Origin of the sequence: Rhodococcus yunnanensis NBRC 103083 (assembly GCF_001895005.1) — a bacterium.
GTDB classification, from domain to species: Bacteria; Actinomycetota; Actinomycetes; order Mycobacteriales; family Mycobacteriaceae; genus Rhodococcoides; species Rhodococcoides yunnanense.
On sequence record NZ_BCXH01000019.1, the window covers coordinates 1 to 57,547 of the forward strand.

Sequence of the window (57,547 nt, forward strand, 5' to 3'; positions counted from 1 at the left end):
CTCGTCCGATTTCGATGGTGCGGCGGTGCGTACCGCGCTGGGGTCGAAGTTGGCCGAGTACATGGTGCCGGCTGTGTTCGTCGAGTTGGAGGCGTTTCCGCTGGGATCGAGTGGCAAGCTCGATCGTAAGGCGTTGCCTGCTCCGGTTGTGGTGGTCAAGGAGTTTCGGGCGCCCACTACGCCGGTGGAGGAGATCGTCGCTGATACTTTTGCTGGTGTTCTCGGTCTCGACCGGGTCGGTCTGGATGACGATTTCTTCGAACTCGGTGGCAACTCGCTGATCGCGACGCAGTTGGTGTCTCGGTTGAGCGTTGCACTCGACACGCGGCTTGCGGTCCGGATTTTGTTCGATGCGCCCAGGGTCGGTGCGTTGGCCGAGTTGGTCGAGTCGCAGGTGGGTGCGGGTGCGCGCGTCGAACTGGTGGCGCAGGAGCGCCCGGAGATTGTTCCGTTGTCGTTGGCGCAGCAGCGGATGTGGTTCTTGAACCGGTTCGATACGGCGTCCGCGGCGTACAACGTGCCGGTGGCGATCCGGTTGTCCGGTGAGCTGGACGTGTCCGCGGTCCGGGCTGCAGTGGCGGATGTGATTGCGCGCCACGAATCTCTTCGCACGATGTATCCGGAGACCGACGACGGCGTCGCGATGCAGGTGATTCTCCATGCTGGACAAGCTGTTCCGAACCTGACTCCAGTGCCGGTCGCGGAAGCCGACGTCCTCCGCGAGGTGGGCAAACTCATCTCGACCGGGTTCGACGTCACCGAAGAGATACCGCTGCGAGCCGAACTTCTGCAGATCGCTGAGCGCGAATACGTGCTCGTGCTGGTCGCGCATCATATCTCGGCCGATGGATGGTCGATGGGTCCGTTGACTCGCGATGTGATGGTGGCCTATGCGGCGCGCTCTGCCGGTGAGGCTCCCGGCTGGGCGCCGCTGCCGGTGCAGTACGCCGACTACGCGCTGTGGCAGCGTGAGGTCCTCGGCAGCGAGGATGATCCGGAGTCGATTGCCTCGCAACAGATTACATATTGGAAGGCCGCGCTCGCCGGGCTGCCAGACGAACTCGACCTACCTACCGACCGCAGACGTCCGGCGCAGCCGACCGCGGTCGGTGGCACAGTTCACTTCGAGGTCGATTCGACGCTTCACTCGCAGTTGACGGCACTGGCACGAGATACCGGCACGACGATGTTCATGGTGATCCAGTCTGCACTGGCTGTGCTGCTCGGCCGCATGTCCGGGACGGACGACATCGCCATCGGCGCACCCATTGCGGGTCGCGGTACACCGGAGATCGAACAGCTGATCGGCATGTTCGTCAACACGCTGGTTCTGCGCACCCAGCTCGACGAGGTGATGACCGTGGGCGATCTGCTGGCCCAGACTCGCGAACGTGATCTCCAGGCGTTCGCGCACGCCGATGTGCCGTTCGAGCGTGTTGTCGAGGCCGTCGACGTCGAGCGATCACTGTCGCGGCACCCATTGTTCCAAGTCGCGTTGACTTTCGGCAATCTCCCGAGTTCGAGTTTCGAGCTCGCCGACATCGTCATCACGCCGGTGGAGTTCGGCGATCTACAAGAAAAATTCGATCTGTCGTTGTCGATGATCGAGAATCTGGACTCGACCGGCCGACCGAGCGGAATGCTCGCGAGTCTGTCCTACGCTCGTGACTTGTTCGACGAAAGTTCCGTCGATCGACTCGGTTCGAGATTGCTGCTGGTACTCGATGGGATGACTACGGGCGCCGGCACCGAGCTGCGAAAGGTCTCGATCGTCGGCGACGACGAACTCGCAACACTGACAACGCATTCGGCTCCGACAGCCGTTCACGCTGCAACGCTACCCGAGCTGCTCGACAGGGCCTGGCGGACAAATCCCGACGCGGCGGCCCTCATCCACGACGGCGTGTCGGTGAACTATCGTGCCCTGGACGAGAACTCCAACAGGCTCGCCCGCGTGTTGATCGCCGAGGGCATCGGTCCCGAGATGTCGGTCGCGATCGCATTGCCACGTTCCGTGGAATCGATCACCAGCATATGGGCGGTGGCGAAGACAGGCGCAGCCTTCGTGCCGATCGACCCCAGTTATCCGGAAGACCGAATCAGGTACATGCTCTCCGATTCCGGTGTCCGAACTGGAATAACGTCGGCAGAGTTCGCGGACGTTCTGCCCGCGGACATCGAGTGGCACGTAGCAGGCGACCGAGTGCTGCAGGAACGATGCGACCTCGAATCAGCCGAGCCGATCCTGCAGCGGGACAGGGTGTCTGCTGTATCGGTGGAGAACGCTGCCTACATCATCTATACATCGGGATCGACGGGACTCCCGAAGGGCGTGACCGTCACTCATTCCGGGATCGCGACATTGGCGCATGTCCAGCGTGAGAAGTTCGGATTGACGCCGGAGTCGAGAACGCTGCACGTGTCTTCGCCGAGCTTCGATGCCTCGGTGTTCGAGCTGCTGATGGCGGTGTCGGCGTCGTCGACCATGGTGATCGCACCGCCGACGACATTCGGCGGTGACGCGCTCGCGGAGTTGCTCGGTGCCGAGCGTGTCACGCACGCGGTGATCACCCCTGCGGCATTGGCCTCGGTGGACGCATCTGACCTGCATTCGTTGCAGACGGTGCTGTCCGCAGGCGAGGCATGCGGGCCGGAACTCGTGGCCCGCTGGGCCACCGAGGACCGCCGTTTCCTCAACGGGTACGGCCCGACCGAGTCGACCGTCATGGCCACCTGCAGTGATGCGCTCGATGCCGACGGACCAGTGACCATCGGACGACCGATCGAGGGCACCGATACTTTCGTGCTCGATTCCCTGTTGCGTCCGGTTCCGATCGGGTCGATCGGCGAACTGTATCTGGGCGGTACAGCATTGGCTCGGGGATACCACCATCGGTGTGCGTTGACGTCCTCGAGATTCGTAGCCGATCCGTTCGGTGACGGATCGCGCCTGTATCGAACCGGTGACCTGGTGCGCTGGAACTCGCAGATGGAGCTCGAGTACGTCGGGCGCTCGGACTTCCAAGTGAAGGTACGTGGATTCAGAATCGAACTCGGTGAGATCGATGCGACTCTGTCGGCACACGAATCGATCGATTTTGCTCTCACCGTCGGGCATCGCACGGCGGCGGGATCCACGGTGTTGGTCTCGTACGTACACGGAGCGGCAGGCGTCCAAGTCGACACGGATGCGCTTCTTGCGCATGCGGCGTCGAGCTTGCCCAAGCACATGGTTCCGTCGCTGGTGATGATCCTGGACCAAGTTCCGTTGACTCAGGCCGGCAAGTTGGATCGTCGCGCACTACCGGAGCCGGTGTTCGAGATGCACGCCTACCGGCCACCGACGACAGTGGTGGAAACTGCACTTGCGGAGATCTTCGGCGATCTCCTTGGCCGTGAGCGAGTAGGAGTCGACGACTCGTTCTTCGCTGTCGGTGGTGACAGCATCGTGTCCATCCAGCTCGTCGCGCGGGCGCACGCACGAGGTATCGACTTCACCCCCCGTGACGTGTTCGAGCGCAAGACCGTGTCAGGTCTTGCCGAGGTCGCCGTTGTTTCGGGATCGATCGGACCGGAAGATGCTGTCGGAGTGCTGGATTCCACCGGTCCGATGCCGCTGACTCCAGTGGCTCGATCGCTGGTGAGAATGCCGACGGGCCGTGATCGGGTGGCCCGTTACGCGGTGCTGCACGTGCAGGCACCGATCAGTCTGCCGCAACTCGACGCCCACATCCGCAACCTTGTGCTCGAACACCCGTTTCTGCGAACCAAGCTGTACGAGGCCGGCGACGGTACCTGGCAGCTGCAGTGCCTCGGTCTCGATGGAATCGAGACGCGCAGCGTAGTGACCCACATAGAGGTCGACGAGCAGGTGACCGCTGACGAGATGGACGCCATCGAAGTCGATGTGGCCGAGGACGCGGTGTCGCGGCTTCGTCTCCACGACGGCTCGACGATCCAGTTCGTCTGGTTGTGCCGAGGCGTGACCGGGTCAGCACGACTCGTGGTCGTAGCGCATCGACTGGTGGCAGACCATGCGTCGATGGAGCTGATCGTCTCGGCGCTCGCACGACTGACGGCGGCGGGGGTCGCCGCACCTCGTCCGGCCGTTGCCGCGACCCGCGAAGCGGCCTCGGTGCGGCAGTGGTCTCTGCTTCGGCAGACAGGCGGCGCGGAAGAGACGCGCGATGCAGAGTCGGTATCGTCCCGGTACGGCGTCGACCTCGCCTCGGGAACTACTACGTCGACGGCGCTGTCGCACCAGTCGGTTGCGCGTGCGGTGACGACGACGCTTCCCGCTCTGTATCACGCAACCACAGACGAAATACTGGCTGTGGCTTTGGCTTCGGCACTCGCTGTATGGGGGACGAGCGATACCGAGAAGGCCTCGACCGTCATGCTGCTGGAGCAGAATGCCCGGCAGGGTGCGTCGGTGGGACTCGACCTCGGAAACACCGTCGGCGGCCTGCTCGAATACTCCCTCGTCGAAGTGAGCGCGGACTCGTCGGCGCTCGATGCGATGGCGAGAGGTGAGAGCACCCGTGACGGTGCCGCACTGTCCGAGTCGATCAAGCTGCTCAAGGAGCAGACTCGACTGCGCTCCGTTCCGAGCGATACGGTCCGCGGATCGGCTCTCTGTGAACGGAGTGGCTGTCCGACAGCTGTTCTGCGCAGCGTCGAGTTCGATTCGAGCGCTGCCGATGGCACCCTCGTCGGTGCACAACTGACACACAGGCAGGTGCGAGTCGGGCAGAAGCTCGGGATCGACAGCTGCCCCGTGTGTGGCGGGTCGCAGGCGCTGGTGATCGAGCCGGAAATCGTCGACGGCATTCTGCTGACGACGGTCACGTTCGACGACACCGTGACCACGACAGACGAGGCTGACAGATTCCTCTCTCTGTGGTCGAAGTTGCTCGACGCGTTGGCGTGGCACGCAGAGCAACCAGGGTCGGGTGGACTGACTCCGTCCGATCTGAGTCTGGTCGAGGTGTCCCAACACGAAATCGACCTGTTCGAACGCGACTTCCCAGGTGTGGTCGACGTCTGGCCGCTGACTCCACTGCAGAGTGGATTGCTGTTCCATGCTCAGGCTGCGGAGTCGTCGATCGACGTCTACATCACCCAGTCCGTGGTGGAACTGGGAAGCGACATCGATGTGGAGCGGTTGCACCGAGCCGCGCAAGGCCTACTCGATCGACACGCGAACTTGCGAGTTGCGTTCACCAGCAACGAATCCGGCGCAACGTTCCAGGTGGTCCCGGGGTACGTGGTGGTTCCGTGGCTCGAGGTCGACTTGACCGGCGCCTCGGAGAACGACGTCGCCGCCGCGTTCGACCGCGTCACGTCGGCCGACCTCGCGAAGCACTTCGAGATGAATCGACCGCCGCTGGTTCGGTTCACTCTCACCCGAAGGGCATCAGGGCGAATGGATCTCATCGTCACCAGCCATCACGTCGTGTTCGACGGCTGGTCGACGCCGATTCTCATGCGAGATCTGCTCGATTTGTACGTTGCCGACGGAGACCAGTCGAAGATGACACCGGTCAGGCCGTACCGGGACTACCTCGAATGGCTTGGTGCCCGTGACGAGACATCGGCTGCTGCTGCATGGTCCGCCGCTCTACAGGGGATCGTCGAGCCGACCATAGTGGCGCCCTTCGACCCGTCGCACGAGATATCGAAGGGTGTCGGGGCCGCCGAGTTCGTGTTGGAGGTGGAAGAGACAGCACAGCTGGCCGCACTGGCAGCCGAATTGGGTGTCACCGTCAACACGGTCCTGCAAGCGGCGTGGGGTGTGCTGCTCGGACGATTGACCGACTCCGAGGACGTGCTGTTCGGCGCGACGGTATCGGGTCGACCGCCGACATTGGCAGGCGTCGAATCCATGGTGGGGCTGTTCCTCAACGCCATTCCCGTTCGCGTGCGGACCATGGCAGGCGATACTGTCGCAGATCTGTTGCGCAGGTTGCAGCGCGAGCAGGCGGACTTGTTCGATCACCACTACCTGGGCCTGAGCGACATCCAGGAGAGCCTGGGCTTGCGGGCGCTGTTCGATTCGCTGGTGGTGTTCGAGTCGGCGCCGTTCGACGGCGAGGCACTCTCCCGAGCGAACACCGGTGCCGGGGCCATGGCGTCGAGCTTCGATTCCACGAGCGCCACTCACTATCCGTTGACGATCGTGGCCGTGCTCGACGACCGGTTGCATATTTCACTGAAGTATTTGCGCGACGTTTTCGACAGCTCGGTCGTCGAATCGTTGGGGGCAAGACTGAGACGACTGCTCGTCGATGTGGTCTCCGCACCGTCGGCTTCCGTTGCAGATCTCGATGTCCTTCTCGAGGAGGAGCGCGCACACCTCGATCGGTGGAACGCTACGAGTCAGCCCGACTTCGATGAGTCTGCAACGTTGGTGTCGATGTTCGAAGCCGGTGTGAGCGCCCATCCCGATGCGACCGCAGTGATGTTCGGCGACGAGAATCTGTCCTACCGGGTACTCGACGCGAGGATCAACAGGCTCGCGCGGTGGTTGATCGAGTTCGGCGTCGGTCCCGATGCCACGGTCGGAGTGGCCATGGCACGATCGATCGATCTCGTGGTCACGATCTACGCGGTATTGAAATCGGGTGGTGCCTACGTCCCGATCGATCCGGAACAGCCGGCCGAACGCAACGCGTACGTCATCGCGAATTCTCGACCGTCGGTGGTGCTCACGACGACATCCGACGGGTTCACCTCGGACGCCTCCGTCGGCGTGATCGACGTCGACCGCGTCGACCTGTCCACGTTCGAGGACACACCGATCGGCGACAGCGACCGTAGGGGACCGCTCCGATCGACCAATGCCGCGTACGTCATCTACACCTCGGGGTCCACCGGTCGCCCGAAGGGGGTGGTGACCACACATCGGCAGATGGTCAGTCAGCTGAGTTGGGCGCAGAGAAGGTTCCCGCACGGGCCGGACGATGTGGTCCTGCACAAGACCCCCATCACCTTCGACATTTCGACGTGGGAACTGTTCTGGCCGCTGCAGACCGGGGCCGGCATTGTCATCGCAGTCCCGGCCGGGCATCGAGACCCTCAATACATTTCTCGGACGATCGCTCGGTACGGGGTCACCACGGTGCATTTCGTGCCGTCGATGCTCGGCGCATTCATGGACATCGCGGACCGTGCGGACCTCGTGTCGCTCCGTCGAGTGTTCGCCGCGGGTGAGGCTCTTGCCGTCCGGCAGGTCGAGCAGACCGCACGGATGACCGGTGCGTCCGTGCACAACTGGTACGGCCCGGCGGAAGCGACCGTGGTCACCTCCTTCGATATCGGTCGGGGTGCACTCGTCGGTGCGGATGACGAGCGTGCGCGTGCCGCTCACGTTCCTATCGGAGCGCCCGTCGCGAACACCGAAGTGTTCGTTCTCGATCGCCGCCTGCGTCGTGTGCCCATCGGTGAGGAAGGTGAGCTGTACGTCGCGGGACTGCAGTTGGCGCGAGGTTATGCGCTCGCCCCTGGATTGACCGCCGAGCGTTTCGTGGCGAACCCGTTCACGCCGGGTACGCGTCTGTATCGCACAGGCGACCTCGCCAGATGGACCTCCGCAGGACAGTTGGAGTATGCGGGCCGGTCGGACTTTCAGGTCAAACTGCGTGGACAGCGCATCGAACTCGGTGAGATCGAGGCGTCCTTGTCTGCACTCGACGGCATCTTCACTGCGGTGGTCGTCCTCGAAGACGGGACGGTCCCGCCTGGTCCGTTCCTCGCGGCGTACGTCGTTGCCGAACAAGGACATTCGCTCGACACGCGCGCGCTCTCGCACATGCTCGCCGGTGATCTGCCGTCGTACATGGTGCCGTCGGTGTTCGTCGAACTGGATGCAATCCCATTGAACGTCAATGGAAAGGTGGACCGACGCGCGCTGCCACGGGCGGAGTTCGTGGCGGCGGAGTACCGCGCTCCCGAGTCGTCGCTTCAGGCTGTGGTAGCAGCGGTGTTCGGGGAAGTCCTCGAGGTGGCCCGGGTCGGAATCGACGACGACTTCTTCGACCTCGGTGGAAATTCGCTGAGCGCAACTCGGGCGGCGGCGCGCCTGCGCACGGAAACGGGCGCCGACGTGCGAGTTCAGTGGTTCTTCGGCGACTCGACGGTGGACGGACTGGCGAACAAGATCATCGAGTCTCTGGATGCTGCAGTGGATTTCGATACCAATGTCGACGCCGCACTCGCCGTCGTTCTGCCCATTCGGGCGGCAGGCGATCTGGCCCCGCTGTTCTGCATCCACCCAATGTACGGTCTGGCCTGGTGCTATGCAGGTTTCGGGCAATACCTCGGCGGTAATCGACCGATCTACGGAATTCAGTCGCCCGCGTTGTCCGAGGACGCGGAACTGCCATCCTCGCTCGAGGAGATGGCGTCGCGGTACGTGCGCGAAATTCGGAAGATTCAGCCGAACGGTCCGTACCGGTTGGTGGGATGGTCACTCGGAGGAGTGATCGCTCATGCGATGGCTGTCGAACTGGAGCGGACGGGTCAGGCCGTGGAAGTCCTGGCGATGTTGGACAGTCATCTCAATCTCGACGTGGCGGATTTCAGAATCGCGCTGCGAGAGGCGTTGGCAGAGGTCGGAATCGACGTCAGTGGGGTCGAGAACATCGAACATCTCTCGGAAGACGACACCGACCTGCTGATGCGGGCGATACCGTCGGACCTCGCGGTGATCGACCGTGATCGACTGAAGCGAATCTTCGCGGGCGCAGTTCGATCTGCCGAATTGATCAGTGAGTATCGCCCGCAGGAGTTCGGCGGTGACCTGCTGTACTTCAGCGCGATCGATCATTTGCCGTCGCAGGACGGCGCGGCGCAGAGTTGGGCTCCGTATGTGGGTGGCGACATCGTCGAACGGCCCGTTACGGGTTCGCATTCGCAGATGACCGGACCGCAGGCGCTCGCCGAGATCGGCCCGGAATTGGATTCCTTTCTGTAACGGATTCCAGTACCTGCCCGACAGACTGCTCGGTAAGTAGCCGGTATCGAATGCCGCGTTCACTATGGCTAGTGTGGGTGAACACCAGAAACGAAGGCGAGATCGATTGATGAACCAGAAGAGGCCGAGATCGACCAGGGGGCGAGTCGCGTTGTTGGCGGTAGCCGCCGCACTGGCGGTGAACGCGTTCGGGACCATGGCCACGGCATCGGCAGATCCGCTGACCGAGTCCGGCGACGTACTCGAAACGGCCACCTCTCCGGACGGTTCGCACATCACTCACACCAAGGTCATAGACGGTCAGCATTTGATCGTGTACGTCTACTCCGCGGCCATGGACAAGGAAATCCCGGTCGATGTATGGCGACCCGCGGACACCAGCGCTCCCCGCCCCACGCTGTATCTACTCAACGGCGCAGGTGGCGGCGAGGACAGCGCGACGTGGCGCTTCCGCACGGATGCCATCGACTTCTTCAAGGACAAGAATGTCAACGTCGTTTCTCCGGTCGGTGGTAAATGGAGTTACTACACCGATTGGAAACAAGCAGATCCTGTTCTCGGAGTCAACAAGTGGAACACGTTCCTGACCAAGGAGCTGCCCCCGCTGATCGATGCAGGATTGGGTACCAACGGCGTCAACTCCATCGCCGGCGTGTCCTCGTCGGGAACGTCGGTGCTGCAGCTGGCGATCAGTGCACCCGGGCTGTACAAGGGCGTCGCCGCATACAGCGGTTGCGCGCAGACCAGTGACCCGATCGGTCAGCAGTTCGTGAAGCTGACCACCGAGACCTGGGGTGGTGGCAACACTCTGAACATGTGGGGACCTGCCAACGATCCGCTGTGGGTTGAGAACGACCCCTATGTGCACGCCGAGGCTCTTCGAGGCCTCGAGCTCTACATCTCGAACGGCAACGGATTGCCGGGACAGTACGACACGTTGAACGGCCCGCAGATCGACGGCAAAGTCGGAACCCTCGCCAACCAGGTCGTCGTCGGTGGAGTGATCGAAGCTGCCACCAACTTCTGCACTCACAACATGGCGAACCGGTTGGGCGACCTCGGAATACCAGCGACGTTCAACTTCCGCGATTCCGGCAGCCACTCGTGGGGCTACTGGCAGGACGACCTCGAGAACTCGTGGCCAGTGCTCGCTCGATCATTGGGCATCTGACAGCGCTGATCGTCGAAAAAGACCCCGTTCGAAGTGAATCGAACGGGGTCTTTTCATGGGCCGAGTCGCCGCGGCGGGCGCGTCAGTCGAGCTCGACGCGTCAGCCGCAGGGGGCGGTGTGGGTATCGGCGTATGCGGGATCGAGCGCGGTCTGGACGATGTAGGTGACGCGGGCGTCGAACGTCAACCCTTGGTGCGGAACCGCATTGGCCTCGCAGCCATCCTGGACCCACAGGTTGTGAACATCGGCCGAGCCGCTGGGGTCGAGGAACGTCCGCTCGGGAGGGGTGACGACCTTGTCGAACTTGGTCCCGACGACCGTATATCGAACGCCCGGCTCGACTTCGCCTCCGGCATTGAGGCGCTGGAGCAACGGCGAACCGATCAGCTGCTGACGTCCTGCGGTACCGAGGCCGGTCAGACCGAACAGCATTTCCGAGATTATCGTCTGGTCCAGTCCAGCGGCTGCCAGGATCAGATACATCTGCTGTATGTCGCCGAAGTTGGTTCCGTGATTGGTACCGCCGAGCGTGACCAGATTTTCGACCTTGCTGCTCGCGGGGTTGGCGTCGTCGGCTCCACCGTTGAACTTGAGGTACTGGCGCGCGACCGTCCCGCCTTGCGAGTGGCCGACGATGTCGACCTTCTCTGCATCTGTGCTCGCCAGGACCGTGTCGATGAAGGTAGCGAGTCGCCCCGCTGATTCTGCGATGTCACCGAGGCCCCAGATGACCCTGTTCGGGTCGAGGAGCGTCTGAACGGCGCCGTAATCGAGGGCGTACACGCAGTAGCCCTGGTCGGCGAGAGCCGGTGCCATCGTCTGCCAGGTGGTTGCCATGTCCGCGCCCGTTCCGTGCACGAGCACAACGGGTCGTGGATGGGCTTCGGTCGGCACACACGACCAGTCGTTGGCGCCTGCGGGAGCAGCGCCCATGTCGGAGAAATCGGCAGGCAGTGGTGAGTCGGGTACATCTGCGGCGGCCGATGGAACGGAGGCGACTGCACTGCCCATCGAGATCAGTGCCGCGGATGCGAGAGCAATGGCGACCCTGCCACTGTGTTTCGGCACGTACAACGACCCTTCTTTCGGCCTTCTCGGTTGGTGAGATGCAGGCAGCGAAAAGCCGGGGCGAGGGGGTTCGTCTCCGGCGCCCCTAGGTTATCAGCGCACAGGGACGGTAAAATACATCAAAAGCGCGATATGGACGATCGTTTACCTATCGTTCGGTCTTGCGGCCTGATCCAGTTCGGGGTCGGGGCCCGCTAGCCCGTCTCTGATGCTTTCTTGTAACCCCGAATCGCGGGATACAAGAACACCGTCACCATGCCCGCTGACCAGGCGAGAGTTTGCAGGACCGGAACCAGGACCGGCCCACCGAGCGAGAGACCGCGCATCGCATCGATCGCACACGACATCGGCTGAGCTGCCACGACGGGCTGCAGCCACGGGGGATACGCGGCGACAGGTACGAACCCCGAATTGAAGAACATCAGCAGTGTGCAACCGATGGAGACGACCTCGACCAGGGGTGTCTGGCCGGCGACGGTGGCAAGAAAGGTGACCATCACCGCGAAGCCGATCCCGAACACGATGGGGAGCAGCAGAAGCGCGATTGCCGACAGGATTCCCTGGTTGAAGCGAAATCCGAGGATGATTCCCACTGCGACGATGACCACCGTCGTCGCGAAGACGCGAATCGCCTCGGCCATCATGCGCCCGACCAAACCGGATGCACGATGTGTCGGCGTGGTCGCGAACCGACTGAGCAGACCGCTCGATTTTTCGCCTTTCAGGCCCACGGCGCTGACGATCGATCCGAACATCGCGCCGACCAGCGCGATCATCGGTACCGTCCCGTAGACACTCGGGGTGCCGGTGGCAGCCGAGATCGAATTTCCGAGAACGATTCTGAACATCAGGAGCGTCAGGGCCGGGTAGAGCAACGCTTGAATCATCGTCGAGGGGTCGCGCAGCCACCGCGTGAGCAGCCGCTTGCATTGGATCACGCTGTGAGTCCACAGAGCCTGCGCGGAACTTTCGGGATACGTGAGCGTCGGGTCGGGGAAGCTCAGATTGCCGACCTGCCGTACGCCGTCGGTCGAGGTACTCATGACCGCCTCGAATTGGCCCACAGGGCCAGTGGAACGAACGCAGCCAGCAATCCGGCTATCCATACGAGCGACGGCCACAACACGTGGAAGCTGACGCCGCCCTCGGCCATATCGCGCATGGAGAACGAGAACTGGGAAATCGGTTGGTTGCGCACTATCGGCCTTATCCATTCGGGGAATCCCGATTCGGGAACGAACCCGCACGAGGCCATGCCGAGTATCAATTGGGGGAGTGTGAGCATCTGGCTGGTTGCTTCGGGGCTCTTCGACAGAGTGCCGATCGCGTCCGCTCCGATCGAGAGCATCGTGCTGATCGCCAGCGCGAAGGCGCAGAACAGCACAGCCTGCCCCACGCCCGCGCTGAACCGAAAGCCGATCACGTGGCCGAACGCGAGTGCCGCCGTCAACGAGACGACCGAGCGCACGACGCCAGCGCAGATCCGAGAAATCAGGGGCACGGCACCTACGACCGGCATGGTCTGCAATCTCGTGTTGAACCCACTCAATGATTCGGACGACGCGCGTTGCGATGCCGAGATGGCCGTGAACGCCATGGCTTGCAGGACGATGATGGGCATCAGGAACTGGGCGTAGTCGATGCCCTGCAACTGCATCACGAACTTGAGCGGTAGATAGAAGCCGACGGTGAAGATGAGCGGCGCGATCACCGCCACGACGAGCTCGCCGTGACGCAACATCGTCCACACGGTCCGCTTCGTCAGCACCAGCCACTGCACGAATCCCGACGGTCGGCGCTTGCGGTGGACAGTCCGTGCCGCAGAACCGACGTTCGACACGGAACGACCGACGTCGGCACCTGCGGCGTGCTCGCGAGAACTCGTGGCCGTCATGAGAGATCGGGGCCTGTACTGGCAGCCGCGGGGACACGTTCGTCGCCGGGATGTGAATGTCCGGTCAGAGTCAGGAACACATCGTCGAGGGAGGGGCGTCGGAGTGCGATATCGGCGAGGTCGATTCCCGCGGAATCGATGCGTCGCAGAATCTCGGACAACGTCGACGCACCGCCCGGCGCAGGCACGGACAGGCGCACTGCGTCCGGGCCGAGGTCGGATCGGTTCGCCGCCGGTAGGAGTTCCCCGAGTGCATCGGCCACGAGTAGCAACTGTGACGGGTCCATCGGAACCACCTCGCAGTAACTGCCGCCGGTTCGAGCCTTCAACTCGTCCGAAGTGCCCTCGGCGATGACGGTGCCCCTGTCGATGACAATGATGTTGTCGCTCAGTACATCTGCTTCCTCCAGATACTGAGTGGTCAGAAGCACGGTGATTCCCTGCGCCTTCAGTGCCTGGACCAGCGACCACACCCCCTGCCGTGAACGAGGATCGAGGCCCGTCGTCGGCTCGTCCAGGAATACGACCTGGGGTCGGACGACGAGGCCGCAGGCGATGTCGATTCGCCGGCGCATGCCGCCGGAGTATCCGCGTACCGGACGCTTCCCGGTGTCGGCGAGATCGAACTCCTCGAGCAGGGCGTTCGCCCGCGTTTTGGCGGCCTTCTTGTCCAGCCCCATCAGGCGTCCGAAGAGCTCGATGTTCTCGCGGCCGGACAAGGTGTCGTCGAGCGCGGCATACTGCCCGGTCATCATGATCGACCGTCGAACCGCCGCAGCGTCCGTCGTCACGTCGTGTCCTGCGACGATCGCGCGACCGGTATCCGGCTTGATCAGTGTCGACAACACCTTGACCGTGGTCGTCTTGCCTGCGCCGTTGGGGCCCAGAATTCCCAGAACTGTGCCGCGAGGCGCCGAGAAGCTGATTCCGCGGAGGGCATGGACGTCGTCGAACGATTTGTGGACGTCCTCCACCAGTACAGCTACATCCTCGGGTAAGGGCATCGATTCTCCGTGCGGTCGGTGTACGAATGGGTCGACGGTCGTGGCGGGTTCGCTCGTTCCACTATCCAATCCAGGCGCCCGCTCGAAATGTTACCTGTCGGTGTATTGCGCTCGATCGAGCGCTCACTGCCACTCGATCCCGATTTCGTCTTCGACGTCGAGTTTTCGGCACATCGACCGTATTCCGCTGTAGTCCTGGAGCAACTTCTTGCGGCTCCCGTCGGCCTCTACTTCGCGCAGCATTCGTTCGTGGCCGGATATCTCCTCCAGGTCGAGAATCGTTGCCCACGTCGAGAAATCGGTGCTCGAGAATGCATCCATGCCATCGGCCAATCCATCGAGAAACAAACGACGATCTGCCGAATTCAATGATTCGAAGACGATGCAGGCCACCTCGTCGGCAATCGAGGCATGGCAGTACTCGTCCCGATTGTGCAATTTCACAGTCGCGCGATTGACCGGCTGAATCAGATCGTTGTCCTCGATGAGATCGAGATACGAGGTGATCGAGATCTCGGCAACCGTGGTGAATGCAAGCGCGCTCAACGCCGCACCGGTCGAGTCGGTGGCGTTCGACTGCGCTGCTTGCCGGCGGCGGACCGTCGCGCTGAACGGGAGTGATCGGCTCCGCAGCGCCCACCCGCGTTTGCGTCGAGTAAGCGCGCTCGCATTCAAGTGCATCAGGGTGTGGTATTGCTCGTCGACCATGGCCTGGGTGACCGCGATCGACAGAACATCACCCAGGCCGGTGTCGAACGCGTCCTGCGCGAGCAACGAGAAACCAGGATTGACCACGTATTGCTCGACATCCATCACGTTCTTGTTGAATGCGATCCACCCCCAGGCCCGCAGCTTCTCTCGCGTCGGCTCCGGGAGATCGCGGTAGGTCCGATGCTCGGCGAACGGAATCAGCGCTTCCGGAAAATCGTGCTTGTCGTGGTCGAAGAGGTCATCGAGATCGGGTTCGGCCTTCTTGACGGTGGCGCGGGTACCCCAGTTGTTCGCAAGACGCTTCACGACAGCGCTCTCGACGGCGTCGTCCGCGTCGTACTCGGGAAGTCGCGGATTCTCGATCACGTTCGGTTCCCCCTTCACGTGCTGCTACTACGAACGATACCGAACAGCTCCGCGCACAGTGCTCGATATGCGTTGCCTTCGGGCACCGAAGACCCTGCTTCGGCCATCAACTCGGCGAACCGGGCCTCCGATCCGGAATTCACCGTCGAATCGAGCTCACGCACGCTGTCCGCCAATGCCGACCTGGCCGCTGCTGCGTACGGATTGCCGGACTGAACGTCCCAGTACACCTCCGGCTCGCCTCCGGATATCCGAGACAGCAGCGCGAGCGCAGTCCTGGCGGGGGGAGGTGCAATGGCATCGACGAGAGCCGGATCGACGTCGAGAGCACGCAACGCCGAGCCGAATGCCAGAACGGATGCATGGGTGAGGGCCTGCGTCGCGGCGGCCAGACGGTCGTGCCCCTCGGCGTCGGTGGTCACGACTCGGCCACCCCACGAGGTGATCCGAGCGAGGAAATCGTCGACCGGCTTTCCTTCACGGTGCACGACGGCGGCAACCGGGCGACCGTCCATGCCGAGCGAGGGAGCGAACATGGGGTTGATGCCCACCGTCGGACCAGTACGGTCTTCGGCCACCCGAGCGGCGAAACCAGTCTTCACCGACAGTGTTTCGACCAGCAACGTCTCCTCGCCGAACAACGACAGTGGTATCTGCAGCGCCACCGACTCGGGAACCGCGAGTACGACGACGGCAGCCGAAGCCAGAAGAGATCGCAGGGCGGCATCGGGTGCGAGGGCGTCGGCACACAGGTGTCCCGGACCACCCCTTCGTTCTGCCGGATCGACCGTGAGAACACTCTGGCCGTCCGATTCGAGCAGTTGCGCGATCAGCGTCCCGACGGCGCCGCGTCCGCCGACCACCACGGCGTCGTAGATGTCCATCGGTCAAGTATGGGGTGCTACCGAGGTGTCGCCGGATGCGGCGCGGGAGAGCCAGACGGTGATGTCGGCATGCACCACCTCCACGCCCGCGCGGTCCGTGATGGACACCGGGACGACCAGATCGGCGCCGTCGATCGCGTCGAAGTTCGGAATCGACGGCAACTCGGCAACAGCGGTCAAGGACGTAGTCGCCTTGGCGATGTACCGGACCGTCATCTCCTTGGGGATCCATCGATGCGACGGCGGAACGGTGGCCTCCGCGAGCATGCCCATCGCGACCTCGGCGAGGTTGCATGCGGCGATTGCGTGGAATGTGCCCAGGTGATTGCGGATTCCCCACCACGTGGGGGCCGTGACTTCGCATCGGCCCGGCTCGAGTCGGCGGACACGGGGGAGTACGGAACAGAAATAGGGGACGCGCAAGCACATCCCGACCGAGAACGCTGCTTGGCCGACTATGTTGTGCGGAAGCTTCTGCCACAGTCCGTAGGTGGTGTTCGAAGGTGCCATGGCTCCACCTTACTGCGGAGTAAGTTCGAGTGCGACGGCGTCGAAGACGCGGGATTTGTACTCACGGCCGGTCTACGGCATACTGGTCGGGTTGCCTGGACTCGGGACGCGCCTTCGTGCGGCCGCGACCAGGTAAGAGCAGAACGGAACCAGCACTCCATGTGAGTGCGTTCGGTTCGCCAGCTCGGAGATGCACCGGACGGCCTCGTGCCGGAGGGTATCGAAGAAGAGCAAGCGGTCGAAGTATGAGTAGAAATGCGACACGCCCGACCGCGTGGACCGGAGAACCATGACAGATGAACAGCGGCAACGGATCGGGTCTTTTCCTGATCGCCAACGTTCGGTTCGTCGTGTGAGCACGAAGGCAGTTCGAGTCCTTTCGGCCTGAGGCCGAGCGACTCGGGGACTGTGCATACGAGGTGGAGCGGGCCGAACGGCCGGTTCTACGACAAGCGGCAAGAAAAGGACACTAAGCGTGGCGGGACAAAAGATCCGCATCAGGCTCAAGGCCTACGACCATGAGGCGATCGATGCGTCAGCGCGCAAGATCGTCGAGACGGTCACCCGTACGGGTGCCCGCGTCGTCGGACCGGTGCCGTTGCCGACCGAGAAGAACGTGTACTGCGTCATCCGTTCGCCCCATAAGTACAAGGACTCGCGCGAACACTTCGAGATGCGTACTCACAAGCGGCTCATTGACATCCTCGACCCGACGCCGAAGACGGTCGACGCGCTCATGCGCATCGATCTGCCTGCCAGTGTCGACGTCAACATCCAGTGAGCGCGGAGACAACGATGACTGATAACAAGAATCGGCCTGCGACAGGAATTCTGGGCACCAAGCTCGGAATGACCCAGGTCTTCGACGAGAACAACCGCGTCGTTCCCGTGACCGTGATCAAGGCCGGCCCGAACGTGGTCACCCAGATCCGCACGCAGGAGCGCGACGGCTACAGCGCCGTCCAGGTCGCATTCGGTGCGATCGACCCGCGCAAGGTGAACAAGCCGACCACAGGCCAGTTCGAGAAGGCAGGCGTCACGCCTCGCCGCCACGTCGTGGAGATCCGTGTCGCCGACGCCTCGCAGTTCGAGGTCGGCCAGGAACTCACCGCGGCTGTGTTCGAGGACGGCGCCTACGTCGACGTCACCGGCACCAGCAAGGGCAAGGGCTTCGCCGGAACCATGAAGCGTCACGGCTTCAAGGGTCAGGGTGCGAGCCACGGTGCTCAGGCCGTTCACCGTCGCCCCGGATCCATCGGTGGCTGTGCAACTCCCGGCCGCGTGTTCAAGGGAATGCGCATGTCCGGACGCATGGGTGGCGACCGCGTGACCACGCAGAACCTCTCGGTCCACAAGGTGGACAGCGAGAACGGTCTGCTCTTGATCAAGGGAGCAATCCCGGGCCGTCGCGGCAACGTCGTGATCGTCAAGTCTGCATTGAAGGGTGGTGCACGGGCATGACCAGCCTCGAGAAGAAGACTGAAACCAAGTTGACGCTGGACGTCAAGGTCGCCGGTGGCAAGACCAACGGCACCGTCGATCTCCCCGCCGAGATCTTCGACGCGCCTGCGAACATCGCACTGCTGCACCAGGTCGTCGTGGCACAGCTCGCTGCTGCTCGTCAGGGAACCCACTCCACGAAGACTCGTGGCGAGGTTCGCGGCGGTGGCAAGAAGCCGTACCGCCAGAAGGGCACCGGCCGCGCACGCCAGGGCTCGACCCGCGCTCCGCAGTTCGTCGGCGGTGGCACGGTCCACGGACCGCAGCCGCGTGACTACAGCCAGCGGACCCCGAAGAAGATGAAGGCCGCAGCACTGCGCGGAGCCCTCTCCGACCGGACCCGCAGCGAGCGTCTGCACGTGATCACCGAACTGGTGGCCGGACAGACCCCGTCGACCAAGGTCGCCAAGTCCTTCCTCGCCGAGATCTCGGGTCGCAAGAAGGTTCTTCTGGTCGTCGGTCGCGAGGACATCGCAGCGTGGAAGAGCGTCCAGAACCTGGAAGGCGTGCACCCCATCGCACCCGACCAGCTCAACACGTACGACGTGCTCGAAGCCGATGACGTCGTCTTCAGCGTGGAAGCGCTGAACGCGTTCATCGCAGGGCCTGCGAAGAACGAGGAGGGTAGCAAGTGACCACCATCGCCGATCCCCGCGACATCTTGCTGGCACCGGTCATCTCCGAGAAGTCCTACGGACTGATCGAGGAAGGCACCTACACCTTCCTGGTGCACCCGGATTCGAACAAGACGCAGATCAAGATCGCCGTCGAGAAGATTTTCGACGTCACCGTGACCAGCGTCAACACGCAGAACCGTCAGGGCAAGCGCAAGCGGACCCGATTCGGTTACGGCAAGCGCAAGGACACCAAGCGCGCGCTCGTAACGCTCTCCGCCGACAGCAAGCCCATCGAGATCTTCGGAGGTCCGGTCGCGTAAGCGACTGGGACTCTTCGGATATAGAGGACGAGAAGACTCATGGCAATCCGTAAGTACAAGCCGACCACTCCGGGCCGCCGCGGCTCCAGTGTCTCCGATTTCGCGGAGATCACTCGCAGCACGCCCGAGAAGTCGCTGGTTCGCCCCCTGCACGGTCGCGGTGGACGTAACGCACACGGTCGTATCACCACTCGGCACAAGGGTGGCGGACACAAGCGCGCGTACCGTCTGATCGATTTCCGTCGCAACGACAAGGACGGCGTGCCGGCCAAGGTCGCTCACATCGAGTACGACCCCAACCGCACAGCCAACATCGCTCTGCTGCACTTCGCGGACGGTGAGAAGCGCTACATCGTTGCTCCCAAGGGCATCGCCCAGGGATCGCCGATCGAGCAGGGCGCAGGCGCCGACATCAAGCCGGGCAACAACCTGCCTCTCCGCAACATCCCGACGGGTACGACCATCCACGCGGTCGAGCTTCGTCCGGGTGGCGGCGCCAAGATGGCACGTTCCGCCGGCGCGAGCATTCAGCTCCTCGGCAAGGAAGGCGCCTACGCCACGCTGCGTATGCCTTCCGGTGAAATCCGTCGCGTCGACGTGCGCTGCCGCGCAACCGTCGGCGAGGTCGGCAACGCCGAGCAGTCGAACATCAACTGGGGCAAGGCCGGCCGTATGCGTTGGAAGGGCAAGCGCCCGACCGTCCGTGGTGTCGTCATGAACCCGGTCGACCACCCGCATGGTGGCGGTGAGGGCAAGACCTCCGGTGGTCGCCACCCGGTCAGCCCGTGGGGACAGGCCGAAGGCCGTACCCGCAGTAAGAAGAAGGCGAGCGACAAGCTCATTGTCCGTCGTCGCCGTACCGGCAAGAACAAGCGCTAGGAGGGAGTTCAGAATGCCACGCAGCCTGAAGAAAGGCCCGTTCGTAGACGATCACCTCCTCGCGAAGGTCGACGTCCAGAACGACAAGGGAACCAAGCAGGTCATCAAGACCTGGTCCCGTCGCTCGACAATTCTCCCCGACTTCATCGGTCACACCTTCGCCGTCCATGACGGTCGCAAGCACGTGCCGGTGTTCGTGTCCGACTCGATGGTCGGCCACAAGCTCGGAGAGTTCGCACCGACCCGTACGTTCAAGGGTCACATCAAGGACGACCGGAAGGCGAAGAGGCGATGAGCAAGACCGAAACCGCCGCGAACCCGACGGCAAAGGCCGTTGCGAAGCACGTCCGCGTCACGCCGATGAAGGCACGTCGTGTCGTCGATCTGGTTCGCGGGCGCTCCGTCGAGGACGCGCTCAACATCCTGAAGTTCGCGCCGCAGGCGGCAAGCGAGCCGGTCGCCAAGGTGATCGCTTCCGCAGCAGCCAACGCCGAGAACAACCTGGATCTCGACCCCAGCACGCTGATCGTGGCCACTGCATTCGTGGACGAGGGCGCAACCCTCAAGCGATTCCAGCCGCGCGCTCAGGGCCGGGCATTCCGGATTCGCAAGCGCACGAGCCACATCACGGTGATCGTCGAGAGCCTGCCCAAGACCGGTGGAACAAGCCGTAACCGCCGTAAGGGCCAGGCGTCCAAGGAAGGGGCTCAGTAGTGGGTCAGAAAATCAACCCGCACGGCTTCCGCTTGGGTATCACCACTGACTGGAAGTCGCGCTGGTACGCAGACAAGCAGTACTCGGAGTACGTCAAGGAAGACGTCGCGATCCGTAAGCTCCTCGCCACCGGCATGGAGCGCGCAGGAATCGCGAAGGTCGAGATCGAGCGCACTCGTGACCGTGTTCGCGTGGACATCCACACGGCACGTCCGGGCATCGTCATCGGTCGTCGTGGCGCCGAGGCCGACCGTATCCGCGGAGCACTCGAGAAGCTGACCGGCAAGCAGGTCCAGCTCAACATCCTCGAGGTCAAGAACGCCGAGTCCGAAGCTCAGCTCGTGGCTCAGGGTGTTGCCGAGCAGCTCAGCAACCGCGTCGCTTTCCGTCGCGCTATGCGTAAGGCCATCCAGTCGGCCATGCGTCAGCCGAACGTCAAGGGCATCCGCGTTCAGTGCTCCGGTCGTCTCGGTGGCGCTGAAATGTCTCGCTCGGAGTTCTACCGCGAGGGACGCGTTCCCCTGCACACGCTCCGCGCAGACATCGACTACGGCCTGTACGAGGCCAAGACCACCTTCGGCCGTATCGGCGTGAAGGTCTGGATCTACAAGGGCGACATCGTCGGTGGCAAGCGCGAGCTCGCCGCTGCAGCTCCAGCCGCAGGCGGCGCTGATCGTCCGCGTCGCGAGCGTCCGTCCCGTCCGCGTCGCTCCGGTGCCTCGGGCACCACGGCGACCAGCACCGAGGCCGGCCGCGCAGCATCCGCAGAGGCTCCGGCCTCGACCGAGCCGAATCAGGAGGGCTGACGATGTTGATCCCACGCCGGGTCAAGCACCGCAAGCAGCACCACCCGCGGCGTTCGGGTGCCGCCAAGGGCGGAACCGCTGTGACGTTCGGTGAGTACGGCATTCAGGCTCTCGAGCCCGCCTACATCACCAACCGTCAGATCGAGGCCGCTCGTATCGCGATCACTCGCCACATCAAGCGTGGTGGCAAGGTCTGGATCAACATCTTCCCGGACCGCCCCCTCACCAAGAAGCCTGCCGAGACCCGCATGGGTTCCGGTAAGGGTTCGCCCGAGTGGTGGATTGCGAACGTCAAGCCGGGGCGGGTGCTCTTCGAGCTCTCCTACCCGGACGACACCGTTGCGCGCGAGGCACTGACTCGCGCCATCCACAAGCTGCCCATCAAGGCACGCATTATCACCCGGGAGGAGCAGTTCTGATGGCTACCGGAACCCCAGCCGCAGAGCTCCGTGAGCTCACCGGTGAAGAATTGGTCAACAAGCTGCGCGAGTCGAAGGAAGAGCTCTTCAACCTTCGCTTCCAGATGGCGACCGGACAGTTGGACAACAACCGTCGCCTGCGCGTAGTACGCCACGAGATTGCTCGTATCTACACGGTGCTGCGTGAGCGCGAGCTCGGTCTGGCCACCGGTCCTGCCGAGGACACTGCAGGTGACGCGGCATGAGCGAGGAAAAGACTGTGACTGAAACACGCAACAACCGCAAGATTCGGATCGGCTACGTCGTATCCGACAAGATGGAGAAGACGATCGTGGTCGAGCTGGAAGACAGGGTCAAGCACCCTCTCTACAGCAAGGTCATCCGTCGCACCACCAAGGTCAAGGCTCATGACGAGAACGGTGTCGCCGGCGTCGGCGACCGCGTTCAGCTCATGGAGACTCGTCCGCTGTCCGCCACGAAGCACTGGCGACTGGTCGAGGTCCTCGAAAAGGCCAAGTAGTACCTGCTGAAAAGAGCCCGCTCCCGTTCTCGGGGGCGGGCTTTTTCGTGTCCGCTACCGTCCGAGCAATCCGCCCAGAGCGCCGCCGACGCCTGCTTGCTCGCCGCTTCCCGATCCACCGATGATGCCGCCGGGAGGCTGTTCGGACGGCTGCACCACGACGAACCCTTGCCCGACGAACTCGAGCGTGAACCTTTCGCCCGTACTGCGCCCCATCAACGTGCCGAGACCGAAGGAATCGTTCTTCTTCACTCGTGTGGACAGGCCGGACGACCAGGCCACCGCGGCCTGTGGGTCGGCGAACGTCGGTTGATCGACGTTCAGCACCACCGGAATGCCGTCGGTGGTGATAGCGATCCGACCACGACCGGAGAACACACAGTTGAAGAAGCCTGCGTTGCCCCCCGATGCCGCGCCCTGGACTCTCTTGACGTCATAACTCAGCGACGAGTCGAAGGCCAGGACGTTCGCACCGTTGATGGTCAGGCCGTCGGAGCCGTCGAGGTCGATGAGGTGGACGTCCTGGGCAGCGTTGGCGAGGAACAGGTCACCGCGACCGGTCACCTTCATCAGCGGAACGCCTTCACCCGAGAGAGCTTGCCGCACTGCCCGGCCGAAGCCGCCGGATCCCTTGGCTTCGAAATGCAGATCTCCCTGATATGCGACCATCGAGCCCGCACGCGCCATGATCTCGCCGTTCATCCCGACCTTGCACATCTTGCTGCCCTGCTTCTGAATCCCGGAGCCGGGGACTTCTGCGTGGGCAGGCGCGAACAGTTCGCTCTTCATGGGGAGATGTCCTTCCGACACTGGGGCTGTGGAGACGACGTTCGGGGGAGTGGAATGGTGTGTCGAGGTCGAGGTCGAGGTCGAGGTCGAGGTCGAGGTCGGTGGAGACGAGTCCTCGTCGTCGTCGATGTCGATGCCGAAGGCCGTTGCCAGTCCGGCCAATCCGTCGATGTATCCCTGTCCGACGGCTCGGATCTTCCAGACGTCCGCGCGACGGTAGATCTCGAGGCACACGAGAGCGTTCTCGCTGCCGAGTGCATGTGCGGCATAGCTCGCGTACTCATCTCCGGTCGCGTCGACGACGGTGGTGACGACAGGGCCTGCCGCGGCGAACGTCGATGGGCCGGTGCCGTCGAGTGATGCGGTGATGGCCACGGTCTCGACGTCGGACGGAATCCGCGCCGGTTCGATCGCGATCGTGTGACCGCCCGGATCGCGGCGGTACTCGACGCCCGGTCCCGCGGGCTGGTTGTAGAAGATCAGGTCGGAGTCGGAGCGGACCTTGCCGTCACGGCCCAGGAGCAGGGCGGACACGTCGACAGGGACTGTGCTGGCGAGCGTGACCGTCATATTCGGCGTCGGGGCGTGGCAATTCTCCCCACGGGCGAGGGTCTTCACTCGACCCAGTGTGCCAGTCAGCTATGTCCGGGCTAGAGCGATCACTTCCTCTTCGGTCGGAGGGCTCTTCGGGTGGTATGACAAGCAGAGCCGCGTCTTGGTGCGTACAAAAGTCGATTCCTCGACCGCGGTGTAGAACTCACCAGCTCGAAGCTTGCCGATGTCAGGAACTGTTCCGCCCTTCACTCGGGCGACTTCCTTGGCTGCTTCGATCTGGACCGGCGCATTGAGTCGGCCGTAGAACTGCGTCGCGCAGTTGCCGGGAATCTTGTTGTTGAGCCCCTTCGGAGCTTGCGTCGCGAACACCATGCCGAGGCCGTACTTCCTGGCCTGGGACACCAGTGCCAGCGTGCTGTGCAGGCAGATGGTCGTTCGATCTGACGGCGCGAAGTTTTGTGCCTCGTCGAGCACGAAGAGTCCACCCAGCGGCTTGTCCCCTGCAGGGTTCTTCTTGATCCACGCGAACAGAGCCATCTGAAGCTGGTTGACGAAGTTCTCCTTTTGAGACGCGGTGGTCAAGCCCGACATGTTGATCACCGAGATCCGTGCACCTTTGCCCGGACTCGGAGTGAGCAGCATCCCGGGATCGGCTGACGCGCCTGCACCACCGAACAAAGGGTCCGTCGTCGTCGATGCTTTGAGGTTCTCAGCCAGGTCTGCGGCGATCTTCACCCCGTTCTTCAGAGTGCTTGCGTCCTCGGGGAAGTTCTCGAGTAGGTCGATGAAGTCATCGAGGCTGCCCCCCTGTGAGCGTCGTCCGAAGTCGACAAGTGCTTGCCGCAGAACCGCCATCATCTGACGACCCTTGGCTGTGCGCCCGATTGCCATCGCCTGCGGCGCAAGCGAAGCCAGCGCGCTCTCGACAGCCGAGTCGAATTCGTCGGGATCGTCGATGACCTCTGCGAAGTTCGGCAACGGCTGGAAGCTCAGCGGCCTGCCTGCGTTTCGGCGCGGAGTCCACACCACGACCTCGCTGCCCGCAAAGTAGTTGCGAGCTTTCGCCTCGTCCCCGTCGGCCCACGTTCGTTCGCCCTTCGGCCACTCGATACCCAAGCGCGAGAGGTCGTTGTTGGGATCGAGCACTATGGCCGACACGCCTTTCAAGGCGCATTCTTCGAGAAGTCGACGAATGAGAACCGTCTTGCCCGAGCCCGATCCGGCGAAGATCGCTGTGTGCTTTCGCAGGGTCTCGAGTTCAACACTCACCTCCGCCCCACCGCTCGCCGAAGTGCCAAGCGGAATTGCTGTATCCGACAGTGTAAGTGGGGGCACAGACGTAGTTGGCTTTGCGGGCTCGGGCTCGGGCTCGGTCGTCTCGATCGCGTTCGCAGGGAACAGGCCGGGCTCGGTGGTCGGCGGCCGGGGCGCTGTGTATTCGGTAGCGCCGGTCGTGTTGGGCAGTACCTCACTGAACAGCGCGACTCCGTGTGCAGGTCTGCGTGCGACGAGCCACTCCTGCAGGTTTTCGTCCTTCTCGTCCCTCATGGTCCGAAGCGCGTACAACGTTCGGAGATCGTTCTCGCCGAATTCGACGACGACTCCACCGGCGTCTTCGAACGCCTCCACGGTCTTGGCCGTCTTCGGCCCACCAGGCCACGGAGTATTTCTCAGAATCACCAAGCGGCGCTTTGCAGTTCCTTGAGTCAAACCGGCCGCGGTACAGGCTTTCTGGATGCGGTTCTGTACAGCGATTGGGTTCGACGCTGCGATCGCCCGGAACCCCCAGTGCTCCTGATCATCGGTGATGTCGTCGAGAATCCGTCTGATTCGGCCGTGCAGGGCCGGTTTTCGGCCAGGATCGGCGTCGCGCGTGAACTTCAGTTCGACGACGCCTGCCTCGGCGATCCAGGCGTCCAGTCCGGCGCCGATGATCGTCGGAACCTCGTCGTCCTCGTCGTCTGCATCGAGTGCGGCCAGGTCGGCTTCTGCTTTGAGTTCCTCGAATCTGGCGTCGAGTTTCGCGAAGTCGGGCGGGTTGACGATGGGCGGTTTGCCGTTTTCACCCTTATCGTGAACCTTCCCCAAATCGGTGAGCTCCGTGATCTTGTTCACGCGCAAGCAGGATTGAATATGGTCGTTGACTGCCCTGAGGAGTGTCCGAGGGTTGTACGTGATGACGTCGTCGAAAGCCTGAGGCGCGATCGGCCACGTCGGGTGTGGAGGCGTAAAGCCTGCCTCGGCGTACTGAGCTGCGAAACGTTTGGAGACGATCTCGACGCCGATCTCCCTGGTCGGAATCTGGCTGAGCGACTCCTTGACCGGGTAGCGGTCCTTGACCGACTCGACGGTGTTGTCGGCGATGAAGGTCCACGCTGCCGGAAGACAGGAGACAACCGGCACCGTGCTCACGAGGTTCTCGCGTAAACCCATGAGTCCGTGCGCAATGCTGTCCAGACGAGTGCCTTGCTCGGGTGTGAAAGTGCCGGCGTCGCCGTCGGTCTGCTGACGGGACTGAGCGATCAGGGTGTCGATCTGGTCCACCGCGACGATGGTCGGGGCACTGAGCGACAGCAACCACGAAATGTCCTTGGCGACCTGCTGCGAGGTCAGCACTGCGTTCGGGAGTCCCCAGTACGTGCGCTGCTGGTGGTCGAGCGCGTCGTTCGACCGCAGGAACGCGTCGCCGAGGTCTTGGAGGTCGAAGTCTGCGCTGGCCGCCAAGACGAGAGCCCGAAGAATGTGCCGGGCTTCCTTGAGTTTCGGGTATTTGCGACGCAGCGACTCGATGAACTGCGTGATCAGCTCCGGTGACACCGTCCGCTCACCTTGTAGCGCACGACATTCCACTCTGCCCAGACCTGCCAACGTCCCGAGGTCCCACAGAAGCTTCTCGAGCTGGCTGTCGAAGTTCGGCGTCGGACGCTCGAGATCGGTCAGGATCCCGTGCAGCACCGAGTCCCAGAACGCTTTCTCGTCGAGCAGTTCAATCAGGAAGAAGTAACCGCCGCGCTGCTGGACGCGTTCACGAATCTGACCGAGCATGTGAGTCTTGCCTGATCCGGCGGCACCCTGGATCACGACGCCGAGGGGCTTGGAGACCGGCCGGGTACGCGCGCTGTCGAACGACTTGATCACACTGTCGACGGCTGCTTCGTTTATTCCGTCGACATGCAGTTCATTTGTGCGCCAAACATCGTCGGGCGTCGGCGCCCACGTCAGTTGAATCGAGGACAGTGCCTCGTGTTCCGCAGAAGTCATGGTCATTTGAATTCCACATTGTGTCGGTTCTGGCCGCCGATATGCAGTGCAGCAGAACGATCCTCGTCGGTCAGGGTCTTTTGGTTCGCCTCGGGGATGAGATTTATTTTCTGTGCGCGGTAGAGCGAGCTCAGTACCTCATCGACTGCGCTGCGATCCAGGTCGGACAGTTCGGCCCGAAGACGCGTCAGCGATACGAACGACTTCGCGTCTCTCGCCAGACGGCTGTGCGCGGACCGAATGCGTGTTTCGACGTCGATCGGAGCCGCGACCACGTCGGGCTTTTCGGTGGCCACGGGCTTGTCCACGACCGCGGCTGGCATCTCCGGCGCGGTAGGCAGGAAGACTTCGTTCGGCTCGATCCCGACGCGATCGAAATATCGGCGCATGGCGCGGAGGAGGGTGTACAGCGCCTTGCCACCGGTGTTACTCGCCCGCGGTGGAGTCTCCGCTCCGAACTCCTCGCTGCCGCGAGCCCACCCAGCATCTGTCAGTTCGAGTACGTTGCCTCGGCCAACCTTTTCCACACGAATCAATCCGGCACTTTCCAACTTGGTGCGCGACTTCTGCGCTAGCGCAGATCCGAGGTCGGGAAGCTCGGCCAACCGCACAGATCGAGATTCCGCCATGAGCACGAGCAGTGTGGTCCGTTCGACGAATGTCAGATCGGTAGTCACGGGTGGTGTCCTTCTTTCGTGGCGGTGAGGGTGTTCGACGTCAGAGAGCGGATCGAACGGTGTTGCCGGAGAGCGGCTTCTATCTCGTCGATAACTTGCCATATGTTCGCCAACACGCGATCGTTCGGAATGCGGAGAACGTAGAACCCAAGATCCCGAAGGAACTCGTCGCGCCTCTGGTCGCGCGCGCGACGCCACGCCGAGAAGTGCTCGTGACCGTCGAGCTCGACGATGAACATGTCGTCCAGCCATGCGATGTCGAGGAAGTACTTCTGTGCGATCGGGCTGTACTGAAACGGGTGATTCAGGCGGCGGCCAGCTGCCCATCCACGCTTCGACAGTTCGTTCTCGACGAATCTCTCGACGGCGCTGCCCGGATGGGGCCTCCCCGCGACTGCCTGGTATTCGAGGGTCGTTTCGCGCCGTGGGTGTGGTGCGGTGTCCTCGACCTCCTGGAGGTAATCGGGCAGCGTGACGCGCACGACCGCCACTCGCTCCACGACTCGAACTGGGTTGTCGACAAGCCAGACGGCGAACCCGCGGGCCGCAAGCCAATCCGAAGCCGAAGCGAGTGCGTACTGCTGAGCAGCGGTCAGCTCGTGCGTGTCGACCAGCAGGGCAACTTTGTCTTTCTGCCAGCTGGCGCCGAGTACACGTGCAAGGCCCTCGGCCACCTCGGCATCGGAGAAACGTCGGCGGCGTTCAGTCGGATCGCCGGAGAGTGAACGCTCCGCGAGATCGGATAGGAATGGACCGTAGTGCGTGCTTCGTGCGGCAAGCTTCCGGGCGTGTATTCGAATCGCTGCGTAATCGAGTGAGCTATGGCCGCTCACCGTCGCGGCTTCCGGAAGCCAGGCCGGAAACAGTTCAATCGCAGCCTGGGTAAGCGCGCCGAGAACCTGGTCGATCACCTGCGACTGCAGGGTCGAAGGTTGGACTTGGACGCGGATTACCGCCGGTCCATTGGCAGCCAGATCATCGAGTGCCACAGCGATCGCGTCGCCAGGTGCTCCGACGAGACACACCGCGCGGTCGAGTGGAAGCGGCCAATCGTCGACGTGGGCTACCTTCATGCCACCGTCATGATGGTCGAGTGAGGTTTCACGCGCAAAACCTTACCGGTGGTTCGTTTCTTCGCGCGCGCCAAGCGTGTACACAACTACCAGGGGCGATTTGGATTCCACCTGTCCCGTCCCCTACACTTGACCGGTTGCCTGTGGCAGCGGTGTGCCTCTGTGCGCCCGCGCTGTGGCAGCCGACCGCGCGCGTCGGGACGGAAATCCGCCGCGTATGCACATCCAGGTCTAGGAGAAGTTAGTGATTCAGCAGGAGTCGCGAGTACGCGTTGCTGATAACACGGGCGCGAAGGAAATCCTTTGCATCCGCGTTCTCGGTGGCTCGTCACGTCGCTACGCCGGAATCGGCGACATCATCGTAGCTACGGTGAAAGATGCCATTCCCGGTGGAAACATCAAGAAGGGTGAGGTCGTCAAGGCCGTCATCGTCCGCACAGTCAAGGAGCGTCGCCGTCCGGATGGCTCGTACATCCGCTTCGACGAGAACGCAGCCGTGCTGATCAAGCCGGACAACGATCCCCGTGGAACTCGCATCTTCGGCCCGGTCGGCCGTGAGCTCCGCGAGAAGAAGTTCATGAAGATCGTCTCGCTCGCCCCGGAGGTGCTGTAAATGAAGGTGCACAAGGGCGACACCGTTCTCGTGATCGCGGGCAAGGACAAGGGCGCCAAGGGCAAGGTCATTCAGGCCTACCCCGCTGACTCCAAGGTCCTCGTCGAGGGCGTGAACCGCATCAAGAAGCACACCGCGGTCTCCGCGAACCAGCGTGGCGCCTCCTCCGGCGGCATCGTGACGCAGGAAGCCCCGATCCACGTATCGAACGTCGCAGTCGTCGACTCGGACGGAAACCCCACTCGCGTGGGCTACCGGACCGACGAGGAGACCGGCAAGCGCGTTCGTGTTTCCCGGAAGAACGGGAAGGACATCTGAGATGACTACCACTGAGAACACGGCAGGCGTACAGCCTCGCCTCAAGGCGCGCTACCGCGCCGAGATCAAAGACGCCCTGAACACCGAGTTTGCATACGAGAACGTCATGCAGATCCCCGGCGTCGTCAAGGTCGTCGTCAACATGGGCGTCGGCGACGCCGCCCGTGACGCGAAGCTGATCAACGGCGCAGTTGCGGACCTCGCAGCGATCACCGGCCAGAAGCCGGAGATCCGCAAGGCTCGCAAGTCCATCGCGCAGTTCAAGCTTCGTGAAGGAATGCCCATCGGCGCACGCGTCACGCTTCGCGGCGACCGTATGTGGGAGTTCCTGGACCGCCTGACCTCCATTGCCCTTCCCCGAATCAGGGACTTCCGTGGCCTCTCCGGCACGCAGTTCGACGGTAACGGCAACTACACGTTCGGCCTCAACGAGCAGTCGATGTTCCACGAGATCGACGTGGACAAGATCGATCGTCCGCGCGGCATGGACATCACTGTGGTGACCACCGCTACCAACAACGAAGAAGGCCGCGCGCTGCTCAAGCACCTCGGCTTCCCGTTCAAGGAGAACTGAGTCCATGGCGAAGAAGGCATTGGTCAACAAGGCCAACAAGAAGCCGAAGTTCGCAGTGCGTGGCTACACGCGTTGCAACCGCTGCGGCCGTCCCCACTCCGTGTTCCGCAAGTTCGGCCTGTGCCGTATCTGCGTTCGCGAAATGGCGCACCGCGGAGAACTCCCCGGCGTTCGCAAGAGCTCCTGGTGATTCGAGGCCTCCGGGCCTCGTAGAACCACACCGACGGGTGTGGGTTCCGAAAGGAACCCACACCCGTTTTGTTGTATCCGGGCAACGCCTACCGAAGATGCGGGTCCGCGCGTACTTTCACATCGCGGCGCGAGGCCGCAGATCGCCGCGGCAGGTTGAACCTCACGTCGACCACACTTCGGTGCGTAGTCCGAGATCGCCGGCCAGGTCGAGCGCAGCACCGTGTTCCAGCGTCGGCACCAGTAGCAGTAAGCCGCGTCCACCGTCGGCACTCATGGCCTCGGCGAGAGCATTCGATCCCACCAGACGGCAGCCCGCAGGCAAGCCCGCGACGCCGAGTTCGGCGTAGGTGTCCGCCACGGCGACGTCTCCGGTCGTCTGGTCGAATGCCCACAGCACGACGAAATGCCCGACGTCCCAGTCGGACTCGACGATCGGGCCGGTCCGCACGTTGGCCAGCAACGCGAATTCGATCGTCCGATCGAGAAGCTCACCGAGCAGCCGTCGTAGATCGATCACACCCGGCCGGGCAACCGGAATCACCGATACGCGGTGCTCGGTGAGGGTCTCGATCCCGGCTGCGAGCCGTGCCGCATCGGTTCCGGCCTCCTCCGGTGTGCCTGCGATCGGCAGGACGTTCCAACCGTCACGAGTGACCGGAACGCGCGGCGGCCGTGCCCGTGGAATGTCGCCGGGCCACAGCGTCGACCCCGAAGCGAGCGCCAGCGCGGTGACCGTCGGAATGCCGTCGTCGAGAATTCCGGCCAACGCGACCGAAGCGGAGAACGGGCCGCACAACTGATCGGGTTGGGGGAGTGCTACTGCCTGCGCAGCCAAAACTCGTGCAGCCCCGGGGAATTCGGTCAGAGTCACGCGTCAGTAGATCCAGCGCAAGGACTCGAGTACTTCGTGGGCCGTGTGTTCGGACGCCCACGCGGCGTCTGCGTCGCGGACGGCGACGAAAGCACCGAGCAACTCGTCACCGAGCACGGTACGCACCAGGGCACTGGCGAGAAGGTGAGCGCGCTGCTCCTGGTGTGTCGTGGCCAGCGCGGTGACACCTGCAGATTCCCGTCGAGCATCGTCCCAGGAGCCCACGTCCTCCTGAATGGGCTCGGGCAACGCCGCCTTGTCGGCGATGCCTTTCAGGCCCGCGGCGATCGTGACCGCCAACGCGAGGTACGGATTGGCCGACGCGTCGGACGCCTTCAATTCCACGTTCGTGTGTTCGGTTCCGAGCAGGGGGGAGGAAGGCACGAGCCGGACCGCTGCTTCCCGGTTCTCGACGCCCCAGAACGCGTACGCCCCGGCCCAGAATCCTGGCCGGCGGCGAAGCAGCGAACCGGTGCTCGGCGCTGTGACTGCGACGATCCCGGGCAGCTCGCGTACGAGGCCTGCGATGTAGCTGCGTCCCACGTCGGACAAGCCATGCTCGTCGTCACCGGTGAGGGCATTGCGGCCGTCGCGACTCAACGACGTATGCAGGTGCCAACCGTTGCCGGCGTTCGCCAGGCTCGGCACGGGAGCGAAACTGGCCCGCAATCCGTGCGCTCGCGCGGCGGCATGAATGGTCTGTCGAGCAAGGACCTGAGCGTCGGCCGCCGCGAGGGGATCGAGGGGGCTCAATGCGATCTCGAGCTGAGAGCCTCCGTACTCGGCGTGCAGCTGGCCGATGGGAATGCCGTTGGCGGCCAGATCGCGCAGCAACTGCACAGTGAACTCGTCGATGTCGCGGAGAGCGTTCGCGGAATACGCGGGTCCGCGGTGCGCAGGGGAGCCGTCGGATTCACGGCTGAGGACCACCTCGATCTCGAAACCGGCCCTCACGTCGAACCCGGCATCTGCGGCCGCCGCGATCTGTCGCTCGAGAACGCTTCGCGTGTCGTACGGCCAGGGCGTGCCGTCGGCCGAGATCTGGCGGCCGTGCGCCCAGGCGATTCCCGGTTGGCCTGCCAGCGGTGTCACTCCGCGCACAGCGTCGACGACGGGAACGAGTCGCACATCACCTGACGGCGTCGACAGGCCGTCGTGCGCGAAGGTGATGCCATCGTGTGAGTCGAAGACCGCGAACACCGCGGTGATCCCGACGCCCCTCCGAGCGGCCGCCTCCAGCTCGGCGACGGGGACGGTGCGTGAGCGGACGATGCCGTTGTTGTCCACCCATCCGATGGTCACCCCGACAATGCCACCTTCGGACAGAACGGTCACGAGTGCGGGATCGATCATGCCGAGAAAGTATCGGAGAACGCGATCACGTGGGGATCGAACGGTTCCCGTAGCAGGTGCAATTTGGAGATTGCACACCGGTTGCCTACACTTATGCGGTTGCCCGGGCTTCGTCGTGCCTGCACACGAGTCCTTGCACCATATACGCAACCTCGGGTTCTCCGTACGCGGAAAAGAACACGCGGAAGCTCGTAACACCTGGCAGTGCAGCGATGCATTGCTTGGAGCGCAACCCCTGACCGGCAACAGTCGGTCAGGACATGTTCACTTCGTTGTAGGCCCACGATGTGACGAACCAGGCCCATGGGTGTTCCAACAACCCAGGGCACCAGTTCGCACGTGCTGCATGGGAACCGCTGCGAGAAAGGTGCACAGGTCACACCATGACGATGACCGATCCAATTGCAGACTTCTTGACACGTCTGCGCAACGCCAACTCGGCGTACCACGACGAGGTGAAGCTTCCGCACTCGAAGCTGAAGGCGAACATCGCCGAGATCCTCAAGCGTGAGGGCTACATCGCTGATTTCCGTACCGAAGACGCCGAGGTGGGCAAGACCCTCATCGTCGATCTCAAATACGGACCCAGCCGCGAGCGCAGCCTCGCAGGCGTGCGTCGTATCTCGAAGCCCGGCCTTCGTGTATACGCAAAATCCACCAATCTGCCCAAGGTTCTCGGCGGCCTGGGCGTGGCGATCATTTCCACGTCCACCGGTTTGCTCACGGAGCGTCAGGCGGCCAAGCAGGGTGTGGGCGGAGAAGTCCTCGCCTACGTCTGGTAGGGGAGGCCACCACCATGTCACGTATTGGAAAATTGCCGGTCGCGGTCCCCGCGGGCGTCGACATCACGATCGACGGCCAGAATGTCGCGGTCAAGGGCCCCAAGGGTGCTCTCAGCCTGACGATTGCCGAACCCATCCAGATCGCACGCTCGGAGGACGGCACGCTCGCCGTCACCCGTCCGGACGACGAGCGCCGTAGTCGCTCGCTGCATGGTCTCTCGCGCACTCTCGTCGCCAACCTCATCACCGGTGTCACCAACGGTTACACCACCAAGATGGAGATCCACGGCGTCGGTTACCGCGTTGTCCTCAAGGGCCGCGACCTCGAGTTCGCTCTCGGGTACAGCCACCCCGTGCTGATCGAGGCACCGGAGGGCATCACGTTCACGGTCGAGTCGCCGACGCGATTCACCATCACCGGTATCGACAAGCAGGCGGTCGGTCAGATCGCTGCCAACATCCGTCGTCTGCGACGCCCCGACCCGTACAAGGGCAAGGGCATCCGCTACGAGGGTGAAGTTATCCGCCGCAAGGTCGGAAAGACGGGTAAGTGATATGAGCCAGCAAACAGCAGACAAGTCGAAGGTAGACCGCAGGCCACGCGGCACCGATGTCTCGACGAAGCGTCGCCTGTCGAAGGCACGCCGCCATTTCCGCCTTCGCAAGAAGATCTCCGGAACGCCCGAGCGTCCTCGCTTGGTCGTCAATCGTTCCGCGCGACACATCCACGTTCAGCTCGTCGACGACCTTGCAGGCCACACGCTTGCCAGTGCATCGACGATCGAAGCCGACGTGCGCGCACTCGACGGAGACAAGAAGGCTCAGAGCGCAAAGGTCGGCGAGCTCATCGCCAGCCGCGCGAAGGCCGCTGGAATCGACGCGGTCGTCTTCGACCGTGGCGGCAACAGCTACAGCGGCCGCATCGCGGCTCTGGCAGAAGCAGCTCGCGAAGGCGGGTTGACATTCTGATGATGACTTTTACTGACAACGGAAGGACAGCCTGATGCCGGGACGTCAACGGCGTGACGGCGGAAGCGGCCCCGCCGGACAGAACAGTGGACCGAATGCAGGCGGTGACAACAACCAGCGCGGAGACAACCGCGGTGGTCGTGACCGTCGTGACAACTCGCGCGGCGGAAACGCAGCCGAGAAGTCGAACTTCATCGAGCGCGTCGTCGCCATCAACCGCGTCTCCAAGGTCGTCAAGGGTGGTCGTCGCTTCAGCTTCACCGCCCTCGTGATCGTCGGAGACGGCAACGGCTTGGTCGGCGTCGGCTACGGCAAGGCCAAAGAGGTTCCCGCGGCCATCCAGAAGGGTGTCGAGGAGGCTCGCAAGAGCTTCTTCCGCGTCCCGATGATCGGCGGCACCATCACGCACCCCATCCAGGGTGAAGCAGCAGCAGGCATCGTCATGCTCCGTCCGGCCAGCGCCGGTACCGGTGTCATCGCCGGTGGTGCTGTTCGCGCCGTGCTGGAGTGCGCTGGAATCCACGACGTGCTGTCGAAGTCGCTCGGTAGCGACAACGCCATCAACGTCGTCCACGCAACGGTCGCCGCCCTCAAGGGTCTGCAGCGTCCCGAGGAAGTTGCGGCTCGCCGCGGCCTCACCCTCGAAGAGGTTGCTCCCGCAGGAATGCTCCGTGCGCGTGCACAGGCAGGAGCGGTGAAGTAATGGCACAGCTGAAGGTCACTCAGATCAAGAGCACCATCGGTCAGAAATCGAACCAGCGGGACAGCCTGCGGACTCTCGGGCTCAAGGGCATCCGTCAGTCCGTCGTCCGTGAGGACACCCCGCAGACCCGAGGTCTGGTCAACGTTGTGCGCCACCTCGTAACTGTTGAGGAGGTCTAACCATGACCATCAAATTGCACCACCTGCGTCCCGCACCCGGATCCAAGTCGGCGAAGATTCGCGTCGGCCGCGGTGAAGGCGGCAAGCGCGGCAAGACCGCAGGTCGCGGTACCAAGGGAACCGGCGCGCGCAAGAACGTGCCGGCACGCTTCGAGGGTGGCCAGATGCCCCTTCACATGCGTCTCCCGAAGCTCAAGGGATTCACCAATCCCAACCGTGTCGTCTTCCAGGTCGTCAACCTGCGCGACATCGAGCGTCTGTTCCCCGAGGGTGGCCAGATCAGCATTGCTGACCTGATCGCCAAGGGCGCAGTGCGTAAGAACGAGCCTGTCAAGGTGCTCGGCGACGGCAAGATCTCGGTCAAGGTCGAGATCTCCGCCAACAAGTTCACCGGCTCCGCCAAGGAAAAGATCGCCGCTGCCGGCGGTTCTGCAACCGAGGTATAGCCGTCTTCGGCACCGCGCCCGAGTGGCTCGGGGCCGAGCGAGCAGATCGTGTGTCGATGGCCGCAGCTTCAAGCCTTTTCAGGCTCACGCTGCGGCCATCGTTGCTTCACCGCCGTTGACGGTAGCCTTCGCTCGGGAGTAGCGATCACGACCAATCGGGCAGTCCGACGACTGACCGACAGCCGGTTTGTTACGCACTGTTAGAGTTCTAGAGTTCGGAACATTGCTTTTCATGTGGGCGATCCATGTCGTCCGCAGTCCATGATCGAGTGTCGGCCGAGCCTCACGGGTTCGACGAACACTTCGATGCCAACGCAGTCGTGCCAGGAGGATCTTTGCTTTCCGCCTTCGTGTCGGCCCTCAGGACTCCTGACCTGAGACGGAAGATCCTTTTCACCCTCGGGCTGGTGGCCTTGTACCGCTTCGGCGCTACGCTCCCATCTCCCGGTGTGGATTACGCCAATGTCAGGGCGTGCATCGATCAGGTCTCCGGTGGCGACCAGGCCGGGATCTACTCGCTGATCAACCTGTTCTCCGGTGGCGCACTGCTACAGCTATCCGTGTTCGCGATCGGCATCATGCCGTACATCACGGCCAGCATTATCGTGCAGCTGCTGACCGTCGTCATTCCCAAGTTCGAGGAACTCCGCAAGGAGGGCCAGTCGGGCCAGGCGAAGATGACGCAGTACACCCGGTACCTGTCGATCGCCTTGGCAATCCTGCAGGCGACAGGCCTGGTGGCGCTCGCTTCGCGTGGTCAGCTGTTGCAGGGATGCCAGCAGGACATCATCGCCGACCAGTCGATCTTCGGTTTGGTCATCATCGTGCTCGTCATGACCGCAGGTGCAGCCGTCGTCATGTGGTTCGGTGAGGTCATCACCGAACGCGGCGTCGGCAACGGCATGTCACTGCTGATCTTCGCGGGCATCGCCTCTCGTATTCCGTCCGAGGGCAAGTCGATCCTCGACAGCCGCGGAGGATTGGTCTTCGGTCTCGTGTGTGTGGCCGCGTTCCTGATCATCGCCGGTGTCGTGTTCGTCGAGCAGGGCCAGCGTCGAATCCCCGTCCAGTACGCCAAGCGCATGGTGGGTCGAAAGATGTACGGCGGCTCTTCGACGTACCTTCCGCTGAAGGTCAACCAGGCGGGCGTCATCCCGGTGATCTTCGCGTCTTCTCTCCTCTATCTCCCGAACTTGATCGCCCAGCTCACATCCGCGAGTACCGCGACGGATCCGAGCTGGTGGCAGCGAATCATCAACGAGTATCTGGTGAATCCGGCGAACCCGGTCTACATCGCCATCTACTTCGGCCTCATCGTCTTCTTCACTTACTTCTACGTCGCCATCACCTTCAATCCGGAGGAACGCGCCGACGAGATGAAGAAGTTCGGTGGGTTCATTCCCGGCATTCGACCGGGCAGGCCGACCGCCGATTATCTGAATTACGTGCTCAGCCGCATCACCTTGCCGGGCGCGATCTATCTGGGCACCATCGCCGTGCTGCCCAACCTGTTCCTCGATATCGGTAGCTCCGGTGGCGCGCAGAATCTGCCGTTCGGTGGCACCGCCGTGCTGATCATGGTCAGCGTCGGCCTCGATACCGTCAAGCAGATCGAAAGCCAGCTGATGCAGCGCAACTACGAAGGGTTCCTCAAGTGAGACTTGTTCTTCTTGGTCCTCCCGGTGCCGGTAAGGGCACCCAAGCGACGATCCTGTCGGAGAAACTGGGCGTTCCCCACATCTCCACCGGTGATCTGTTCCGCGCGAACATCGGCGAGAAGACCCCGCTCGGCATCGAGGCGAAGAAGTACCTCGACGCAGGCGACCTGGTACCGAGCGAGCTGACCGTGGACATGGTCCGCAGCCGGCTCGCCGAGCCCGACGCAGTCAACGGTTTCCTCCTCGACGGATTCCCGCGCTCGGTCGGCCAGGCCGAATCGCTTGTGGGGATTCTCGATGACCTCGGTGCCAAGCTGGATGCCGTCCTCTCCTTCATCGTGGACGAGGACATCGTCGTCGAGCGGATGCTCTCCCGTGGACGCGCGGACGACAAGGAAGATGTCATTCGCAACCGTCTCAAGGTCTACCGAGACGAAACTGCACCTCTGCTCGATTACTACTCCGACAAGATCGTCACCGTAGATGCAATCGGTGAGGTCGAGGAAGTCAGTGCTCGCGCGCTCGAAGCGATCGAGGGTCTCGACAAGTAATGGGTTTCGGTCGCAAGCGCAAAGTAGTGCCGTTCCGCAGCTCCGGTGAGCTCGATGCCATGGCTGCTGCCGGTGCTGTCGTCGGGGCCGCTCTGGTCGCTGTGCGCGACGCGGCCAAACCAGGTGTATCCACTCTCGAACTGGACCGCGTGGCCGAGGCGGTGATCCGGGATGCAGGCGCGGTCCCGTCCTTCCTCGGCTACCACGGATTCACGGGGAGCATCTGCTCCTCCGTGAACGACCGTGTGGTCCACGGAATCCCCTCTGCGACAGACATTCTGGTGGTGGGCGATCTCATCTCCATCGACTGCGGCGCAATCCTCGAAGGGTGGCACGGCGACTCGGCGTGGACCTTCGGCGTCGGTGACATCATCGAGGCCGACGCGCTACTGAGCGAAGCGACGCGGCTGTCGATGGAGGCAGGTATCGCGGCGATGATCGCAGGCAACCGGCTGACCGACGTCTCGCACGCGATCGAGAACGGGACGCATGCCGCCGAGAAGGCGCACGGTCGCAAGTACGGCATCGTCGACGGCTACGGCGGACACGGAATCGGCCGCGAGATGCACATGGAACCATTCCTCGCGAACGAAGGCGCTCCGGGTAAGGGTCCGGAACTCGTCGTCGGGTCCACCCTCGCTATCGAACCGATGCTGACTCTCGGAACGTACGAGACCGAGGTCCTCGACGACGACTGGACCGTCGTCACGACCGACGGATCGCGCTCGGCGCACTGGGAACACACCGTCGCCGTCACCGAGGACGGTCCACGAATCCTGACACTGCGTCCGCGGTAGTGCGTTCGCGGCACTGTGGTGACTGGATGTCGCCTTCGCTCAGTCCAATGTGACCGAATGTCGCCTTCGCTCACTGCAGGGTGATCGAATGTCGCCTTCGCTCACTCTGAGTGACTGGATGTCGCCTTCGCGCACTTCGGGGTGACTGAATGTGACATTCGCTCACGCCGGGGTGACTGGATGTCGCCCTCGCTCACTCTGAGTGACTGGATGTCGCCTTCGCGCACTCCGGGGTGACTGAATGTGACATTCGCTCCCCCCGGGGTGAGCAAAGGTGACATTCGCTCCCCCCGGGGTGAGCAAAGGTGACATTCGCTCCCCCCGGGGTGAGCAAAGGTGACATTCGCTCCGTGGAGCGCGGGTTCACAACTCCAGCGATACGGTTACCGGCCCGTCGCCCACGAGGGCCAGGTGCATGTGTGCGCCGAATCGGCCGGTGTCAACGGTGGCGCCGAGGATACGAAGGCGGTCGACGACGCCGTCGACGAGTGGTTCGGCAGCCGAACCCGGGGCCGCCTGATTCCACGACGGACGCCTCCCCTTCGCGGTGTTGGCGTACAGCGTGAACTGACTGATCACCAGCAGGGGAGCGCCGACGTCGGAGGCCGATTTCTCGTCGTCGAGTATCCGCATGTTCCACACCTTGTCGGCAAGAGCGATGCTGTGTTCGAGAGTGTCGGTATGCGTCACACCCACGAGTACCACGAGTCCCTGCTGGCCGACGCTGAGGTCGAGTGAGCCGATTACGGTGCCCTCGACCTGGACCGATGCCGAAATCACTCGCTGAACCAGTGCGCGCATGTTCGTAGTGTGCCATCAGTGCTCAGGGCGTATTTGGCCTGGTGAGACTTTGCCGGTAACATAGGTCGACGGTGCGCTATGCGTGCCGGTTGTTCGCATGCCTGCGCAAGCCGGTCCTCGTTCATCCGGTGACTTCGCTGACTTCTGGTCGGTGGCCAGTGCGCATCACGGTAACGCAAAACAGATGCAATCAACCAGGTGTTAAGCCAGGGACGCGGAGGATATGGCTAAGAAAGACGGTGCCATCGAGGTCGAGGGCCGGGTTGTCGAGCCCCTGCCCAATGCGATGTTTCGCATTGAGCTGGAGAACGGACACAAGGTACTCGCACACATCAGTGGAAAGATGCGCCAGCACTACATTCGTATCCTCCCCGAGGATCGCGTCGTAGTGGAGCTCTCTCCGTACGACCTCACGCGTGGGCGCATCGTTTACCGCTACAAGTAAGAGCTTCTCCGGCCACGTCCGGTCGGAGAGAACCATGCTCGTGAAGTGCCGACATTCGCGTCAGAACGAAGGTCGGCACGGGCGAGCTACACACAGGAGATCAACGACGTGAAGGTTCAGCCGAGCGTCAAGAAGATCTGCGAGAAGTGCAAGGTGATTCGTCGTAACGGGCGAGTCATGGTCATCTGCGACAACCTGCGTCACAAGCAGCGTCAGGGATAACCACCGAGCAATCGCAGTTCTGCTTGGCACATAGCTAGAAGAAGACCTCCCAGCACCAACCACGACATACGCGTCGTGGCACACCCCCGGCACGGAGGCCGGGGCCCCACTGAGTTTTAGGAAACTTCGTTCACGCGAACGTTTCCAGCAGTACAGAGGCACAGGGGACGGACTGGGAGCAGACCTCCGCACATGAATAGGAATGCCACATGGCACGTCTCGCAGGTGTGGATCTCCCGCGCGAAAAGCGCATGGAGATCGCACTGACTTACATCTACGGCGTCGGCCGTACCCGCTCCAAGGAAATCCTCGTCGCAACCGGCGTCAGCCCGGATCTGCGCAGCAAGGATCTGTCCGACGAAGATCTGACGAAGCTTCGCGAGTACATCGAGGAGTCCCTCAAGGTCGAGGGCGACCTGCGCCGCGAGGTTCAGGCCGACATCCGTCGCAAGATCGAAATCGGTTGCTACCAGGGCCTTCGCCACCGTCGTGGTTTGCCCGTCCGTGGACAGCGAACCAAGACCAATGCGCGCACCCGTAAGGGCCCGAAGCGCACCATTGCCGGCAAGAAGAAGGCGAAGTAATGCCCCCTAAAGCACGCGGTACCGGTCCGAAGAAGGCGCAGAAGACGCGTCGCAGGGACAAGAAGAACGTCCCGCACGGATCTGCGCACATCAAGAGCACGTTCAACAACACGATCGTGTCGATCACCGACCCCGCAGGCAACGTCATCTCCTGGGCGTCCTCGGGCCACGTTGGCTTCAAGGGCTCGCGTAAGTCGACTCCGTTCGCCGCACAGCTTGCAGCAGAAAGCGCTGCTCGCAAGGCGCAGGAGCACGGCGTCAAGAAGGTCGACGTCTTCGTCAAGGGTCCCGGCTCCGGCCGTGAGACCGCTATTCGCTCGCTTCAGGCTGCTGGCCTCGAGGTCGGCACCATCTCCGATGTCACCCCCCAGCCGCACAACGGTTGCCGTCCGCCGAAGCGGCGTCGGGTCTAGCGGGAAGGAAAGGTTTAGAAAATGGCACGTTATACCGGTCCTATCACCCGCAAGTCGCGTCGTCTGCGCGTCGACCTCGTCGGAGGAGACCAGGCGTTCGAGCGTCGTCCCTACCCGCCCGGCCAGCACGGCCGCGCGCGGATCAAGGAGAGCGAGTACCTGCTCCAGCTTCAGGAGAAGCAGAAGGCTCGCTTCACCTACGGCGTCATGGAGAAGCAGTTCCGTCTGTACTACAAGGAAGCCAACAGCCGCCCCGGCAAGACCGGTGAGAACCTGTTGACGATCCTCGAGACTCGTCTCGACAACGTGGTCTACCGTGCCGGACTGGCACGCACGCGTCGTCAGGCACGTCAGCTGGTCACACACGGCCACTTCCTCGTGAACAACAAGCGAGTGGACATCCCCAGCTACCGCGTCTCGCAGTACGACATCATCGATGTCCGCGAGAAGTCCGCTCAGACGCTTCCGATCCAGATCGCGCGCGAGAGCTACGGCGATCGTCCCGTTGCCGCATGGCTTCAGGTCGTCCCGGGTCGTCTGCGGATCCTCGTTCACCGGGTACCGGAGCGCGCACAGATCGATGTGCCACTCCAGGAGCAGCTCATCGTCGAGTACTACTCGAAGTAAGGCGCAGAGCGCATGTGAGTTCCACATCGGACCTCACATGCGCACTCGCCTCCACACGTGGACGTCAAATAGCGGACGTCCGTACAGGAGGAAAACAACATGCTCATCTCACAGCGCCCGACGTTGACCGAAGAGGTCATCGCCGACAACCGCTCGAAATTCGTCATCGAGCCGCTCGAGCCTGGCTTCGGTTACACCCTCGGCAACTCGCTCCGCCGTACCCTGCTGTCGTCGATCCCCGGCGCTGCTGTCACCAGCATCCGTATCGACGGCGTTCTTCACGAGTTCACCACCGTCCCCGGAGTCAAGGAAGATGTCACCGACATCATCCTGAACCTCAAGGGCCTCGTCGTGAGCTCCGAAGAGGACGAGCCGGTCACCATGTACGTCCGCAAACAGGGCCCAGGCACTGTCACTGCAGGCGACATCGTTCCCCCGGCCGGCGTCACGGTCAACAACCCGGATCTGCACATCGCGACCTTGAACGACAAGGGCAAGTTGGAGATCGAGCTCGTCGTAGAGCGCGGTCGCGGCTATGTCCCCGCCGTCCAGAACAAGGCTTCCGGCGCAGAGATCGGCCGGATTCCGGTCGACTCGATCTACTCGCCGGTGCTCAAGGTCACCTACAAGGTGGAGGCCACCCGCGTCGAACAGCGCACCGACTTCGATCGGCTCGTTCTCGACGTGGAGACCAAGAATTCCATCACCGCGCGGGACGCGCTCGCTTCGGCGGGCAAGACCCTGGTTGAGCTCTTCGGCCTCGCCCGTGAGCTGAACGTCGAAGCAGAAGGAATCGAGATCGGACCCTCGCCCGCCGAGGCCGATCACATCGCATCCTTCGGACTCCCCATCGAGGATCTGGACCTGACGGTCCGTTCCTACAACTGCCTCAAGCGCGAGGGTGTTCACACCGTCGGCGAGCTGGTTGGTCGTACCGAGTCCGATCTGCTGGACATCCGTAACTTCGGACAGAAGTCCATCGACGAGGTGAAGGTCAAGCTGCATTCGCTCGGCCTCTCGCTCAAGGACAGCCCCGCGTCCTTCGATCCGACCACCGTGCCGGGATACGACGCCACCACGGGAACGTGGAGCGACACCGACGCCGGTTCTTTCGCAGACAGCGAAGGCACCGAGCAGGACTACGCCGAGACAGAACAGCTGTAATCAGCTCGCTGGAGCTCTTACTAGGAGATTCATCATGCCCAAGCCCACCAAGGGCCGCCGTCTCGGCGGGTCGGCGTCGCACCAGAAGGCCATCCTGGCCAACCTGGCGACGGCACTCTTCGAGCACGGCCGCATCACCACGACCGAGTCGAAGGCCAAGCGCCTTCGTCCCCACGCCGAGAAGCTCGTCACCCATGCCAAAAAGGGTGATCTGGCTCATCGTCGTGAGGTACTCAAGACGATCAACAACAAAGATGTCGTGCACAAGCTCTTCGCCGAGATCGGGCCTTTCTTCGCCGATCGCGACGGTGGCTACACACGCATCATCAAGACCGTCCCCCGCAAGGGTGACAACTCGCCGATGGCCATCATCGAGCTCGTCAACGAGCAGACGGTGTCCAACGAAGCAGATCGCGCTCGTCGCGTGAAGGCTTCGCAGGCTGCTCCCGCCGCAGAGGACAACGTCGTCGAGGCTGTCGAAGCCGACGCGACCGAGGCCGAAGTAGAGAACGCCGAGGCAGTCGTCGACGCGATCGAGGACGAGTCCGCAACTGCTGCGGATGCGCCCGAGGCAGAAGAAGCCAAGAAGGACTAGTTCCTCTTGACGTCTTCGACAGACCGAAGCGGACCCACCATTCCCACAGGGGATGGTGGGTCCGCTTTTTCGGTGAGCAACAGAATCCGGCTGGACATTTCCTACGATGGCACCGATTTCTCCGGGTGGGCTCGTCAACCGGGACTTCGCACGGTGTGCGGTGTGCTGGAGGAAGCATTTTCCACGGTGCTACGTCAACAGATCGAGCTGACCGTCGCCGGGCGAACGGACGCCGGGGTCCATGCCACGGGGCAGGTTGCGCATTTCGACGTCCACGGCGGAATCGACGAACCCGATCGGTTGGTCAGGCGGATGGCCCGATTCCTTCCGACCGATGTTCGCGTCACCGCCGTGACTGCGGTGTCGAGCGACTTCGACGCCCGATTCTCGGCGTTGCGCAGGCACTACGAATACCGGTTCAGCACCGCGCGGTACGGCGTCGATCCGCTCGACGTGCGGGGCGTCGTGTCGTGGCCGCGGGTGATCGATCTGGACGCGATGCGCGATGCCTCGTCACGGCTGCTCGGGTTGCACGACTTCGCGGCGTTCTGCAAACGCCGGGACGGCGCGACGACGGTACGCGAGCTGCAGCGTTTCGACTGGGAGCGCGTCCGCGACCGCGTCACCGCCTACGTCAGCGCCGACGCCTTCTGCTGGTCCATGGTTCGAAGCCTGGTCGGTGCCATGCAGGCAGTGGGGGAAGGGCGTCGCAGTCCCGAGTGGACCGCGGCACTGCTCGATGCGCGTGCCCGTTCGAGCTCTGTCACGGTCGCGCCCGCACACGGGCTGGCGTTGGTAGCCGTGGATTACCCGGGGCAGGACGAGCTCGCGGCCCGCAATCAGGCGACGCGGGAGGTGCGAGGGGACATCCCGTCGGCCTCGGGTGGTTGCTGCTGAGGAGAACCGTCCGGGTGCGGCGCCGAAGTACGTTGCCCGACGCGTGCAAGTACGAGGCCGGCCAGAATGCCTGCGCCACCGAGGTATTGGACGGCGCTGACCGATTCGCCCAGCAGAAGCCAGGCCGCGATCACGGCGAAGAGCACCTCCATGAGCGATACGATCGATCCGAGGGTGGGACCGAGTCGGCTGATCGCGCCGATGCCCGTCAGGTAGGCCGCGACTGTGCTGACGAGTACGAGAACGGCGACGGCGGTGATCGCCGGAACGGTTGCTCCTGCCATGACAGCGGGGGAATCGGTGAAGACGAGTGGGACGATCCCGATCGCCCCGAGCACAGCGATCAAGACGGCGGCGACGGTGAGCCCGCCCGCTGCGAGCAGAACCGGGCTCAGATGTTCACTGGTGTTCTCCGAGACGACGAAGTAGACGGCAAGGCAGACTGCAGCGGCGAGGGCCCAGGCGACTCCGATCCAGCTGACGCGCGTGGTGCCGAAGAGATCCAGAACACCGACGGCACCGACGAGAGCGAGTGCGCCGCCCGAGGCGGTCAGTGCCGAGGGCGGGGTGCTTCGCGCGAGCCACATCCAGCCGACGACGAGCACGAGCGCGAGGTATTCGAGCAGAAGCGCGATACCGACGGACAGGTGCTGGACCGCATTGAAGAAGCAGACCTGGACGCCTGCGATCGCCACCACGCCGTAGACGGCGATGCTCCGCACCGCGCCGGTGCGCCGGGCTCGCAGTGCACTTCGGATGCGAGTGCGTTGCGTGAGTGCGGCGATGGCGATCATGACGAGCGCGCCTCCGGTGATCCGTGCGAAAGCAGCCGCGGTCGGTGACCAGCCTGCTTCGATCAGGGACTTGGCGAACGGCCCCGATACGCCGAAAGTGGCGGCCGAGATCAGCGCGAACAGCACTCCGGATCGCATCGGTTTCTCCTGTCATGATCCAAACGTAGTTATGCTCGTGACGATATCGGAATTCGCTCAGGAGTGACAATGCACTTAGCACCTGACAGCCGCGAGGCTCTCGTCGCGGCCGCCGCACTGGTGAACACCGGGCGCGGTGGCATCGAGCTTCTGGGTGATGTCTCGGCCCTCGGGGAGTTCTTCCTCGTGCACGGATGGACCGGCCGTCGCGACGGATCGGACGCCGAGCTCGACGCCGTTCGATCGCTGAGGCAGGCATTGGGCCAGGTGTGGGACGCATCCGATGTGGACGACGCAGCTCGCCTCGTGAACGCGATGTTGCTCGCGACGCACGCGCGGCCGCAGCTTGCGCGACACGGCGACGTCGGATGGCATCTGCACATGAGTAGCGATGCCGACGCTCTTGCCGACAGAATGGGTGCCGAGGCCGCGATGGCAATCCTGGACTTGATTCGTTCCGGTGACATCGATCGGCTCCGACGCTGTGTGTCCGCCGAGTGTGACGCAGTGCTCGTCGATCTGACGAAGAACAAATCGAAGCTCTACTGCGACACGGGCAACTGTGGCAACCGCGAACATGTGGCTGCATACCGCGCCAGGAAGTCGAGCAACAGCGGCACGACCCGATACGCTGGCCGGCGTGACCAGTGAATCGGACCGAATCAGCGAACCGCTGAATCTGGCAGTGATCGTGGCGAGTGTGCGGCCAGGTCGGCTCGGTCCGGTCGTCGCCGACTGGTTCCTCGATCGGGTTGCCGCTCGAGGTGGTTTCTCGGCGACGACGCTCGATCTGCTCGATTTCGACTTGCCTGCCGATCTGACTCCGTCACCGGCCGGAGAGGCATTCGCGTCGGCGATCGGCGCTGCCGACGCGATCGTCGCTGTGACTCCCGAGTACAACCACGGGTATCCGGCTTCCCTGAAGACCGCGTTGGACAGTGTCAAGTACGAGTGGCGCGGTAAACCCATCGGATTCGTTTCCTACGGCGGGCTGTCCGGTGGCCTGCGTGCGACGGAACAGTTGCGCCAGGTGGTAGCCGAACTGCATATGGTGTCCGTGCGCGACAGTGTCGGATTCCACCGCGCCAGAAAAGCATTCGACGATCTGGGTGAGACGACGGACCCGGCGGCCACGGATGCGAGCATGCGGATGCTGGGTCAACTTCACTGGTGGGCTGCACTGTCGGCGCGCAACAGTGCGATCGAGCACTATCCGGGTTGACCGGCCGCTGTCGGTACTCGGACGCTACGTGGGCGGCCGATGAACGCGGTCTCCTGCGAGATGGTCACCAGGACCACAGAAGTTTCGTGTGCTCCCGCGCGTACTAACAGTCGGTCGCCTGCGGCTCCCGGCTGGACGAGAGTGAGGTCTGGATCGGGCATCGGTGTCCGTGGAAGGTGTTCGGTGAGGAGCAGAGTCGTGGTGCGATCTGTTCGTTGTCGAGGTGCGGTGAACGATGCGTCGGCGAAGTCCTCGACGATCATGTCGAAACGCGCTTCGGCGCGAAGCGGACCACCGTCGAGATGCAGACGATCGGGAGTGGCCACCGAATCGGCCAGTGGGCCCCATGCATGTGGGCGGTCGGTGCGCACCAGCACACGTGCGCCGGTGGCGACCGCTCGGAACACCAACTGCTGAGCCAGATAGAGCTCACCGGCGACGAGCACGGTGCCGATGTCGCGTCCGTGCACGCGCATGGCCACTCCGTGGCCGGATGCGTTCGAGCCCAGCAGTTGTCCGCATCCGCTCACGGGCAGCCGGAGCTCGGACAGGCGAGAGTAGTCGAGTTCGCGCACAGGCTGTGAGTGGCCGGGCGCAGTGATGCCCAGGGGGAGAGTGGTGAGCAGGGCTTCGCGGTGTCGCCCGTTCATGGACACGGCGCCTGGCAGCCGAGGCTCGGGGCGCGTAGAGCGTGTGACGAAGCGGCACTCACCGGAGACCCGAACGCGGTCGACCGCCGATCCGGGTGTCAGACGCACCACGACGGTCGTGGACAGCGACGGCAGAGCCCAGAGTTCGGTCAGGACGGCGTTGTCGATTTTTCGACAGTCGAAACCGTACCCTTCGCTCTTGACCCCAGGAAGCGGTGCTGCTGTCCAACTTTCCGTGAGTCGGTCGGTGGAAACACCGCGAAGCAGTTGCGATGTTGCGGCTGTGATCTCGGGTCGAGTGAGCATCCGTGACGTAATTCTTGCGGCGGTCAGCGCCCGCGAGACTCGCTCGGTAGCGATGGCGACCGTGAGTGCGGCACCGGTCCCTCCGCCGCCACGCGCGTCGATGGCAGCTCGATTCGAGGCCAGGTCCAGCGACACCGCGACCCACACCGTGCGGGAGGCGACGGCAGGAAGTGGGCCGATGAGTCGCTCGTAGACATCCGTCGCGGGAGTGCCCGATGCGGTTCGCAGTCCGTGTGCGACGACGTCGATCCCGCTGAGCGTTATGTCGTGCTGGGACAGGCACTCGGCGAGCCTCGCGAGATCGAGTGCGACGTCCGTGTTCGCCTCGGATCTTCCGAGGGTGGTGACAGCGGCGGTCGCCGGTTGCAGTTCGAGGACACATGTCACGCGGCCGGGACGCCAGTGGACGCCGAACGATCGTCCGTCACTCCACGACTGATCGGTCGTGACTCCGATGTCAGGCATGCGGTGCGACGCGTAGCGCGCGGCGGTGGCGAACCAGTCGACTACCTCGCGGCCGGCCACGACGACGAATGGAAGGAGTGCGCTCGCCGCGGCACTCCAGATGACGGCGGCGGTGGGCAGCCCGGCAACGACGGCGGCTGCCACCAGCGCGGCCACTACCGATTGGGTCCACACCAGCCGGCCGATGCGTGGAAGTCGCAGTGCAACTGCAGAATCGAACGACCGGGCAGTGCGACGACGCGCATGTACCGTCATTCAGATCGATCCTCCCCCCGAAGGCATGCACACGAGACGGTGTCGAACTGGTGTCGCCGACTCGTGACTGGGACTGTACTGTGTCGCGCGGGGAACGGCTCGTGGGGGTTCGGGCCGCCCGTGACGGCAGGGGGGCTCGTGGCGGCGACACCGACGACGAAGTGGCAGGTGGGCGGGTACCGCTTTCTCGTCAGGCGAATGGAACATGCCCTCGTGCGCAGAGATGTGCGGATGCTGCACGATCCCATGCGCTCTCAGTCGCGGGCACTGTCGGTCGGGATGGTGGTGGCGTGTCTCGGCCTCGCCGGATGCGCGGCGCTCGCACTGCTGCGTCCACAGGACAAGATCGGCGACGCCACGATCGTGGTCGGCAAGGACTCGGGAGCGATGCTGGTCCGTGTCGACGAGACGTTTCACCCCGTTCTCAACCTTGCCTCGGCCCGGCTGATCGTCGGAAGTCCGGAGTCTCCGACCATCGTCAAGGAATCCGAACTCGACGGCCGCAGCCGTGGTTCGCTGGTCGGGATTCCGGGAGCGCCGTCGGCTCTGCCTCACGACGAGGCCGGAGCGGGGCAACCGTGGACGGTCTGCGACAGTCACGACGAGCGCGGTGTGTCGAGTACTGCTGTGATTGCCGGGCAGCCGGATTTCGACGGCCGGACCGCGCCGATCGCGGCGAGCGATGCGTTCCTGTGGGCCGCTTCGGACGGCACCTATCTGGTGTACGGGGGTTCTCGGGCACGTATCGACCTCACCGATCGCGCGGTCGTGAGAGCTCTCGGGTTGGACGGGGTTCAGCCGTCGAGTGTCAGTGTCGGGCTGGTGAATTCGGTTCCGGTGATCCAGCCGATCGTGCCGCCGATCATTGCCCGTGCAGGCGAGCTTCCTGCCTACCCCATGGCGAGCAAGCCGATCGGTTCGGTGGTCAAGGTATCGGGCGTGGACGTGCACTACTACGTCGTGTTGGAGGGCGGTATTCAAGCGATCTCCGAGGCGACCGCACAGTTGATCACGTTCGCCGATTCACAGGGAAGTCCCGAGATCGAGACGGTGAACCCCGATGTCTTGCATGCCGCGCCGACGGTGAATCAACTCGACGTCGACACCTTTCCCGCCGTAGCGCCGTCCATCATCGACACACGCCTCGCGCCGGTCGGTTGCCTGACCTGGGAACCGTCCGAGCCTACGGAAGGTGGTCCCAGCGCCCGCCTCGTTCTGTCCGCCGGGACGTCGTTGCCGCTCGACGGTGCGGCTCGTCCGGTCAGGCTCGCTCAGTCCGACGGCAGTGGCCCTGCCGTCGACGATGTGTATCTGGCGCCGGGAAGCGGCGGCTTCGTCCGAACCACGGGGATCGATACCGGCAGCGCACGCCGGGATGCGTCGTTCTTCGTGTCCGACACCGGTGTTCGTTTCGGAGTACCGGACGAGGAATCGGCGAAGGCGCTCGGCCTCGGAACTCCGGCGCCCGCGCCATCGCCGATCGTCGAGCTACTCGGCACCGGCCCGTCTCTGAGCCGGTCGGCCGCGCTGACCGCCCACGACGGCATCGAACCGGATCCCGATGCTGCCGCACTCGGGGGCCGATGATCGACGTCAGAGTGTGCGGCCCTGCTCCCGTGTCTTCGACCGAAACGTCTCCGCTCGAAACGCCCTCGCCCGAAACGTCTCCGACCGAGCAGCCACCGATCGAAGGGGTATCGAGATGCCGAGCCCGGCAGCGAGGAGGAGAACCAGAACGATCGTCCCCGTCAGCGCAGCCGTCCGTGGTCGGACATCCTGCGCCGGTGGTATCGCAGGGGCGGAGATCGGCACAGGCTCGACTGCGTCGATGGAGGGCAACCCGTCGACCTGTGCGGTCACCGCAGCAAGCGGATCGACGACGCCGTATCCGATCATCGGGTTCCATCCTTCCGCTGGACGATGTGCTGTTGCCTCGATCCGGTCGATCACCTGCGCCGCAGACAGATCGGGCCGATGAGCCCGGACGAGCGCGGCCACCGCGGCCACCAGTGGCGCCGCAAAGCTCGTGCCCTGGATCGGTCGCACGTTTCCTTGATTGTCGATGATGCCCGCGGCCAGTCCGGTGCCCGCAGGAGACAGTGACGTGATCGCGGTGCCAGGAGCTGCGACGTCGACCCACGGGCCTGCCAGAGTGAAACTGGACGGTCTGCCGTCGGCGTCGACCGCACCGACCGTGAGTACCTGCTCGTCGAACCACGCCGGTGTCGCGATGGTCGAGATTCGATTCCACTGATCGGCGCCTGGATCGATCGGATCGGGCAGAGGATTCTGGGTTCGGCACCCGGTGTCGCCTCCGCCGGTATTGCCCGCTGCGGCCACGACGACGACATCCTTGACGCGCGCGGCGTAGTCGATCGCGGCACCGAGCGGGCCGTCGGTCATGCCACCGGCGCTCGGAACGCACGCTACCTCGGAAATGTTGATGACGGTCGCCCCCGCGTCGGCAGCAGTTCGCACCGCTCGGGCCATCGTCATGACGTTCCCGTAGCCCGAGGAGTTCTCGGCCGGAATTCTGTCGGCCTCCTCCGGTGTGCGTTCACGCTGAAACTGACTACTGGACTGCCGTATCGAGAGGATGCCCGCACCGGGTGCGCCTCCGGCGAATCCGCTTCCGGGTGCGGTCTGCGCGGCAATGAGACCTGCCACGATCGTGCCGTGTGCGTCGCAATCGGAAAGTCCATCTCCGGTGTACACGTAGTCACCGCCTGGCCGCAGCCCCGGAAGTCTCGGATGCGGTGAGACACCGGTGTCGATGACTGCGACCAACTGTCCGACCCCGCGCGTGATCGGCCATACGGCCTGGAAATCGAGTAGGCGCTGGGCGTCGGGTACCGCGGGCCCGTCCACGGCCGGTGCGGCGGAGGCACATGGGTTGCGCTGTTCGGTCGGATCGGGAGGCATCGGCGGCGCAGGCTCGGGCAACAGCGATGCGTCGACGACGGGCCGCTCTGCCAGCGCCGTCCCCGCACCGAGCGAGAAGGCAAGGACCAGAACGACACTGGCGTATACACATCCAGCGCGCGCCCTGCTACCTCTCACAGAGCGCGCATGGCCGAGTACAGACCGCACACCCAACACGCGATCGGTACGATGCCCGCGATCGCGGCGTACTCGACGAGCTCGGCCGATCTTCGTAGCACCGGCGAGTACTGCCGTGTCGGCACGATGGATCCGAACACGAGCGCGACGACGGTCACCGAGATCGCGGCGAGAAACATGGTGAGCGGCCGAGTTGTACTCCCCAGCACGGCGGCGCCGAGCAACGTCAGAGCGATGATCGCACCGGCGGACACCATCGGAATCGCGTGGTGCAGTTCGGCGAACGTCCGGCCGCGCAACGCCAGTACGAGGGCCGTCAGAAGCGCGAGCGCGATGCCGGGCCAGAACGCTCGACCGCTGTCCTCGGTTGCCAGAGCCGCGGTTGTGGCACCGATGGCGGCGACGGCGGAACCGGCGGATACCAACCCCGTCAGATAGCTACGGGCGACTGCCGCCGCCGTGTCGAGATCTTCGTACGAATGTGTCTGTACCTCGTCTCGATCGTCGAGGGGCGCGCCCGCAGTCGGGACCGGGGGTAGCGGGAGCCGGGCCTGCATCATGGCCAACCTCGGTGCGAAGGCGAGTCCGGCGAGTGCGATCGTCGTCGCGGCCGCACCGAGCGTCGGCACTGGAATTTCGGCGAACGTCGCCGTGGCCGCCGCGACTGCCGTGACGAACGCCGTCACCGCGCTCCCGGTGAACAATGCCGAACCGAGCCCGCCGAGTCGCATGGCCAGGATTGCGACAGCAGTGACAGCCGCCGCGCCGAGCATGAGGTGTGGCGCCCCGACAGGCAGCGGCACGAAGAGGACCCCGGCGGTGAAGGCAAGCGGTAACGCGCACGCGGACATGAAGAGTGCCGTCGCGGTATCGGATCCGATGCGGCCGGCAACGGACCCGGCGATCAGAAGAAGTACCCCCGCGCTCGCCGCTGCGACTGCGAGCGCGAGTGTCGTGTCGCGGTCTGCACCGCTGGACAGGGCGCTGCTCAGCACACCGGCGCAGGCGAGTGCCACGGCGATCGATCCGACGACGAACCCGGCGATCCTGGCAGTCCTCGACGTCCACGGTGAGTTCCGGCTCGATCCGGCCGACGCCACCGCGTACATGAGGTCGTCGAAGAGCGGAGCGGGAGCGGGTGATTCGGCATCACCGAGTACCAGCAACTCGCCGTCCCGTATCCCGGACTCGTCCAGCGTCCGGGTCCCGGGTAGCGGAGATCGGCCGAGTCGCGAGAGCACGAACGGCTGCCGGGCTTCGTCGGCGTGGCCTGCGTGCGGACCGAGCAGGTCCACGATTCCCGGAAGCAGCAGCGCAAGTGGCACATCCGTCGGCAATGCCATGTCCACCTGAGCCGATTTCGCGAGAATCGTGATGCGGCACAGATCCATGGCTGCAGGCGAAGGATCGGAACCTCGCCGTGGTGCGTCGTCGAATCCCCGCGTGACGCGGTCGGCCGACCGAACGAGATCCCCAGTCATGACATTCCCCCCGGAACGATCACAGCGACAAAGCACTCGAGCACTGCTGTGCCCGGCAGCGCTCGACTCTACGACATGACCGAGACCGGTGGTGACTGGCGACGATTCTCAGGCGGACGATTCTAAGGCGGACGATTGTCAGGCAGGCGTCAGTTCGCTGACGTCGGCCAGCAGTTCGAACGAACGCAACCAGGACGTCCGATCGCCGACGTTCGAGATCGCGATCAGCTCGTCGGCCCCTGCATGTCGCGCGAAACTGTCGAGGTATTCCTTGACGACGTTCGGAGTACCGACCGCCGAATACGTCGTCATCTGTGCGATCTGCCTGCCCTGGGGAGCTTCCAACAGCATGTCGGCTTCCTCGTCGGTGAACTTTCTTCCACGACCGAGCAGAAGGCTCACCCGACTCCGTTTGCTTGCCAGGAACTGGCGCTGGGCGTCCTCGTCGGTGTCGGCCACGATGACGTTGAGACCGGCGATGACGTACGGCGCATCCAATTGCTGCGACGGGCGGAACTCACGGCGATAGATCGTGACAGCCTGCTCGAGTGCGTCGGGTGCGAAGTGGGACGCGAATGCGAACGGAAGCCCGAGCGCGGCGGCGAGTTGAGCACCGAACAACGACGATCCGAGTATGTAGAGCGGAACGCCGGTTCCCGCGCCCGGTGTCGCTTGGACGCCTGCTACCAGGGACTCGTCGGAAAGAAATCCCTGCAGTTCCTGAACATCCTGCGGGAATCGCTCGGCCGACGACGGATCGCGGCGCATCGCGCGCATCGTCGGTTGGTCGCTGCCGGGAGCGCGTCCCAGTCCGAGATCGATGCGTCCTGGGTGCAGGGTCGCGAGCGTCCCGAACTGCTCGGCGATGGTCAGCGGTGCGTGGTTGGGAAGCATCACCCCGCCCGATCCGAGCCGGATCGTGCTGGTGTGCGCGGCGACGTGGCCGATGAGAACACTGGTGGCCGAGGACGCGATCGAGCTCATGTTGTGGTGTTCTGCGTACCAGATTCTTCGGTATCCCCATTTTTCCGCACTCTGGGCGAGGGTCACGCTCGCGTCGAAGCTGTCCTTGACGCTTTCGCCTTCGCCGATATGAGCCAGGTCGAGGATGGAGAGGGGTACTGACACGGTTGACGCCGGCCTTTCGTTTGCTTCGTCCAGTTGTTGCGCGCACGAGCCCGGATCGGTACTCGAAGCCTGTAGCGGTCAACCACACCGCGCGTGCAACTATTCCGCACCCGTCGGGGTTGGCCGTGAGCGATCGATGGGCTAGCCTACCCGAAAACAGACCGCTCGCCTGGGAACGAGAGTGTCTGCGGTAACGGGGGATACCGAGCGGTGGGGGCATCGACGCGTGAGTACGGTTCGATTCGTTCGTGGGCAGCGACGTCCCGTGCCGCGGACGCCGGGTGGTGAGGTGACGCTGCAAGCGCCACCGGAGATTCCGCGCGTCGTTCCCGGAAATCTGATGACGAAGCTCATGCCGGTGGTGATGGTTGCCGCGATGGTCGGCATGGTCGCGCTCATGTTCACCTCCGGGATGGCGGCCAATCCGATGATGCTGATGTTCCCCGCCATGATGCTGGTGTCGATGCTCGGCATGGTCGCGGGCGGTGGCAGAGGCGGTGGAGCGCGGACGGCCGAAGCGAACGAGGACCGCAAGGACTACCTGCGCTATCTCGATGGACTGCGCAGAGATGTGACGTCGACGGCGGCAGATCAGCGAGCTGCACTGGCCTGGTCGCACCCGAGCCCGGCGATGCTGTGGGCATTCGCGGGTACGCCCCGAATGTGGGAGCGACGCGATTCGGATCCAGATTTCTGCCACGTCCGAGTCGGCACGGGGGATCAGCGGCTCGCAACCCGGCTCGTACCACCGGAAACTGGGCCCGTCGAGGAGTTGGAACCGGTGTCCGCGGTGTCGCTCAGGCGGTTCGTGCGCGCACATTCGGTGGTGGCCGACCTACCGACAGCGGTGTCCCTCCGTGGATTCGCGGCGATCTCCATCGCAGGCGATCGAGAGATGTCCCGAGGCATGGTCCGCGCGATGGTGGCCTCACTGTGCACGTTCCACGACCCCGATCGAGTGCGAGTAGCAGTCGTGTGTGGCCCGGACACCGTGCAGCACTGGGACTGGACCAAATGGCTGCCGCACACGCAACACGACGTCGCCCGTGACGGTGCCGGTACCGCAAGAATGATCTACGGCTCGTTCCTGGAACTGGAAACGTCACTAGGGGAGCATCTCTCGCTCCGGAACCGTTTCACGAGAGGAAGTGTGCCCGCGGCCTCGGTGCCGCAGCTGGTGATCGTCGTCGACGGCGGTCTGCTGGACAACACGGGCACCGACGTGGCGCGTACGGGACTGGAAGGGGTCACCATCGTCGATCTGTCCGACTTCGCCGCTGGGCTGGCATCGAGCCGCGGAATTCGCATGCTGGCCGAGGACGGCACCATCGGAGCAGTCAGTGGAGATCGCGTAGAAGTATTCGGGCGGCCGGATACGCTCAGCGTCGCGCAAGCGGAAACCGTCGCGCGACGCCTCTCGCCCTATCGCATCACGACCCGTTCCTCGTCGGAACCGGGGTCCGACGATCGTGAAACTCTCTCCAGCTGGACCCAATTGCTCGGAATACGGGATCTCGGGCAGCTCGATCCCGAGCAGGCGTGGGTTCCACGGCGAGGACGCGAGCGGCTTCGAGTGCCGATCGGAATTGCGCCCGACGGAAGTCCTGTCGAGATCGATCTGAAGGAATCCGCCGAGAACGGCATGGGCCCACACGGGTTGTGCATCGGGGCAACGGGATCGGGCAAGTCCGAGTTCCTGCGGACCCTCGTGCTCGGATTGGTGACCACACACAGTCCGGACCAGCTGAACCTGGTTCTCGTCGATTTCAAGGGCGGCGCCACCTTCGCGGGTCTGGAGGACGCTCCACACGTCGCCGCAGTGATCACCAACCTGTCCGACGATCTGGCGCTCGTCGACCGAATGAAGGATGCCATCGCGGGCGAGATGAACCGCAGGCAGGAGTTGCTCCGCGACTCGGGCAACTTCGCAAACGTGTCGGACTACGAGAAAGCGCGCGCGGCGGGCGCCAATCTGTCTCCGCTGCCTGCGCTGTTCATCGTCGTCGACGAGTTCTCCGAGTTGCTCAGCCAACAACCCGAGTTCGCGGATCTGTTCGTCGCGGTCGGGCGACTCGGTCGGTCGCTGCACATTCATCTGTTGCTCGCCAGTCAGCGATTGGAGGAGGGAAAGCTGCGCGGGCTCGACAGCCACCTCTCGTATCGGATCGGACTGAAAACATTCTCGGCCAACGAGTCTCGCTCTGTCCTCGGAGTTCCGGACGCGTATCACCTGCCGGCGCAGCCCGGTGCGGGCTACCTCAAGAGCGATTCCGCCGAAATCGTTCGATTCGCTGCTGCCTACGTGTCCGGGCCGTACGTGCGCCCGCGCGTGAGCGGACGCAGCGTCGTACGGACGGGGGTCGACATCCGTCCTCGGGTCTTCGGAGCGTTTCCGGTGCAGTCCGTCGGCACGGAGCAGCGGGCGGCGCCGCCGACACTCATGCTCGACGATCCGTCGCCGTCCGAGGCGCTACCGGCGGAAGACTCACCGGCACACGAGTCACCTGCAGAGGAGACGACGATGCTCGACATGGTCGTCGACCGTGTCCGAGGCCGCGGTTCTGCCGCGCACGAGGTGTGGCTTCCCCCGCTCGACCTTCCGCCGACGCTGGACCGGTTGATGTCGGATTCGATTCTCACCGGTGCTCCCACGAGCCCCGCTATTCTGCGCGTACCGATCGGAATCGTGGATCGACCGTACGACCAGCGCCGAGATCTCCTGATGGTCGACCTGTCCGCTGCCGGCGGACACCTGGCCGTGGTGGGCGGTCCACAATCGGGGAAGTCGACAGTGCTGCGCACCCTCGTGATGTCGCTCGCACTCACGAACTCGCCGTCGAACGTGCAGATCTACTGCTTGGATTTCGGTGGTGGAACGCTGACCGGCCTCAGCGGCCTGCCTCATGTCGGGTCGGTCGCGAGCAGACTCGACGTCGACCGTGTGCGGCGTACGGTTGCCGAGGTCACCGCCGTCATCGGCCGCCGCGAGCGAGTGTTTCGTGAGCGTGGTATTGATTCGATGGCCGAGTTCCGGCGTCGTCGAACGGCCAGTCCCGACGACGACGACGCATTCGGTGACGTGTTCCTCGTCGTCGACGGTTGGGCGAGCATCAGATCCGATTTCGAGTCCCTCGAACCGCAGCTCGCGGCTCTGACCGCTCAAGGCCTGTCCTACGGTGTCCACCTCGTCGTCAGTGCCTCCCGGTGGGCCGAGATACGCCCTGCCACCAAGGATCTCGTCGGCACACGCATCGAACTCAAGTTGGGCGATGCATCGGATTCGGAGTTCGGCCGTGCCAAAGCTGCACGGGTACCGGAGAATCGGCCTGGCCGAGGCATCACCAAGGACGGATTGCACCTACTGGCCGGATTGCCCCGCGTGGACGGCCGACCATCGAGCGACGATCTCGGTGCCGGCATCGCGAATGCGGTGGCTGCGATCTCCGAGGTCTTCGTCGGCCGATCCGCACCGCCGGTACGCATGCTCCCGGAGAATCTGACGCGCGCCGAACTCGTCGACGCTGTGCGCGGCCGATGGCCGAGGGCCGATGTGGACAGGCCGGAACTGTCGGTACCGATCG

General features: G+C 63.6%; 56 protein-coding genes and 1 pseudogene (1 of these 57 cut by a window edge). 38 read left to right on the forward strand and 19 right to left on the reverse strand.

Translation table 11 applies throughout. From position 1 onward, the window contains the following. Positions 1–13 precede the first annotated feature (13 nt). Positions 14–8,974, forward strand: a pseudogene (locus RY1_RS23890) (amino acid adenylation domain-containing protein); the annotation flags it as partial. A 109-nt stretch (positions 8,975–9,083) separates the two neighbouring features. Next, positions 9,084–10,145 (forward strand): alpha/beta hydrolase, encoded by a 1,062-nt coding sequence (locus tag RY1_RS23895; protein ID WP_072806558.1) that lies wholly within the window; start codon positions 9,084–9,086, stop codon positions 10,143–10,145. A 100-nt stretch (positions 10,146–10,245) separates the two neighbouring features. Here the strand turns inward: RY1_RS23895 and RY1_RS23900 are convergent, their stop codons facing one another. From RY1_RS23900 to RY1_RS23930, 7 genes are all read right to left on the reverse strand, one after another. After that, a complete protein-coding gene (locus RY1_RS23900) occupies positions 10,246–11,157 on the reverse strand; it encodes an esterase/lipase family protein (RefSeq protein ID WP_072806641.1) in 912 nt (303 codons plus the stop codon). Between the two features lie 251 nt (positions 11,158–11,408). Then, on the reverse strand, positions 11,409–12,257 hold the full coding sequence (locus RY1_RS23905) for an ABC transporter permease (RefSeq protein ID WP_072806642.1): 849 nt from the start codon (positions 12,255–12,257) through the stop codon (positions 11,409–11,411). Then, positions 12,254–13,108, reverse strand: coding sequence for an ABC transporter permease (locus RY1_RS23910; protein WP_072806559.1), 855 nt, complete (start codon positions 13,106–13,108; stop codon positions 12,254–12,256). The genes RY1_RS23905 and RY1_RS23910 overlap by 4 nt, the downstream gene beginning before the upstream one ends. Beyond that, positions 13,105–14,112: an ATP-binding cassette domain-containing protein gene (locus RY1_RS23915; RefSeq protein WP_072806643.1), complete on the reverse strand. Its 1,008-nt coding sequence runs from the start codon at positions 14,110–14,112 to the stop codon at positions 13,105–13,107. Before RY1_RS23915 ends, RY1_RS23910 begins: the two co-directional genes overlap by 4 nt. A 123-nt stretch (positions 14,113–14,235) precedes the next feature. Next, positions 14,236–15,189 (reverse strand): AurF N-oxygenase family protein, encoded by a 954-nt coding sequence (locus RY1_RS23920; protein ID WP_072806644.1) that lies wholly within the window; start codon positions 15,187–15,189, stop codon positions 14,236–14,238. 14 nt (positions 15,190–15,203) lie between these two features. Continuing rightward, positions 15,204–16,073: a prephenate dehydrogenase dimerization domain-containing protein gene (locus RY1_RS23925; RefSeq protein ID WP_072806560.1), complete on the reverse strand. Its 870-nt coding sequence runs from the start codon at positions 16,071–16,073 to the stop codon at positions 15,204–15,206. A 3-nt stretch (positions 16,074–16,076) separates the two neighbouring features. Further along, positions 16,077–16,583: a hotdog fold domain-containing protein gene (locus RY1_RS23930; RefSeq protein WP_072806561.1), complete on the reverse strand. Its 507-nt coding sequence runs from the start codon at positions 16,581–16,583 to the stop codon at positions 16,077–16,079. A 475-nt stretch (positions 16,584–17,058) separates the two neighbouring features. Between RY1_RS23930 and rpsJ the strand changes: the two genes are divergently transcribed. From rpsJ to rpsQ, 11 genes are read left to right on the forward strand one after another with little or no spacing between them, the layout of a single operon-like run. After that, positions 17,059–17,364: a 30S ribosomal protein S10 gene (gene rpsJ, locus RY1_RS23940; protein ID WP_003938093.1), complete on the forward strand. Its 306-nt coding sequence runs from the start codon at positions 17,059–17,061 to the stop codon at positions 17,362–17,364. 14 nt (positions 17,365–17,378) lie between these two features. Further along, positions 17,379–18,044, forward strand: a complete 666-nt coding sequence (gene rplC, locus RY1_RS23945) for a 50S ribosomal protein L3 (protein WP_072806645.1) — start codon at positions 17,379–17,381, stop codon at positions 18,042–18,044. After that, positions 18,041–18,718, forward strand: a complete 678-nt coding sequence (rplD, locus tag RY1_RS23950) for a 50S ribosomal protein L4 (RefSeq protein WP_072806563.1) — start codon at positions 18,041–18,043, stop codon at positions 18,716–18,718. Before rplC ends, rplD begins: the two co-directional genes overlap by 4 nt. Continuing rightward, on the forward strand, positions 18,715–19,020 hold the full coding sequence (gene rplW / locus RY1_RS23955; protein WP_068432316.1) for a 50S ribosomal protein L23: 306 nt from the start codon (positions 18,715–18,717) through the stop codon (positions 19,018–19,020). The genes rplD and rplW overlap by 4 nt, the downstream gene beginning before the upstream one ends. 39 nt (positions 19,021–19,059) lie before the next feature. Continuing rightward, on the forward strand, positions 19,060–19,899 hold the full coding sequence (gene rplB / locus RY1_RS23960; RefSeq protein WP_072806564.1) for a 50S ribosomal protein L2: 840 nt from the start codon (positions 19,060–19,062) through the stop codon (positions 19,897–19,899). 13 nt (positions 19,900–19,912) lie between these two features. Beyond that, a complete protein-coding gene (gene rpsS, locus RY1_RS23965; RefSeq protein ID WP_008718309.1) occupies positions 19,913–20,194 on the forward strand; it encodes a 30S ribosomal protein S19 in 282 nt (93 codons plus the stop codon). After that, positions 20,191–20,613: a 50S ribosomal protein L22 gene (gene rplV, locus RY1_RS23970; protein ID WP_072806565.1), complete on the forward strand. Its 423-nt coding sequence runs from the start codon at positions 20,191–20,193 to the stop codon at positions 20,611–20,613. Before rpsS ends, rplV begins: the two co-directional genes overlap by 4 nt. Then, entirely contained in the window at positions 20,613–21,419 is an 807-nt protein-coding gene (rpsC, locus tag RY1_RS23975) for a 30S ribosomal protein S3 (RefSeq protein WP_072806566.1), read from the forward strand. Before rplV ends, rpsC begins: the two co-directional genes overlap by 1 nt. Before the next feature lie 2 nt (positions 21,420–21,421). Next, positions 21,422–21,838 carry a 50S ribosomal protein L16 gene (rplP, locus tag RY1_RS23980; protein WP_072806567.1) on the forward strand — a complete coding sequence of 139 codons (417 nt, stop codon included), beginning with the start codon at positions 21,422–21,424 and terminating at the stop codon, positions 21,836–21,838. Continuing rightward, the gene (gene rpmC / locus RY1_RS23985) at positions 21,838–22,083 is read left to right on the forward strand and encodes a 50S ribosomal protein L29 (protein WP_072806568.1); all 246 of its coding nucleotides are present in this window, start codon (positions 21,838–21,840) and stop codon (positions 22,081–22,083) included. Before rplP ends, rpmC begins: the two co-directional genes overlap by 1 nt. Next, positions 22,080–22,358: a 30S ribosomal protein S17 gene (gene rpsQ, locus RY1_RS23990; protein ID WP_072806569.1), complete on the forward strand. Its 279-nt coding sequence runs from the start codon at positions 22,080–22,082 to the stop codon at positions 22,356–22,358. The genes rpmC and rpsQ overlap by 4 nt, the downstream gene beginning before the upstream one ends. Positions 22,359–22,412: 54 nt before the next feature. Here the strand turns inward: rpsQ and RY1_RS23995 are convergent, their stop codons facing one another. Genes RY1_RS23995 through RY1_RS24010 form a run of 4 tightly spaced genes read right to left on the reverse strand, consistent with a single transcriptional unit; the run spans position 22,413 to position 28,713 of the window. Beyond that, complete coding sequence (locus tag RY1_RS23995; RefSeq protein ID WP_139279974.1) at positions 22,413–23,774, reverse strand: AIM24 family protein; 1,362 nt, start codon at positions 23,772–23,774, stop codon at positions 22,413–22,415. 12 nt (positions 23,775–23,786) lie between these two features. Then, positions 23,787–26,969 (reverse strand): helicase HerA domain-containing protein, encoded by a 3,183-nt coding sequence (locus RY1_RS24000; protein ID WP_306305359.1) that lies wholly within the window; start codon positions 26,967–26,969, stop codon positions 23,787–23,789. Beyond that, entirely contained in the window at positions 26,966–27,640 is a 675-nt protein-coding gene (locus tag RY1_RS24005; protein WP_245819915.1) for a hypothetical protein, read from the reverse strand. Before RY1_RS24005 ends, RY1_RS24000 begins: the two co-directional genes overlap by 4 nt. Next, on the reverse strand, positions 27,637–28,713 hold the full coding sequence (locus tag RY1_RS24010) for an endonuclease domain-containing protein (protein WP_072806572.1): 1,077 nt from the start codon (positions 28,711–28,713) through the stop codon (positions 27,637–27,639). Before RY1_RS24010 ends, RY1_RS24005 begins: the two co-directional genes overlap by 4 nt. Before the next feature lie 244 nt (positions 28,714–28,957). Here RY1_RS24010 and rplN point away from each other — a divergent pair, with 244 nt between their 5' ends. Genes rplN through RY1_RS24030 form a run of 4 tightly spaced genes read left to right on the forward strand, consistent with a single transcriptional unit; the run spans position 28,958 to position 30,408 of the window. Then, positions 28,958–29,326 (forward strand): 50S ribosomal protein L14, encoded by a 369-nt coding sequence (gene rplN, locus RY1_RS24015; RefSeq protein WP_008718280.1) that lies wholly within the window; start codon positions 28,958–28,960, stop codon positions 29,324–29,326. Further along, positions 29,327–29,644 carry a 50S ribosomal protein L24 gene (gene rplX, locus RY1_RS24020; protein ID WP_032397537.1) on the forward strand — a complete coding sequence of 106 codons (318 nt, stop codon included), beginning with the start codon at positions 29,327–29,329 and terminating at the stop codon, positions 29,642–29,644. It abuts the gene before it with no gap. Position 29,645: 1 nt separating this feature from the next. Next, positions 29,646–30,218, forward strand: a complete 573-nt coding sequence (gene rplE / locus RY1_RS24025; RefSeq protein WP_072806573.1) for a 50S ribosomal protein L5 — start codon at positions 29,646–29,648, stop codon at positions 30,216–30,218. 4 nt (positions 30,219–30,222) lie between these two features. Continuing rightward, on the forward strand, positions 30,223–30,408 hold the full coding sequence (locus RY1_RS24030) for a type Z 30S ribosomal protein S14 (RefSeq protein WP_072806574.1): 186 nt from the start codon (positions 30,223–30,225) through the stop codon (positions 30,406–30,408). Positions 30,409–30,570: 162 nt separating this feature from the next. Here RY1_RS24030 and RY1_RS24035 read toward each other — a convergent pair whose 3' ends face one another. Both RY1_RS24035 and RY1_RS24040 read right to left on the reverse strand, forming a co-directional pair. Beyond that, the gene (locus RY1_RS24035; RefSeq protein ID WP_072806575.1) at positions 30,571–31,281 is read right to left on the reverse strand and encodes a DUF6885 family protein; all 711 of its coding nucleotides are present in this window, start codon (positions 31,279–31,281) and stop codon (positions 30,571–30,573) included. A 3-nt stretch (positions 31,282–31,284) separates the two neighbouring features. After that, positions 31,285–32,634, reverse strand: a complete 1,350-nt coding sequence (locus tag RY1_RS24040; protein ID WP_072806576.1) for a type I glutamate--ammonia ligase — start codon at positions 32,632–32,634, stop codon at positions 31,285–31,287. A 383-nt stretch (positions 32,635–33,017) separates the two neighbouring features. Here RY1_RS24040 and rpsH point away from each other — a divergent pair, with 383 nt between their 5' ends. The 9 genes from rpsH (at position 33,018) to map (ending at position 38,719) form a co-directional block, all read left to right on the forward strand. Beyond that, positions 33,018–33,416 (forward strand): 30S ribosomal protein S8, encoded by a 399-nt coding sequence (gene rpsH, locus RY1_RS24045; protein WP_072806577.1) that lies wholly within the window; start codon positions 33,018–33,020, stop codon positions 33,414–33,416. Positions 33,417–33,430: 14 nt separating this feature from the next. After that, positions 33,431–33,970, forward strand: coding sequence for a 50S ribosomal protein L6 (gene rplF, locus RY1_RS24050; RefSeq protein WP_072806578.1), 540 nt, complete (start codon positions 33,431–33,433; stop codon positions 33,968–33,970). A gap of 1 nt (position 33,971) precedes the next feature. After that, positions 33,972–34,385 carry a 50S ribosomal protein L18 gene (gene rplR, locus RY1_RS24055; protein WP_072806579.1) on the forward strand — a complete coding sequence of 138 codons (414 nt, stop codon included), beginning with the start codon at positions 33,972–33,974 and terminating at the stop codon, positions 34,383–34,385. 34 nt (positions 34,386–34,419) lie between these two features. Further along, positions 34,420–35,088, forward strand: a complete 669-nt coding sequence (gene rpsE, locus RY1_RS24060) for a 30S ribosomal protein S5 (RefSeq protein WP_072806580.1) — start codon at positions 34,420–34,422, stop codon at positions 35,086–35,088. Then, a complete protein-coding gene (gene rpmD / locus RY1_RS24065) occupies positions 35,088–35,267 on the forward strand; it encodes a 50S ribosomal protein L30 (RefSeq protein WP_019663565.1) in 180 nt (59 codons plus the stop codon). The genes rpsE and rpmD overlap by 1 nt, the downstream gene beginning before the upstream one ends. 2 nt (positions 35,268–35,269) lie before the next feature. After that, positions 35,270–35,713: a 50S ribosomal protein L15 gene (rplO, locus tag RY1_RS24070; protein WP_072806581.1), complete on the forward strand. Its 444-nt coding sequence runs from the start codon at positions 35,270–35,272 to the stop codon at positions 35,711–35,713. 335 nt (positions 35,714–36,048) lie between these two features. Further along, positions 36,049–37,371, forward strand: a complete 1,323-nt coding sequence (gene secY, locus RY1_RS24075) for a preprotein translocase subunit SecY (protein ID WP_072806647.1) — start codon at positions 36,049–36,051, stop codon at positions 37,369–37,371. Then, positions 37,368–37,922 carry an adenylate kinase gene (locus RY1_RS24080; RefSeq protein WP_072806582.1) on the forward strand — a complete coding sequence of 185 codons (555 nt, stop codon included), beginning with the start codon at positions 37,368–37,370 and terminating at the stop codon, positions 37,920–37,922. Before secY ends, RY1_RS24080 begins: the two co-directional genes overlap by 4 nt. Beyond that, a complete protein-coding gene (gene map / locus RY1_RS24085; protein ID WP_072806583.1) occupies positions 37,922–38,719 on the forward strand; it encodes a type I methionyl aminopeptidase in 798 nt (265 codons plus the stop codon). Before RY1_RS24080 ends, map begins: the two co-directional genes overlap by 1 nt. Positions 38,720–39,082: 363 nt before the next feature. Here the strand turns inward: map and dtd are convergent, their stop codons facing one another. Then, on the reverse strand, positions 39,083–39,520 hold the full coding sequence (gene dtd / locus RY1_RS24090; protein ID WP_072806584.1) for a D-aminoacyl-tRNA deacylase: 438 nt from the start codon (positions 39,518–39,520) through the stop codon (positions 39,083–39,085). 223 nt (positions 39,521–39,743) lie between these two features. Here dtd and infA point away from each other — a divergent pair, with 223 nt between their 5' ends. The 8 genes from infA to truA all read left to right on the forward strand — a co-directional run bounded on the left by infA (position 39,744) and on the right by truA (position 44,467). Continuing rightward, the gene (gene infA / locus RY1_RS24095) at positions 39,744–39,965 is read left to right on the forward strand and encodes a translation initiation factor IF-1 (protein ID WP_005140011.1); all 222 of its coding nucleotides are present in this window, start codon (positions 39,744–39,746) and stop codon (positions 39,963–39,965) included. Positions 39,966–40,073: 108 nt separating this feature from the next. Continuing rightward, positions 40,074–40,187, forward strand: a complete 114-nt coding sequence (gene rpmJ, locus RY1_RS24100; RefSeq protein ID WP_025347279.1) for a 50S ribosomal protein L36 — start codon at positions 40,074–40,076, stop codon at positions 40,185–40,187. A 209-nt stretch (positions 40,188–40,396) separates the two neighbouring features. Continuing rightward, the gene (gene rpsM, locus RY1_RS24105) at positions 40,397–40,771 is read left to right on the forward strand and encodes a 30S ribosomal protein S13 (protein WP_072806585.1); all 375 of its coding nucleotides are present in this window, start codon (positions 40,397–40,399) and stop codon (positions 40,769–40,771) included. Then, positions 40,771–41,184 carry a 30S ribosomal protein S11 gene (gene rpsK / locus RY1_RS24110; RefSeq protein WP_008718225.1) on the forward strand — a complete coding sequence of 138 codons (414 nt, stop codon included), beginning with the start codon at positions 40,771–40,773 and terminating at the stop codon, positions 41,182–41,184. Before rpsM ends, rpsK begins: the two co-directional genes overlap by 1 nt. Before the next feature lie 21 nt (positions 41,185–41,205). Next, the gene (rpsD, locus tag RY1_RS24115) at positions 41,206–41,811 is read left to right on the forward strand and encodes a 30S ribosomal protein S4 (RefSeq protein WP_072806586.1); all 606 of its coding nucleotides are present in this window, start codon (positions 41,206–41,208) and stop codon (positions 41,809–41,811) included. A 99-nt stretch (positions 41,812–41,910) separates the two neighbouring features. Then, entirely contained in the window at positions 41,911–42,975 is a 1,065-nt protein-coding gene (locus tag RY1_RS24120; RefSeq protein ID WP_072806587.1) for a DNA-directed RNA polymerase subunit alpha, read from the forward strand. 34 nt (positions 42,976–43,009) lie between these two features. Next, positions 43,010–43,570 (forward strand): 50S ribosomal protein L17, encoded by a 561-nt coding sequence (gene rplQ, locus RY1_RS24125; RefSeq protein WP_072806588.1) that lies wholly within the window; start codon positions 43,010–43,012, stop codon positions 43,568–43,570. A gap of 39 nt (positions 43,571–43,609) precedes the next feature. Continuing rightward, positions 43,610–44,467 carry a tRNA pseudouridine(38-40) synthase TruA gene (gene truA, locus RY1_RS24130; protein ID WP_245819926.1) on the forward strand — a complete coding sequence of 286 codons (858 nt, stop codon included), beginning with the start codon at positions 43,610–43,612 and terminating at the stop codon, positions 44,465–44,467. Here truA and RY1_RS24135 read toward each other — a convergent pair. Further along, the gene (locus RY1_RS24135; RefSeq protein ID WP_072806590.1) at positions 44,410–45,399 is read right to left on the reverse strand and encodes an EamA family transporter; all 990 of its coding nucleotides are present in this window, start codon (positions 45,397–45,399) and stop codon (positions 44,410–44,412) included. The genes truA and RY1_RS24135 overlap by 58 nt on opposite strands. Positions 45,400–45,468: 69 nt before the next feature. Between RY1_RS24135 and RY1_RS24140 the strand changes: the two genes are divergently transcribed. Both RY1_RS24140 and RY1_RS24145 read left to right on the forward strand, forming a co-directional pair. Beyond that, positions 45,469–46,050, forward strand: a complete 582-nt coding sequence (locus RY1_RS24140; RefSeq protein ID WP_072806591.1) for a CGNR zinc finger domain-containing protein — start codon at positions 45,469–45,471, stop codon at positions 46,048–46,050. Next, positions 46,040–46,621: an NADPH-dependent FMN reductase gene (locus RY1_RS24145; RefSeq protein ID WP_245819917.1), complete on the forward strand. Its 582-nt coding sequence runs from the start codon at positions 46,040–46,042 to the stop codon at positions 46,619–46,621. Before RY1_RS24140 ends, RY1_RS24145 begins: the two co-directional genes overlap by 11 nt. Here the strand turns inward: RY1_RS24145 and eccE are convergent. After that, entirely contained in the window at positions 46,609–48,297 is a 1,689-nt protein-coding gene (gene eccE, locus RY1_RS24150) for a type VII secretion protein EccE (RefSeq protein ID WP_072806592.1), read from the reverse strand. The genes RY1_RS24145 and eccE overlap by 13 nt on opposite strands. Before the next feature lie 138 nt (positions 48,298–48,435). Here eccE and eccB point away from each other — a divergent pair, with 138 nt between their 5' ends. Next, on the forward strand, positions 48,436–49,884 hold the full coding sequence (gene eccB / locus RY1_RS24155) for a type VII secretion protein EccB (RefSeq protein WP_072806593.1): 1,449 nt from the start codon (positions 48,436–48,438) through the stop codon (positions 49,882–49,884). A gap of 6 nt (positions 49,885–49,890) precedes the next feature. Here eccB and mycP read toward each other — a convergent pair whose 3' ends face one another. From mycP to RY1_RS24170, 3 genes are all read right to left on the reverse strand, one after another. Next, positions 49,891–51,357: a type VII secretion-associated serine protease mycosin gene (gene mycP, locus RY1_RS24160; protein ID WP_245819918.1), complete on the reverse strand. Its 1,467-nt coding sequence runs from the start codon at positions 51,355–51,357 to the stop codon at positions 49,891–49,893. Continuing rightward, positions 51,354–52,838 carry a type VII secretion integral membrane protein EccD gene (gene eccD / locus RY1_RS24165; protein ID WP_072806595.1) on the reverse strand — a complete coding sequence of 495 codons (1,485 nt, stop codon included), beginning with the start codon at positions 52,836–52,838 and terminating at the stop codon, positions 51,354–51,356. Before eccD ends, mycP begins: the two co-directional genes overlap by 4 nt. A gap of 138 nt (positions 52,839–52,976) precedes the next feature. Then, a complete protein-coding gene (locus tag RY1_RS24170; RefSeq protein WP_072806596.1) occupies positions 52,977–53,966 on the reverse strand; it encodes an LLM class flavin-dependent oxidoreductase in 990 nt (329 codons plus the stop codon). 226 nt (positions 53,967–54,192) lie between these two features. Between RY1_RS24170 and eccCa the strand changes: the two genes are divergently transcribed. Then, positions 54,193–57,547, forward strand: partial view of a type VII secretion protein EccCa gene (gene eccCa, locus RY1_RS24175; RefSeq protein WP_174565461.1) — the 5' portion only. It continues 671 nt past the right edge of the window; the window shows 3,355 of its 4,026 coding nt (coding positions 1–3,355); it begins with the start codon at positions 54,193–54,195; the stop codon falls past the right edge of the window.

Coding starts and splice junctions, on each gene's coding strand:
- RY1_RS23910 (WP_072806559.1), bottom strand. CDS start 13,108: ATGACGGCCACGAGTTCTCGCGAGCACGCCGCAGGTGCCGACGTCGGT.
- eccE (WP_072806592.1), bottom strand. CDS start 48,297: ATGACGGTACATGCGCGTCGTCGCACTGCCCGGTCGTTCGATTCTGCA.
- rplE (WP_072806573.1), top strand. CDS start 29,646: ATGACTACCACTGAGAACACGGCAGGCGTACAGCCTCGCCTCAAGGCG.
- rplV (WP_072806565.1), top strand. CDS start 20,191: ATGAGCAAGACCGAAACCGCCGCGAACCCGACGGCAAAGGCCGTTGCG.
- rplO (WP_072806581.1), top strand. CDS start 35,270: ATGACCATCAAATTGCACCACCTGCGTCCCGCACCCGGATCCAAGTCG.
- rplR (WP_072806579.1), top strand. CDS start 33,972: ATGAGCCAGCAAACAGCAGACAAGTCGAAGGTAGACCGCAGGCCACGC.
- RY1_RS23915 (WP_072806643.1), bottom strand. CDS start 14,112: ATGCCCTTACCCGAGGATGTAGCTGTACTGGTGGAGGACGTCCACAAA.
- RY1_RS24040 (WP_072806576.1), bottom strand. CDS start 32,634: ATGATCGATCCCGCACTCGTGACCGTTCTGTCCGAAGGTGGCATTGTC.
- rplQ (WP_072806588.1), top strand. CDS start 43,010: ATGCCCAAGCCCACCAAGGGCCGCCGTCTCGGCGGGTCGGCGTCGCAC.
- RY1_RS24135 (WP_072806590.1), bottom strand. CDS start 45,399: ATGCGATCCGGAGTGCTGTTCGCGCTGATCTCGGCCGCCACTTTCGGC.
- rplX (WP_032397537.1), top strand. CDS start 29,327: ATGAAGGTGCACAAGGGCGACACCGTTCTCGTGATCGCGGGCAAGGAC.
- rpmD (WP_019663565.1), top strand. CDS start 35,088: ATGGCACAGCTGAAGGTCACTCAGATCAAGAGCACCATCGGTCAGAAA.
- RY1_RS24120 (WP_072806587.1), top strand. CDS start 41,911: ATGCTCATCTCACAGCGCCCGACGTTGACCGAAGAGGTCATCGCCGAC.
- rpmC (WP_072806568.1), top strand. CDS start 21,838: ATGGCTACCGGAACCCCAGCCGCAGAGCTCCGTGAGCTCACCGGTGAA.
- rpsE (WP_072806580.1), top strand. CDS start 34,420: ATGCCGGGACGTCAACGGCGTGACGGCGGAAGCGGCCCCGCCGGACAG.
- RY1_RS23930 (WP_072806561.1), bottom strand. CDS start 16,583: ATGGCACCTTCGAACACCACCTACGGACTGTGGCAGAAGCTTCCGCAC.
- rpsH (WP_072806577.1), top strand. CDS start 33,018: ATGACGATGACCGATCCAATTGCAGACTTCTTGACACGTCTGCGCAAC.
- map (WP_072806583.1), top strand. CDS start 37,922: ATGGGTTTCGGTCGCAAGCGCAAAGTAGTGCCGTTCCGCAGCTCCGGT.
- rpsS (WP_008718309.1), top strand. CDS start 19,913: ATGCCACGCAGCCTGAAGAAAGGCCCGTTCGTAGACGATCACCTCCTC.
- RY1_RS24000 (WP_306305359.1), bottom strand. CDS start 26,969: ATGACCATGACTTCTGCGGAACACGAGGCACTGTCCTCGATTCAACTG.
- rpsQ (WP_072806569.1), top strand. CDS start 22,080: ATGAGCGAGGAAAAGACTGTGACTGAAACACGCAACAACCGCAAGATT.
- rplD (WP_072806563.1), top strand. CDS start 18,041: ATGACCAGCCTCGAGAAGAAGACTGAAACCAAGTTGACGCTGGACGTC.
- RY1_RS23895 (WP_072806558.1), top strand. CDS start 9,084: ATGAACCAGAAGAGGCCGAGATCGACCAGGGGGCGAGTCGCGTTGTTG.
- infA (WP_005140011.1), top strand. CDS start 39,744: ATGGCTAAGAAAGACGGTGCCATCGAGGTCGAGGGCCGGGTTGTCGAG.
- eccD (WP_072806595.1), bottom strand. CDS start 52,838: ATGACTGGGGATCTCGTTCGGTCGGCCGACCGCGTCACGCGGGGATTC.
- rplF (WP_072806578.1), top strand. CDS start 33,431: ATGTCACGTATTGGAAAATTGCCGGTCGCGGTCCCCGCGGGCGTCGAC.
- RY1_RS23900 (WP_072806641.1), bottom strand. CDS start 11,157: ATGGGCAGTGCAGTCGCCTCCGTTCCATCGGCCGCCGCAGATGTACCC.
- RY1_RS24010 (WP_072806572.1), bottom strand. CDS start 28,713: ATGAAGGTAGCCCACGTCGACGATTGGCCGCTTCCACTCGACCGCGCG.
- rplB (WP_072806564.1), top strand. CDS start 19,060: ATGGCAATCCGTAAGTACAAGCCGACCACTCCGGGCCGCCGCGGCTCC.
- RY1_RS24030 (WP_072806574.1), top strand. CDS start 30,223: ATGGCGAAGAAGGCATTGGTCAACAAGGCCAACAAGAAGCCGAAGTTC.
- dtd (WP_072806584.1), bottom strand. CDS start 39,520: ATGCGCGCACTGGTTCAGCGAGTGATTTCGGCATCGGTCCAGGTCGAG.
- rpsM (WP_072806585.1), top strand. CDS start 40,397: ATGGCACGTCTCGCAGGTGTGGATCTCCCGCGCGAAAAGCGCATGGAG.
- rpsK (WP_008718225.1), top strand. CDS start 40,771: ATGCCCCCTAAAGCACGCGGTACCGGTCCGAAGAAGGCGCAGAAGACG.
- rplP (WP_072806567.1), top strand. CDS start 21,422: ATGTTGATCCCACGCCGGGTCAAGCACCGCAAGCAGCACCACCCGCGG.
- RY1_RS23925 (WP_072806560.1), bottom strand. CDS start 16,073: ATGGACATCTACGACGCCGTGGTGGTCGGCGGACGCGGCGCCGTCGGG.
- RY1_RS23905 (WP_072806642.1), bottom strand. CDS start 12,257: ATGAGTACCTCGACCGACGGCGTACGGCAGGTCGGCAATCTGAGCTTC.
- RY1_RS24140 (WP_072806591.1), top strand. CDS start 45,469: ATGCACTTAGCACCTGACAGCCGCGAGGCTCTCGTCGCGGCCGCCGCA.
- rplC (WP_072806645.1), top strand. CDS start 17,379: ATGACTGATAACAAGAATCGGCCTGCGACAGGAATTCTGGGCACCAAG.
- rpsD (WP_072806586.1), top strand. CDS start 41,206: ATGGCACGTTATACCGGTCCTATCACCCGCAAGTCGCGTCGTCTGCGC.